At 66.6% G+C, this 53,795-nt stretch carries 58 protein-coding genes (2 of these 58 running past the window's edge); 17 read left to right on the top strand and 41 right to left on the bottom strand.

Annotation, left to right across the window (positions count from 1 at the left end):
• A protein-coding gene (locus ASD05_RS07755; protein ID WP_056589924.1) for a DUF2069 domain-containing protein crosses the window boundary here: on the bottom strand, positions 1–33 show its start. It extends 381 nt beyond the left edge of the window; 33 of the gene's 414 nt are visible here — the first part of the coding sequence; its start codon is at positions 31–33; its stop codon lies beyond the left edge, outside the window.
• A gap of 108 nt (positions 34–141) precedes the next feature.
• Here ASD05_RS07755 and ASD05_RS07760 point away from each other — a divergent pair, with 108 nt between their 5' ends.
• Complete coding sequence (locus ASD05_RS07760) at positions 142–1,353, top strand: YihY family inner membrane protein (protein WP_007835041.1); 1,212 nt, start codon at positions 142–144, stop codon at positions 1,351–1,353.
• Positions 1,354–1,411: 58 nt separating this feature from the next.
• Here the strand turns inward: ASD05_RS07760 and ASD05_RS07765 are convergent, their stop codons facing one another.
• Positions 1,412–1,753 carry an Mpo1-like protein gene (locus ASD05_RS07765; protein ID WP_056590408.1) on the bottom strand — a complete coding sequence of 114 codons (342 nt, stop codon included), beginning with the start codon at positions 1,751–1,753 and terminating at the stop codon, positions 1,412–1,414.
• A 124-nt stretch (positions 1,754–1,877) separates the two neighbouring features.
• On the opposite strand from ASD05_RS07765, the gene ASD05_RS07770 reads away from it, so the two are divergent.
• On the top strand, positions 1,878–2,261 hold the full coding sequence (locus tag ASD05_RS07770; protein ID WP_056589928.1) for a thioredoxin family protein: 384 nt from the start codon (positions 1,878–1,880) through the stop codon (positions 2,259–2,261).
• A gap of 12 nt (positions 2,262–2,273) precedes the next feature.
• The gene (locus ASD05_RS07775) at positions 2,274–2,936 is read left to right on the top strand and encodes an NmrA family NAD(P)-binding protein (protein ID WP_056589932.1); all 663 of its coding nucleotides are present in this window, start codon (positions 2,274–2,276) and stop codon (positions 2,934–2,936) included.
• Between the two features lie 9 nt (positions 2,937–2,945).
• On the opposite strand, the gene ASD05_RS07780 is transcribed toward ASD05_RS07775, so the two are convergent.
• Positions 2,946–3,887: a LysR family transcriptional regulator gene (locus tag ASD05_RS07780; protein WP_056589935.1), complete on the bottom strand. Its 942-nt coding sequence runs from the start codon at positions 3,885–3,887 to the stop codon at positions 2,946–2,948.
• 114 nt (positions 3,888–4,001) lie between these two features.
• On the opposite strand from ASD05_RS07780, the gene ASD05_RS07785 reads away from it, so the two are divergent.
• Positions 4,002–5,429 (top strand): M20 family metallopeptidase, encoded by a 1,428-nt coding sequence (locus ASD05_RS07785; RefSeq protein ID WP_056589939.1) that lies wholly within the window; start codon positions 4,002–4,004, stop codon positions 5,427–5,429.
• Positions 5,430–5,437: 8 nt separating this feature from the next.
• Complete coding sequence (locus tag ASD05_RS07790) at positions 5,438–6,427, top strand: Bug family tripartite tricarboxylate transporter substrate binding protein (protein ID WP_056589942.1); 990 nt, start codon at positions 5,438–5,440, stop codon at positions 6,425–6,427.
• Positions 6,428–6,434: 7 nt separating this feature from the next.
• Here the strand turns inward: ASD05_RS07790 and ASD05_RS07795 are convergent, their stop codons facing one another.
• Positions 6,435–7,241, bottom strand: a complete 807-nt coding sequence (locus ASD05_RS07795) for an alpha/beta fold hydrolase (protein WP_056589944.1) — start codon at positions 7,239–7,241, stop codon at positions 6,435–6,437.
• A 326-nt stretch (positions 7,242–7,567) separates the two neighbouring features.
• Positions 7,568–8,905: an O-acetylhomoserine aminocarboxypropyltransferase gene (locus ASD05_RS07800; RefSeq protein ID WP_056589948.1), complete on the bottom strand. Its 1,338-nt coding sequence runs from the start codon at positions 8,903–8,905 to the stop codon at positions 7,568–7,570.
• 153 nt (positions 8,906–9,058) lie between these two features.
• Between ASD05_RS07800 and ASD05_RS07805 the strand changes: the two genes are divergently transcribed.
• The gene (locus ASD05_RS07805) at positions 9,059–9,514 is read left to right on the top strand and encodes a CBS domain-containing protein (RefSeq protein ID WP_056589951.1); all 456 of its coding nucleotides are present in this window, start codon (positions 9,059–9,061) and stop codon (positions 9,512–9,514) included.
• A 141-nt stretch (positions 9,515–9,655) separates the two neighbouring features.
• On the opposite strand, the gene ASD05_RS07810 is transcribed toward ASD05_RS07805, so the two are convergent.
• Positions 9,656–10,633 carry a Bug family tripartite tricarboxylate transporter substrate binding protein gene (locus tag ASD05_RS07810; protein ID WP_157610022.1) on the bottom strand — a complete coding sequence of 326 codons (978 nt, stop codon included), beginning with the start codon at positions 10,631–10,633 and terminating at the stop codon, positions 9,656–9,658.
• A gap of 8 nt (positions 10,634–10,641) precedes the next feature.
• Positions 10,642–11,733 (bottom strand): adenosine deaminase, encoded by a 1,092-nt coding sequence (add, locus tag ASD05_RS07815; RefSeq protein WP_200955404.1) that lies wholly within the window; start codon positions 11,731–11,733, stop codon positions 10,642–10,644.
• Between the two features lie 86 nt (positions 11,734–11,819).
• On the opposite strand from add, the gene ASD05_RS07820 reads away from it, so the two are divergent.
• A complete protein-coding gene (locus ASD05_RS07820) occupies positions 11,820–12,785 on the top strand; it encodes a LysR family transcriptional regulator (RefSeq protein ID WP_056589960.1) in 966 nt (321 codons plus the stop codon).
• Positions 12,786–12,790: 5 nt separating this feature from the next.
• Here ASD05_RS07820 and ASD05_RS07825 read toward each other — a convergent pair whose 3' ends face one another.
• Complete coding sequence (locus ASD05_RS07825; RefSeq protein WP_056589963.1) at positions 12,791–14,008, bottom strand: polyhydroxyalkanoate depolymerase; 1,218 nt, start codon at positions 14,006–14,008, stop codon at positions 12,791–12,793.
• A gap of 81 nt (positions 14,009–14,089) precedes the next feature.
• Here ASD05_RS07825 and ASD05_RS07830 point away from each other — a divergent pair, with 81 nt between their 5' ends.
• Positions 14,090–14,746 carry a glutathione S-transferase gene (locus ASD05_RS07830; RefSeq protein ID WP_056589967.1) on the top strand — a complete coding sequence of 219 codons (657 nt, stop codon included), beginning with the start codon at positions 14,090–14,092 and terminating at the stop codon, positions 14,744–14,746.
• A gap of 21 nt (positions 14,747–14,767) precedes the next feature.
• Here ASD05_RS07830 and ASD05_RS07835 read toward each other — a convergent pair whose 3' ends face one another.
• Positions 14,768–15,595, bottom strand: coding sequence for a helix-turn-helix domain-containing protein (locus tag ASD05_RS07835; RefSeq protein WP_056589969.1), 828 nt, complete (start codon positions 15,593–15,595; stop codon positions 14,768–14,770).
• Positions 15,596–15,706: 111 nt separating this feature from the next.
• Here ASD05_RS07835 and ASD05_RS07840 point away from each other — a divergent pair, with 111 nt between their 5' ends.
• Both ASD05_RS07840 and ASD05_RS07845 read left to right on the top strand, forming a co-directional pair.
• On the top strand, positions 15,707–16,693 hold the full coding sequence (locus ASD05_RS07840) for a tripartite tricarboxylate transporter substrate binding protein (protein ID WP_056589972.1): 987 nt from the start codon (positions 15,707–15,709) through the stop codon (positions 16,691–16,693).
• 29 nt (positions 16,694–16,722) lie between these two features.
• Positions 16,723–18,042 carry an aromatic ring-hydroxylating dioxygenase subunit alpha gene (locus ASD05_RS07845; protein WP_056589975.1) on the top strand — a complete coding sequence of 440 codons (1,320 nt, stop codon included), beginning with the start codon at positions 16,723–16,725 and terminating at the stop codon, positions 18,040–18,042.
• Here ASD05_RS07845 and ASD05_RS07850 read toward each other — a convergent pair.
• Genes ASD05_RS07850 through ASD05_RS07875 form a run of 6 tightly spaced genes read right to left on the bottom strand, consistent with a single transcriptional unit; the run spans position 18,039 to position 22,198 of the window.
• Positions 18,039–18,386 (bottom strand): DOPA 4,5-dioxygenase family protein, encoded by a 348-nt coding sequence (locus ASD05_RS07850; RefSeq protein ID WP_056589978.1) that lies wholly within the window; start codon positions 18,384–18,386, stop codon positions 18,039–18,041. The two genes, ASD05_RS07845 and ASD05_RS07850, sit on opposite strands and share 4 nt — an antisense overlap.
• Before the next feature lie 7 nt (positions 18,387–18,393).
• Entirely contained in the window at positions 18,394–19,026 is a 633-nt protein-coding gene (locus tag ASD05_RS07855) for a DUF4166 domain-containing protein (protein WP_056589981.1), read from the bottom strand.
• Positions 19,023–20,087: an SRPBCC family protein gene (locus tag ASD05_RS07860; protein WP_056589984.1), complete on the bottom strand. Its 1,065-nt coding sequence runs from the start codon at positions 20,085–20,087 to the stop codon at positions 19,023–19,025. Before ASD05_RS07860 ends, ASD05_RS07855 begins: the two co-directional genes overlap by 4 nt.
• A gap of 42 nt (positions 20,088–20,129) precedes the next feature.
• On the bottom strand, positions 20,130–21,089 hold the full coding sequence (locus ASD05_RS07865; protein ID WP_056589987.1) for an SAM-dependent methyltransferase: 960 nt from the start codon (positions 21,087–21,089) through the stop codon (positions 20,130–20,132).
• A gap of 32 nt (positions 21,090–21,121) precedes the next feature.
• The gene (locus ASD05_RS07870) at positions 21,122–21,544 is read right to left on the bottom strand and encodes a thiol-disulfide oxidoreductase DCC family protein (RefSeq protein ID WP_056589991.1); all 423 of its coding nucleotides are present in this window, start codon (positions 21,542–21,544) and stop codon (positions 21,122–21,124) included.
• A 60-nt stretch (positions 21,545–21,604) separates the two neighbouring features.
• Complete coding sequence (locus ASD05_RS07875) at positions 21,605–22,198, bottom strand: GbsR/MarR family transcriptional regulator (protein ID WP_056589994.1); 594 nt, start codon at positions 22,196–22,198, stop codon at positions 21,605–21,607.
• A 116-nt stretch (positions 22,199–22,314) separates the two neighbouring features.
• On the opposite strand from ASD05_RS07875, the gene ASD05_RS07880 reads away from it, so the two are divergent.
• Positions 22,315–23,409, top strand: coding sequence for a PA0069 family radical SAM protein (locus tag ASD05_RS07880; RefSeq protein WP_056589997.1), 1,095 nt, complete (start codon positions 22,315–22,317; stop codon positions 23,407–23,409).
• Positions 23,410–23,799: 390 nt separating this feature from the next.
• Positions 23,800–24,726 (top strand): LysR family transcriptional regulator, encoded by a 927-nt coding sequence (locus ASD05_RS07885; RefSeq protein ID WP_056590001.1) that lies wholly within the window; start codon positions 23,800–23,802, stop codon positions 24,724–24,726.
• Positions 24,727–24,742: 16 nt separating this feature from the next.
• Here the strand turns inward: ASD05_RS07885 and ASD05_RS30020 are convergent, their stop codons facing one another.
• Positions 24,743–24,904 (bottom strand): hypothetical protein, encoded by a 162-nt coding sequence (locus ASD05_RS30020; protein ID WP_157610024.1) that lies wholly within the window; start codon positions 24,902–24,904, stop codon positions 24,743–24,745.
• 160 nt (positions 24,905–25,064) lie between these two features.
• Between ASD05_RS30020 and ASD05_RS07890 the strand changes: the two genes are divergently transcribed.
• Positions 25,065–25,766: a hypothetical protein gene (locus tag ASD05_RS07890; protein WP_056590004.1), complete on the top strand. Its 702-nt coding sequence runs from the start codon at positions 25,065–25,067 to the stop codon at positions 25,764–25,766.
• 58 nt (positions 25,767–25,824) lie between these two features.
• On the opposite strand, the gene gnd is transcribed toward ASD05_RS07890, so the two are convergent.
• A complete protein-coding gene (gene gnd, locus ASD05_RS07895; protein ID WP_056590007.1) occupies positions 25,825–27,246 on the bottom strand; it encodes a decarboxylating NADP(+)-dependent phosphogluconate dehydrogenase in 1,422 nt (473 codons plus the stop codon).
• 145 nt (positions 27,247–27,391) lie between these two features.
• Here gnd and ASD05_RS07900 point away from each other — a divergent pair, with 145 nt between their 5' ends.
• Complete coding sequence (locus tag ASD05_RS07900; RefSeq protein WP_056590411.1) at positions 27,392–28,363, top strand: helix-turn-helix domain-containing protein; 972 nt, start codon at positions 27,392–27,394, stop codon at positions 28,361–28,363.
• 99 nt (positions 28,364–28,462) lie between these two features.
• Positions 28,463–29,191 carry an alpha/beta fold hydrolase gene (locus ASD05_RS07905; protein WP_056590010.1) on the top strand — a complete coding sequence of 243 codons (729 nt, stop codon included), beginning with the start codon at positions 28,463–28,465 and terminating at the stop codon, positions 29,189–29,191.
• A 4-nt stretch (positions 29,192–29,195) separates the two neighbouring features.
• Here ASD05_RS07905 and ASD05_RS07910 read toward each other — a convergent pair whose 3' ends face one another.
• The 10 genes from ASD05_RS07910 to ASD05_RS07955 are packed head-to-tail and all read right to left on the bottom strand — an operon-like array spanning position 29,196 to position 36,290.
• Positions 29,196–29,807: a 3'-5' exonuclease gene (locus tag ASD05_RS07910; protein WP_056590013.1), complete on the bottom strand. Its 612-nt coding sequence runs from the start codon at positions 29,805–29,807 to the stop codon at positions 29,196–29,198.
• Positions 29,804–30,199 carry a TfoX/Sxy family protein gene (locus ASD05_RS07915; protein WP_056590016.1) on the bottom strand — a complete coding sequence of 132 codons (396 nt, stop codon included), beginning with the start codon at positions 30,197–30,199 and terminating at the stop codon, positions 29,804–29,806. Before ASD05_RS07915 ends, ASD05_RS07910 begins: the two co-directional genes overlap by 4 nt.
• Complete coding sequence (locus ASD05_RS07920) at positions 30,196–30,585, bottom strand: VOC family protein (protein WP_056590019.1); 390 nt, start codon at positions 30,583–30,585, stop codon at positions 30,196–30,198. Before ASD05_RS07920 ends, ASD05_RS07915 begins: the two co-directional genes overlap by 4 nt.
• A gap of 25 nt (positions 30,586–30,610) precedes the next feature.
• Entirely contained in the window at positions 30,611–31,105 is a 495-nt protein-coding gene (locus tag ASD05_RS07925; RefSeq protein WP_235507899.1) for a GNAT family N-acetyltransferase, read from the bottom strand.
• A gap of 43 nt (positions 31,106–31,148) precedes the next feature.
• Positions 31,149–32,027, bottom strand: coding sequence for an S-formylglutathione hydrolase (gene fghA, locus ASD05_RS07930; protein WP_056590026.1), 879 nt, complete (start codon positions 32,025–32,027; stop codon positions 31,149–31,151).
• The gene (locus ASD05_RS07935) at positions 32,024–32,947 is read right to left on the bottom strand and encodes an alpha/beta fold hydrolase (protein WP_056590029.1); all 924 of its coding nucleotides are present in this window, start codon (positions 32,945–32,947) and stop codon (positions 32,024–32,026) included. The genes fghA and ASD05_RS07935 overlap by 4 nt, the downstream gene beginning before the upstream one ends.
• 20 nt (positions 32,948–32,967) lie before the next feature.
• Positions 32,968–34,074, bottom strand: a complete 1,107-nt coding sequence (locus tag ASD05_RS07940; RefSeq protein WP_056590032.1) for an S-(hydroxymethyl)glutathione dehydrogenase/class III alcohol dehydrogenase — start codon at positions 34,072–34,074, stop codon at positions 32,968–32,970.
• Positions 34,075–34,112: 38 nt separating this feature from the next.
• Positions 34,113–34,763, bottom strand: a complete 651-nt coding sequence (locus ASD05_RS07945) for a glutathione S-transferase family protein (RefSeq protein WP_056590035.1) — start codon at positions 34,761–34,763, stop codon at positions 34,113–34,115.
• Positions 34,760–35,602 carry an aromatic ring-hydroxylating oxygenase subunit alpha gene (locus tag ASD05_RS07950; RefSeq protein WP_056590039.1) on the bottom strand — a complete coding sequence of 281 codons (843 nt, stop codon included), beginning with the start codon at positions 35,600–35,602 and terminating at the stop codon, positions 34,760–34,762. The genes ASD05_RS07945 and ASD05_RS07950 overlap by 4 nt, the downstream gene beginning before the upstream one ends.
• 10 nt (positions 35,603–35,612) lie before the next feature.
• Positions 35,613–36,290 (bottom strand): Rieske 2Fe-2S domain-containing protein, encoded by a 678-nt coding sequence (locus ASD05_RS07955; protein ID WP_056590043.1) that lies wholly within the window; start codon positions 36,288–36,290, stop codon positions 35,613–35,615.
• A 196-nt stretch (positions 36,291–36,486) separates the two neighbouring features.
• Here ASD05_RS07955 and ASD05_RS07960 point away from each other — a divergent pair, with 196 nt between their 5' ends.
• Together ASD05_RS07960 and aroQ are read left to right on the top strand one after the other, a co-directional pair.
• Complete coding sequence (locus ASD05_RS07960; RefSeq protein ID WP_056590046.1) at positions 36,487–37,455, top strand: LysR family transcriptional regulator; 969 nt, start codon at positions 36,487–36,489, stop codon at positions 37,453–37,455.
• A 27-nt stretch (positions 37,456–37,482) separates the two neighbouring features.
• A complete protein-coding gene (gene aroQ, locus ASD05_RS07965; RefSeq protein WP_007835124.1) occupies positions 37,483–37,923 on the top strand; it encodes a type II 3-dehydroquinate dehydratase in 441 nt (146 codons plus the stop codon).
• A 73-nt stretch (positions 37,924–37,996) separates the two neighbouring features.
• On the opposite strand, the gene ASD05_RS07970 is transcribed toward aroQ, so the two are convergent.
• The 14 genes from ASD05_RS07970 to garD form a co-directional block, all read right to left on the bottom strand.
• Positions 37,997–39,520 (bottom strand): SpoVR family protein, encoded by a 1,524-nt coding sequence (locus tag ASD05_RS07970; RefSeq protein WP_007835130.1) that lies wholly within the window; start codon positions 39,518–39,520, stop codon positions 37,997–37,999.
• Entirely contained in the window at positions 39,517–40,809 is a 1,293-nt protein-coding gene (locus ASD05_RS07975) for a YeaH/YhbH family protein (RefSeq protein WP_007835132.1), read from the bottom strand. Before ASD05_RS07975 ends, ASD05_RS07970 begins: the two co-directional genes overlap by 4 nt.
• A 48-nt stretch (positions 40,810–40,857) precedes the next feature.
• Positions 40,858–42,780, bottom strand: a complete 1,923-nt coding sequence (locus tag ASD05_RS07980) for a PrkA family serine protein kinase (protein WP_056590049.1) — start codon at positions 42,778–42,780, stop codon at positions 40,858–40,860.
• Positions 42,781–43,695: 915 nt separating this feature from the next.
• Entirely contained in the window at positions 43,696–44,835 is a 1,140-nt protein-coding gene (dnaJ, locus tag ASD05_RS07985) for a molecular chaperone DnaJ (protein ID WP_007835135.1), read from the bottom strand.
• Between the two features lie 108 nt (positions 44,836–44,943).
• Positions 44,944–46,881, bottom strand: coding sequence for a molecular chaperone DnaK (gene dnaK, locus ASD05_RS07990; protein WP_056590052.1), 1,938 nt, complete (start codon positions 46,879–46,881; stop codon positions 44,944–44,946).
• A 121-nt stretch (positions 46,882–47,002) separates the two neighbouring features.
• Positions 47,003–47,578: a nucleotide exchange factor GrpE gene (grpE, locus tag ASD05_RS07995; RefSeq protein WP_082572003.1), complete on the bottom strand. Its 576-nt coding sequence runs from the start codon at positions 47,576–47,578 to the stop codon at positions 47,003–47,005.
• A gap of 225 nt (positions 47,579–47,803) precedes the next feature.
• Positions 47,804–48,154, bottom strand: coding sequence for an FKBP-type peptidyl-prolyl cis-trans isomerase (locus tag ASD05_RS08000; protein WP_056590059.1), 351 nt, complete (start codon positions 48,152–48,154; stop codon positions 47,804–47,806).
• Positions 48,155–48,238: 84 nt separating this feature from the next.
• Positions 48,239–48,661, bottom strand: a complete 423-nt coding sequence (locus ASD05_RS08005) for a winged helix-turn-helix transcriptional regulator (RefSeq protein ID WP_056590415.1) — start codon at positions 48,659–48,661, stop codon at positions 48,239–48,241.
• Between the two features lie 176 nt (positions 48,662–48,837).
• Entirely contained in the window at positions 48,838–49,689 is an 852-nt protein-coding gene (gene asd / locus ASD05_RS08010) for an archaetidylserine decarboxylase (protein ID WP_056590420.1), read from the bottom strand.
• Positions 49,690–49,782: 93 nt separating this feature from the next.
• Positions 49,783–50,778: a Bug family tripartite tricarboxylate transporter substrate binding protein gene (locus ASD05_RS08015; RefSeq protein ID WP_056590062.1), complete on the bottom strand. Its 996-nt coding sequence runs from the start codon at positions 50,776–50,778 to the stop codon at positions 49,783–49,785.
• A gap of 35 nt (positions 50,779–50,813) precedes the next feature.
• Positions 50,814–51,881 carry a lactonase family protein gene (locus tag ASD05_RS08020; protein ID WP_056590065.1) on the bottom strand — a complete coding sequence of 356 codons (1,068 nt, stop codon included), beginning with the start codon at positions 51,879–51,881 and terminating at the stop codon, positions 50,814–50,816.
• 10 nt (positions 51,882–51,891) lie between these two features.
• On the bottom strand, positions 51,892–52,869 hold the full coding sequence (locus ASD05_RS08025) for a tripartite tricarboxylate transporter substrate binding protein (RefSeq protein WP_056590068.1): 978 nt from the start codon (positions 52,867–52,869) through the stop codon (positions 51,892–51,894).
• Between the two features lie 72 nt (positions 52,870–52,941).
• Complete coding sequence (locus tag ASD05_RS08030) at positions 52,942–53,703, bottom strand: SDR family NAD(P)-dependent oxidoreductase (RefSeq protein ID WP_056590071.1); 762 nt, start codon at positions 53,701–53,703, stop codon at positions 52,942–52,944.
• Positions 53,704–53,725: 22 nt separating this feature from the next.
• Positions 53,726–53,795: the 3' end of a galactarate dehydratase gene (gene garD, locus ASD05_RS08035; RefSeq protein ID WP_056590074.1), read on the bottom strand. It continues 1,505 nt past the right edge of the window; only the last 70 of its 1,575 coding nucleotides appear in the window; the start codon falls outside the window, past its right edge; the stop codon is at positions 53,726–53,728.

Below are 53,795 nucleotides of genomic sequence, written 5' to 3' on the forward strand. Positions count from 1 at the left end.
GGAGGAGGGCGGGAGCGGCGAGTTGGTTTGCATGAGCGGAACACCGCGGAACCGGCTTCGCCGGGCCGCCGGTGTTGCCCCCGGCGAGGGGGTGGAGCAGCGACACGAAGTGCGCGGAGACTGGGGGAGAGTTTGGTTCTTATGATAGCCGCCATGAATCGCAGGCAGCTTTGGAGGGATCTTTCGCGCTTTCCGTGGGGCAACACCGCAGCGGTGCTGGGCGAGCGCTTCCGCGAAGACCGGCTCGGCCTCACGGCCAGCAGCCTCACTTTCACCACCACCATCGCGATGGTGCCGTTCTTCACGGTGGCGCTGGCGCTGTTCACCGTGTTCCCGATGTTCGCGAAGATGCAGGGCCGGCTGCAGCGCTGGCTCATCGAGAGCCTGATTCCCGACAACATCGCGCGGCAGGTGCTGGGCTACCTGAACCAGTTCTCGAGCAAGGCCGGCGGCCTGGGCATCGCGGGCCTGGTCGTGCTGCTGATCACCGCCATCGCGCTGATCCTCACGATCGACAAGACGCTCAACAACATCTGGCGCGTACGCTCGCCGCGGCCGTTCGCGCAGCGGGTGCTCATCTACTGGGCGGCCATCACGCTGGGGCCGATCATCCTCGCGGTGAGCCTGTCGACCACCTCGTACGTGGTCTCGGCCACCAGCGGCGTGGTGGGGCGCGGCATGGTCAAGCTGTTCTTCGACACCTTCGAATTCATGCTGCTGGCGGTCGGCATGGCCTCGCTGTACCACTACGTGCCCAACACCAACGTGCGCTGGTCGCATGCATGGGCCGGCGGCATCTTCGTGGCGGCCGCCATCGAGATCGCCAAGCGCGTGCTGGGCTACTACCTGAGCCTCGTGCCCACTTATTCGGTGTTGTACGGGGCCTTCGCCACGGTGCCGATCCTGCTGGTGTGGATCTACGTGGCCTGGGTGATCGTGCTGCTCGGGGCGGTCATCGCGGCCTACCTGCCGAGCCTGCTGACCGGCGTGGCGCGGCGCGGCGGCGCCGCGGGCTGGCCGCTGCAGCTGGCCATGGAAACGCTGCAGCACCTGGCCCGCGCGCAGGCCATGCCGGCCAAGGGCATGGGCGCGAGCGAACTGGTCACGCGCATGCGCGTCGACGCGCTGCAACTCGCGCCGGTGCTCGAAACACTGGTGGCGCTCGACTGGATCGCACCGCTCGCCGAAGAGCCCGCCAACGAAGACCCGCGCTACGTGCTGCTCGCGGACCCCTCGACGCCGGTCGAGCCGCTGCTCAAGGAACTGCTGATGCCGCAGGCCGAGCCGCTCGAAGACCTCTGGCAGAAAGGTCCGCTGCGCTCCCTGAGGCTGGGCGACGTGCTGTTGATCTAGTGGCGTTCCGGATTGATCCGGGAACACCGCGGAACCGGCTTTGCTCCCTTCAAGGGGGTCAGATAATTTTTACCCGGCCCAGCCAGATGTCCCGGTACATCGCCCAGTCGCCCATGAATGAATAGAGCGGCCGCTTGAACGAGGTCGGCTTGTTCTTCTCGAACCCGAAGTGCCCGACCCAGGCGAAGCCGTAGCCCGCCACCAGCCCGGCCAGCAGCCACAGCGGGTTGAGCGTGACCACCAGCGCCACCAGGCACATCAGCGACAAGGTCGAGCCCGCGAAATGCAGCCGCCGGCAGGTGAGGTTGGCGTGCTCGCTCAGGTAGAAGGGATAGAACTCCGCAAAGCTCTTGAATTGGCGCGGATCGACGGCAGATCCGGTGGCAGCCGAGGTGTTCATCATGCGACTCTCCTGTGCCCCCGAACCCCGGCGAGTCCCGTGGATGGAGGGCTTTGTCCATAATAGCCACGGCCTCCCGGCCGTACCACCCCGGCCTTCCGATCACACCACCGACGCATCAGCCTTGAGCGCCCTTCCAAGCAACCCCGAATCCGCCGAGCCGGCCAGCGATGCGCCGTGGGTCGTGTGCCTGTGCGCCGAATGGTGCGGCACCTGCCGCGACTACCGGCCGCTGCTCGAACAGGTGGCGCGCGCGCATCCGCAGTTCCGCTTTGCGTGGGTCGACATCGAGGACCACGCCGACATCGCCGATGCCTTCGACGTCGAGACCTTCCCGACCCTGCTGGTCGCGGGTGCCGACGGCACACGTTTTCTCGGCCCGCTGCTGCCGCATGCCGAGACGCTGTCGCGCATGCTCTCCGCGCTGCAGCCGCCGAAGCCCTCGAGCCTCGACGTCGACCTGCTGCTGGCGGTGCTGAACAAGAAGCCGGCCGTCTTCGCGGTCTGACCGGAGCCTCCCATGAAGATCCTGATTTTTGGCGCCACCGGCATGGTGGGGCAGGGCGTGCTGCGCGAGTGCCTGCTCGCGCCCGATGTCGAGAGCGTCGTCGCCATCGGCCGCAACCCCACGGGGCAGCAGCACGCGAAGCTGCGCGACCTGGTCCACAAGGACATGTACGACTACGCCGCCATCGAGCCGCAGCTTCAGGGCTTCGATGCCTGCTTCTTCTGCCTCGGCGTGTCGTCGGTCGGCATGAAGGAGCCCGAGTACAAGCGCATCACCTACGACCTGACGCTGGCCGCCGCCACCGTGCTCGCGCGGCTCAACCCGGGCATGACATTCACCTACGTGACGGGCGCCGGCACCGACAGCAGCGAGCGCGGCAGCAGCATGTGGGCACGCGTGAAGGGCGCGACCGAGAACGCCCTGCTGCGCCTGCCGTTCAAGGCGGCCTACATGTTTCGCCCCGGCATGATCCAGCCGATGCATGGCGTGCGCTCGAAGACGCCGCTGTACGACGCCGCCATCTTCGTGCTCAAGCCCGTGCTCGGGCTGGCCTATCGCCTGTGGCCGAACCGGGTGACGACCACCGAGAAGGTCGGCCGCGCGATGCTGGCCGTGGCGCGCAATGGCGCACCGAAGGTGCTGCTCGACCCGGCGGACATCAACGCGCTCGGTTGAGCTTTTTCTTCAGGCGGCGGCCCGCGCGCGGCCGAGCTTGCGCCGGCCCGCGCTGGTGATCGCGCCTACCAGGTGCTCGACGAAGTCCTGCGCCAGCGGCGGCAACGTGCGGCCTTCGAGCGCCAGCACCTGCAATTGCCGCTGCTGCAGCGGCGCTTCCGCGAAGGGCCTAGCTACCACGGTGCCCGCGTCGATCAGGTGCATCACCGTGAGATGGCCCGAAAGCATCACGTCGGGCGTGCGCAGCAGTGGCAGCAGCACCGACGAGAAATTGCTCACGAAGATCGCGTGGTACTGCAGCCCCTGCAGGCTGCAGGCCTGGTCGAACAGCTGGCGCGCGGTAACGCCCTTGTCGCCCACGGCCAGCGGGTAGCGCACCGCATCGGCCACCGACACCACGCGCTGCCGCGCCAGCGGATGGTCGGGCCGCAGCACGGCATACACGGGCGCGGTGGCCGAGTGCTCGATCTTCAGGCCCGGCTCCGGCGCCACCACGTACTTGAGCGCGATGTCGGTCTCGCCGCGTGCCAGCAGCGCGCTCACGCCGTCGGGCGAGCCCACGTGCAGTTCGAGCTGGCAGCCCGGGTGCGCGGTTTCGAAGCTGCGCATCACCAGCGGCATGAAGTGTCCCGCGAAGCCTTCCGTGCAGGCCATGCGGATGCGCCGCGCGCCTTGCCCGCCCAGGTCGCGCACCTGTTCGACGACCTGCTCGATGTCGAGCTGCGCATTGCGCAGGTGCGCCGCCAGCCGCTCGCCGGCGGCGGTCAGTGCCATGCCGCGCGCGTGCCGCTCGAACAGCGGCGTGCCCAGGCTGTCTTCGAGCTTGGCGATCTGCCGGCTCACCGCCGACGACGCGACGAACAGTCGCGCCGCGGCCTGGTTGACCGAGCCGCTGCGCGCCACTTCGAGAAAGTGGCGCATCGGAATGCTGAGGAGGGGGAGCGTCGTCATGGCGGCCGGGGGTGTTGCCTTCAAGGCAATGGTAGCTTGCCAAAACGATGCTGGAAGCATCGGCCCGCAGGCCTTGTACTTGCTGCACCCGATGGACAGACAAGGAAACCCTTCATGCAACGCACAGACAGCCTGGCCGCTGCCGCCGCCTACTTCGACGCAGGCAGCTTCTTCGCCGACCTCCAGCGCCGCGTCGCCTTCCGCACCGAAAGCGATACCGGCGCCGCTACGCCCGCCCTGGAGGCCTACCTGCGCGAGGAGCTGGTGCCGCCGCTCGCGGCGCTGGGCTTCGCCTGCGAGGTGATCGCCAATCCGGTACCCGGCGGCGGGCCCTTCCTCATCGCGCGCCGCATCGAGGACCCGGCCCTGCCCACGGTGATGACCTACGGCCACGGCGACGTGGTCAGCGGGCAGGACGCGCACTGGGAAGAAGGCCTGGCGCCATGGGCGCTCACGGTGCGCGGCGAGCGCTGGTACGGCCGCGGCACGGCCGACAACAAGGGCCAGCACAGCATCAACCTCGGCGGCCTTGCAGCTGCGATCGAGGCGCGCGGCGGGCGCCTGGGCTACAACGTGACGTGGCTGGTCGAGATGGGCGAAGAGGCCGCGTCGCCCGGCCTGCATGCGGTGTGTGCGCAGGAGCGCGACAAGCTGCGCGCCGACCTGTTCATCGCCAGCGACGGCCCGCGCGTGAGCGCGCAGCGGCCCACGCTGTTCCTCGGCTCGCGTGGCGCGGTCAACTTCAGCTTGCGGCTGCGCGCCCGGCCTCGCGGCTACCACTCGGGCAACTGGGGCGGCGTGCTGGTCAACCCGGGCACGGTGCTCAGCCACGCCGTGGCCTCGCTGGTGGATGCGCGCGGCCGCATCCTGGTCGAGGCGCTGCGCCCGCCGCCCGTGACGCAGGCGGTGCGCGATGCGCTGGCCAGCATCGCCATCGGCGGCGGCGCGGACGACCCCGAGGTCGACGAGGGGTGGGGCGAGCCCGGCCTGAGCCCGGCCGAGCGGCTGGTGGCCTGGAACACCATCGAGGTGCTGGCACTCGGTGCGGGCTCCGCGACGCGGCCGGTCAACGCCATTCCCTCGGAGGCCGTGGCGCATTGCCAGCTGCGCTTCGTGGTCGGTACGCCGTGGCAGGACCTGCAGCAGATCGTGCGCGCGCATCTCGATGCACACGGCTTCGGCCAGGTCGAAGTGCAGATCACGCTGACCGGTGCGGCCACGCGGCTCGATGTCGAGAACCCGTGGGTGAGTTGGGCGCGCCAGTCCATCGAAAGGAGCAGCGGTCAGCGCCTGGACCTGCTGCCCAACCTCGCGGGCTCGCTGCCCAACGACGTGTTCGCCGACCTGCTGGGGCTGCCCACGCTGTGGGTGCCGCACTCGTACCCGGCCTGCGCGCAGCACGCGCCCAACGAGCACCTGCTCGCGCCGCTGGCGCGCGAGGGCCTGCAGATCATGGCCGGCCTCTACTGGGACCTGGGCGAGCCGGGCCTCGCGCCGTGGGCCACCGGCCGGCTTTCGCAATCCGCTTCCACTCTCTCCTGATACGCACCATGGACATCGCCATCTCCCGTCGCCGCTTCGGCCTGCTGCTTTCCGCCTCCGCCGTCGCGGGCATCCACGCGCCCGCCTTCGCGCAGGGCACCTGGCCCGAACGGCCTATCAGGCTGGTGGTGCCCTTTCCGCCGGGCGGCGGCACCGACCTGGTCGCGCGGGCGATGGGGCAGACGCTGTCGGAACAGCTCGGCCAGCCCATCGTGATCGACAACAAACCCGGCGCTTCCACCATCATCGGCGCCGACGCGGTCGCCAAGGCCGCGCCGGACGGCTACACGCTGCTGCTGTCGGGCTCCACCAGCTTCAGCGTGAACCCGGCCCTGCGCGCCAAGCTGCCCTACGATACGGTGCGCGATCTCGCGCCCATCGCCATCGTGGCGCGCACGCCGCTGGTGCTGGTGGTGGGCAAGGGCCAGCCCTGGCAATCGCTGCCGGAGCTGGTCGCGGCGGCCAAGGCCAAGCCCAGGAGCATTCGCTACGCCACCTTCGGCTCGGGCTCGGGGCCGCATCTGTCGGGCGAACTGTTCGCGCTGGCTGCGGGCATCCAGCTGCAGGACATTCCGTACAAGGGCAGCAGCCAGAGCGCGCTGGCGGTGATCGGTGGCGAGGTCGAGATCGCCATCGACACCGTGGCCGCCGTGGCGCCGCACGTGCGTTCGGGCAAGCTGCGCGCGCTGGGCATCGTGGGCGCGACACGCTCCAGCACGCTGCCCGAGGTGCGTACGCTGGCCGAGCTGGGCCTGCCCGACGCCACCTTCGACGCCTGGTATGGCTTTGCCGCGCCGGCACGCACCCCGGCGCCGGTGATCGACAAGCTCGCCCGCGCCGTCACCGCGGCCATGGGCAACGCGGCGCTGCAGGCGCAGTTGCGCGCGCAGGGCATGGAGCCGGTGGCCATCGGCGCGGCGGCGTTCCGCGCGCAGATGGAGGGCGAGATTTCACGCTACCGCGCGCTGGCGCACCGCGCGGGCATCGCGGCGGAATAGGCCGGCGCTACGACGCCGCGAAGTCGCGCAGCGCGAACAGCACCGCGTCGGGCGCCTCGCTCATCAGCGAGTGGCCGGCGTGCACCGTCACCACCTTGGCGTTGCGGGCCTTGCCGACCAGCGCCTTGGTGGCGCGCGGCGGCGTCATCTGGTCGGCATCGCCGAGCAGGAACAGCACCGGGCACTGCACTTTCTCCATCGCGGCCTCGCCGTTGGCGTAGTCGTTGCAGGCCTTGAAGCCGACGTGGAACACGTTCGCCTCGCGGTTGCTCGCGAGCACGCGCCGCATCAGCGCGCGCGAGCTGCCGTAGAGCCAGGTGCCGGGGCCGAGCGAGGAGGGCGGGGGGGCGAGCAGCGAATGCGAGAAGGTGTTGACCATCGCGATGGCGCGCTGCGGGTCGTTCAGCGCGCCGTCGAGTAGCGCAGGCGACACCGCCATCGGGTAGGCGGTGCCGACCATCGCGAGGTGCGTGATTCGCTCGGGCGCACGCGAAGCCGTTTCGAGCGCGATCAGCGAGCCGAAGCTGTGGCCAACGAGCGCGGCCTTTTGCACGCCGGCCGCGTCGAGCAGGGCAATAACGAACTGCGCAGCGTCCTCGACGCTCGCGGGCGGCGGGCCGTCGCTCTTGCAATGGCCGGGCAGGTCGACCGCGAGCACGTTCCAGCCGTGGTTGGCGAACCAGCGGCTCTGCAGGATCCACACGCTGTGATCGTTGAGTACGCCGTGGATGAAGACGACGGTGGGCTTGGCTGCATCGAAGGGCTTGCCGCCGGTGTAGCAGTAGCTTGTGTGGCTGTTGACGGTGTAGTTCATTTCAGTTTTCCGCCGGGTGTTCGGTTCTGGGAGCGCCTGGGTTCGGGGTGCGTGTACAGGCCACCGGGTACTCCCCTCCGCGAATGTCCCCCGCCCTTCGGGCTCCTCCTTTATTTCGCTGCGGGGAGCACCCGATGCCCTGTGCACGATGGGCGCAGCTCTTGTGCTGGCCGATCAACCGCCGCGTCCATTGATCACGCCGATGGGGTGCCTTGCGCAGCGAAATAAAGGGGGAGGCCGCAGGCCGGAGGACATTCGCGGAGCAAGGTACTCCGTCGGCGTGATCGCCCCCCGAACCGCGCCGAATCGAAACACAGCGTCCCATCTCAAGTCCCCGCCTTTTCCGCAGCTTTAAGTGCACGCTTCAGGTCGTCGATCAGGTCAGCCGGATCTTCGAGCCCGATCGACAGCCGGATCGTCCCCTGCGAGATGCCCGCGCCCGCCAGCGCCTCGTCGGTCATGCGGAAGTGCGTGGTGCTCGCCGGGTGGATCACCAGGCTGCGGCAGTCGCCCACGTTGGCGAGGTGGCTGAACAGCTTCAGCGCCTCGATGAAGGCCTTGCCCTGCGCGCGGCTGCCCTTGATGTCGAAGCTGAACACCGCGCCTGCGCCCTTCGCGCCGTGGCGCAGCAGCTTTTGCGCAAGCGCATGGCTCGGGTGCGATTCGATCAGCGGATGCCCCACACGCGACACGAAAGGATGGCTCGAAAGAAATTCGACCACCTTCTGCGTGTTGTCGATGTGGCGCTCCATGCGCAGCGGCAGCGTCTCGATGCCCTGCAGGATCAGCCACGCCGTGTGCGGGCTCATCGAGGCGCCGAAGTCGCGCAGGCCTTCTCGGCGGGCGCGCAGCAGGAAGGCGCCGACGGTGCTTTCCTCGCTGAACACCATGTTGTGAAAGCCGTCGTAGGCCTGCGTCAGCTCGGCGAATTTGCCCGCGCTGCCATCGGCAGCGCTTCGTGATGCCTTCTCCCAGTCGAAGCTGCCGCCGTCCACCACCACGCCGCCGATGACGGTGCCGTGGCCCGACAGGAACTTGGTGGCCGAGTGGTAGACCAGGTCGGCGCCCCAGTCGAAGGGCTTGATGAGATAGGGCGAGGTGAGCGTGGAGTCGACCAGCAGCGGCACGCCGGCTTCGTGGGCGATGTCGCTCACGGCCGGGATGTCGAGCACGTCCAGGCCCGGGTTGCCCACGGTCTCGCCGAAGAACAGCTTGGTTTCGGGCCGCACCGCGGCGCGCCAGGCGTCGAGGTCGCCGGGCTTCACGAAGGTGGTGGTTATGCCGAAGCGGCGCATCGTGTAGTGCAGCAGGTTCTGCGAGCCGCCGTACAGCGCCGTGCTGGCCACGATGTGCGAGCCGGCGCCCATCAGCGTGGCCACCGACAGGTGCAGCGCCGCCTGCCCGCTGGCGGTGGCGATGGCGCCGATGCCGCCCTCGAGCGCCGACACGCGCTGCTCCAGGACCGCGTTGGTCGGGTTGCTGATGCGCGAGTACACATGGCCCGCGCGCTCCAGGTTGAACAGGGCGGCCGCGTGGTCGCTCGACTCGAAGACGAAGGAGGTGGTCAGGTGGATCGGCACCGCCCGCGCGCCGGTCGTGGGGTCGGGCGCGGCGCCGGCGTGCAGCGCGAGGGTGTCGAAACCGGGGTCGGAATAACCGGGCATGAGGGCCTTTCTGTGGCTGAGCGTTGTCTCCTGGCAATGCCCCGTTACGTCTGCAATTCATGCGTCTGCGACATGGGCGCTCAGGTCGGCGTCGATTGTGGGCTATATTCAAATCGGCACGCCGCCGAGATAGAAGTCCGAGAGGAGCAAACGATGAAAGTCAGCGACATCCTTCGCGTCAAGGGCAATACGCTCTTCACCATCACGCCAGACGACCTGCTGGCAGAAGCCGCCAACACCATGGCGGAAAAGGACATCGGTTCGCTGGTGGTCATGGAGCACGGCGACCTGGTCGGCATGCTCACCTTTCGCGAAGTGATCGTTGCCGTCGTCAACAACGGCGGCCAGATCGGCACCACGCTCGTGCGCAAGGCCATGGACGACGCTCCGGTTACCTGCACCCTGGAAACCGACCTCGACGAAATCCGCCGCATCATGCTGGAGCGCCACGCGCGCTACATGCCCGTGATGGACAAGCGCATGCTGATGGGCGTGATCAGCTTCTACGACGTGGCCAAGGCCGTGGTGGACAGCCAGAACTTCGAGAACAAGATGCTCAAGGCCTACATCCGCGACTGGCCCGCGGAAGACGAGAGCAAGACCGGTTGATTCGGATGTGGTGCCAGGTGCAACGCCCGGTGCCATGCGAGAACACCGAGGAACCGGCTTCGCCGGGCCTCAGGTGTTGCCCCCGGCGGGGGGTAGGCGAAGCGGACACGAAGTGCCGCGCAGCCTGGGGGCGAGCCCTGCCTATTCCTTGATGTTGGCGGTCTGCACGATCTTCTGGTTGCGGGCGTACTCGGCCTGCACGAACTTCTCGAATGACTCGGCCGTGCCGCTGCCCGGCAGCGCGCCTTGCTCCACGAGCTTGCTGCGCACGCCTTCTTCCTGCAGCACCGCGTTGAGCTCGCGGTTGATCTGCGCGACCACCGCAGGCGGTGTCTTCGCGGGCGCGAAGATGCCGGTCCAGCTCACCATGTCGAAGCCCTTGAGGCCGGGCATCTCGTCGAAGGTGGGCACGTTGGGCAGCGCGGCCAGCCGCTTGCTGCCGGTGATGCCGAGCGCCTTCAGGCGCTTGCCGTTCACGTGCGGGATGGCGCTGGTGCTGACCAGCATCGCCAGGTCGACCTGGTCGCCGATCACGTCGGTGGCGATCTGCGCGCCGCCGCGGTAGGGCACGTGCGTGACGAAGATGCCGCTGCGTTCCTTCAGCAGCTCCATGGCGAGCTGCAGCACGGTGCCCACGCCCGAGGTCGCGTAGTTGTACTTGCCGGGCTTGGCCTTCGCGAGCTTCACGAAGTCGGAGAAAGTCTGGGCCTCCAGGCCGGGCCGCGCCACCAGCACCATCGGCGCGGTGTTGAGCAGGCCGATCGGCGCCAGGTCTTTCAGCGGATCGAAGCGGAAGGCCGAGGGGTTCACCAGCTTGCCGATGGCGATGGCGCTGTCGGGGCCCGCCACCAGCGTGTAGCCGTCGGGCGCCGCGTTCACGGCCTTGGCCACGCCGATGGCGCCACCCGCGCCGGCCACGTTCTCGACCACCACGGACTGCTTGAGCCGCTCGCCGAGGCGCTGGGCCACGAGGCGCGCGTTCACGTCCACGCTGCCGCCGGCCGTGAAGGGCACGATCAGCGTGATGGGCTTGGCCGAAGGCCACGCCTGCGCGAGGGCCACGGTGGGCAGGGCGGCGCAGAGCGCGACGGCGAGAAGCAGGCGGCGGGGCGTATTCATGGCGTGGGTCATCCGTGGGTGGAGGGAGCGGGTTCTGCGTCGAGGCGGGCGCGCAGCGAATCGAATTCATCGCTCCACTGCGTGCGCCATGCGCGGCGCTGCGTGTCGTCGATCCACGCGCCGTCGAGGCCGTTGTGCATGAAGCCGCGCAGGTCGTCCAGGCCGAAGCCGAAGTCGCGCACCATCATCAGCCAGGCTTGCGTGGGCGTGACCTTGTGCAGCGTCGGGTCGTCGGTGTTGGGGTGGATGCGCAGGCCCAGGCCGGGCATGCGGCGGATCGGATGGTCCAGCGCCCAGCGCTCGAGCGCCAGCGTGCGCAGGTAGTACGAGTTGGTGGGCACCACGGTGAAGATCACCCCGCGCTCGGCGCACCGGCGCGCGTAGTCGGGCTGGTCGACCACCGTGTAGCCGTGGTCGATGCGGTCGACCTGCAGCACGTCGAGCGCGGTGCGCACGTTGGTCCAGGGCATGCCGAACTCGCCCGCGTGCGCGGTGGTCTTGAGGCCTGCCTTCTTCGCATTGGCATAGGCCTGCGTGAAGAGCTCCGGCGGGCGGTCGACCTCGCGGTAGTCGATGCCGATGCCGATCACCTCCTCACAGCGGTGCGCCTTGACCCATTCGACCATCTCCACGGCGGCCTCGGGGCTGGCTTCGCGGTCGATGGCTGCGATGAGGCGGCCGACGATGCCGAACTCCTGCTGCGCATCGTGGATGGCGCGCACGATGGCGCCTTGTGCGAGCGAATAGGCAATGCCCGAGGCGTGCACCGTGCCGGTCGGGTTCCAGAAGAACTCGGCGTAGCGCACGTTGTGGGCGGCCGCGTCCTGCAGGTATTCGAGCGTGAGCTGGTAGAGGTCGCCGGCGCTGCGCACCAGCTGGGCGTCGAGCGCGCGCAGCACGCGCAGCACGCCGACCGGTTTTTCGCCGCGCGTGTAGAAGCCCTCGATCTCGTCGGCCGCCAGCGGCGAGCCCGCGCGCTGGTTGAGCTGCTTGAATGTTTCGTGGCGCACCGTGCCGAACAGGTGGCAATGCAGCTCGGCCTTGGGGATGGTGCGGAGCATCGATTCCAGCGTGAGCGGGGCAGGGGTGGGACTGGTCATGCGGGCCAGTCTAGTAACGGCAGCCTCATAAGGAAAATTTTGAATTTCTATAATTTGATTCGCTGAATCAATAACCGGAAGTGTCCATGGCCACCTTGCCCCTGCGTGCGCTCACGCTGCGCCAGCTGCAGTTCTTCTCGGTGCTGGTGGAAGAAGGCCAGTTCGGCCGCGCGGCCCGCAGGCTGGCCATCACGCAGCCGGCCTTGAGCAATGCCATCAAGCAGATGGAAAAGCTGCTCGGCGCCGAACTGCTGACGCGTTCCACCCACCGGCTCGAACTCACGCCCGTGGGCGCCGAAGTGCTGGCGCGCACCGACTTTCTCGTCAACACCTTCGAGGTGGCGCTGCGCGACATCGAGAGCACGGTGCAGCGCGGCCGCGCCTTCGTGCGCATCGGCGTGATTCCCTCGGCCAGCGCGCGCGTGGCGGCGGCGGCCAGCGAATTCCTCAAGAGTGGCGGCGAGCGCGAGGTGGAACTGGCCTGGCGCGACGCGCCCTCGAACACGCTGCTGGCCGAACTGCGCAGCGGCCAGATCGACATGGCGGTGGCCGCGATCACCGAGCCGCCGGGCGGCTTGACCTGCATCGACCTGTTCCGCGACCCGCTGGTGCTGGTGATGCGGCGCGACCACGCACTGGCCGCGGCCGGCGGCGCGAACTGGGAGGCCATCGGCAGCGAGCGGCTGGTGCTGTTCGAAAGCGGCAGCATGCCAGCGCTGGGCAACCCGGCGCGCGCGCAGTTCGCGCAGGGTGCGGAGCCGTATCGGGTGAGCTATTCCGAGACGCTCTATGCGCTGGTGCGCAGCGGACAGGCGCTGGGGCTGATGCCGCGCCTGTACACCTCGTCGCTGCGCGACCCCGAACTGGCCGTGGTGCCGCTGCTGAAGCCGCGCATCGAGCGCCGCGTGGTGCTGGCCTACCTGCCAGGGCCGATGCGCAACGTGGTGGCGCAGGAACTCATTGCCTTCCTGCGCGAGCGCCTGCCGCAGGCCGGCGAAGCGACGGTGCGGCGCGTGAGCGGCAAGGGCACGCGGGCGCGGCGTCAACCGTAGTCAATTCAGCCCAGCTCGGCCGCGGCGTGGATCGTCTCGCGCACGCGCGGGTAGATCTGCGCGTTCCACTTGCTGCCGCTGAACACGCCGTAGTGCCCGACGCCGGCCTGCAGGTGGTGCGCCTTGAGGTAGGGCCGTATGCCCGTGCACAGGTCTTGCGCCGCCACCGTCTGGCCCACGGCGCAGATGTCGTCGCGCTCGCCTTCCACCGTGAGCAGCGCGGTGCGGCGGATGGCCGCCGGGTTCACGGTGCGCTCGCCCACGGTGAGCTTGCCCAGCGGCAGGTCGTAGGTCTGGAACACGCGCTCCACCGTCTCCAGGTAGAACTCGGCGGGCAGGTCGTTCACCGCCAGGTACTCGTCGTAGAAGGTGCCGATGGTGCGGGCCTTCTCGACGTCGCCCTCGACCAGGTGGCTGTACATGTCCTGGAACTGCTTCTTGTGCCGCTCGGGGTTCATGCTCATGAAGGCCGAGAGCTGCAGGAAGCCCGGGTACACGCGCCGCATCATGCCGGCGTGCGGCCACGGCACGTGGCTGATGAGGTTGCGCCTGAACCAGTCGATGGGCCGGTCGGTGGCGAGCTTGTTCACGGCGGTCGGGTTGATGCGGCAATCGACCGGGCCGGCCATCAGCGTCAGGCTGCGCGGCGTGGCGGGGTTGTCGTCCTCGGCCATCAGCGCGGTGGCGGCCAGCGCGGCCACGCAGGGCTGGCATACCGCCACCATGTGCACGCCCGGGCCCACGGCCTCCAGGAAGCCGATGAGCTGCAGCGTGTAGTCGTCCAGCCCGAAGCCGCCATGCCACAGCGGCACGTCGCGCGCGTTGTGCCAGTCGGTCAGGTACACGTCGTGGTCGCGCAGCAGGGTGCGCACGGTTTCGCGCAGCAGCGTGGCGAAATGGCCCGACAGTGGTGCGGCCAGCAGCACGGGCGGATGCACCGCATCGGTGTTCTTGCGGAAGTGCAGCAGGGTGCCGAAGGGCGAGACGAGGGTTTTCTCCTCGTGCACGGCCACCTCGGCGCCATCGGAAACCACGCTGTGGATGCCGTAGTCGGGCCGCGTGTGGGTCAGCCGCATGCGCGAGAACACCTCGAATTGGGCCGCCATGCGCCGCAATATGGTGCGTTCGGTGCCTTCCTTCCAAAGGGCCTGGCCCAGGTACTGCGCCGCGAGCCGCGCCGGAGAGAGCAGGTCGGCTTGGTTCTGGTAGGCCCGGTACAGCATGGGTCTCGGGCAGGCAAGTTGCGGGCCAGCCGCATGGCATGGCGCTTGCACGCAACTGCGCACAGCCCAAGGAGCTAGACGATGGCCAAACCCGTTCTCACCATCAGCAGCAAGAACTACGGCGCGTGGGCGCTGCGCGGCTGGCTGATGTGCAGGCTGGCCGGGCTGGACTTCAGCGAGAAGGTCATTCCGCCCGACGACCCGGCCATGAAGGCCGAGATGCTGCTGCTGTCTTCGTCGATGCTGGTGCCCTCGCTGCAGCACGGCGGCGTGAAGGTGTGGGACACGCTGGCCATCGGCGAGTACCTCAACGAGATCAAGCCCAAGGCCGGCCTGCTGCCCGACGACATCGCCGCCCGTGCCCACTGCCGCGCCATCTGCGGCGAGATGCATTCGGGCTTTTCATCGATGCGCGGCGCGCTGCCGATGAACATCAAGGCCCATTTCAAGAACTTCAAGGTGTGGTCGCGCGCGCAGGCCGACATCGACCGCATCGTCGCCATCTGGCGCGAATGCTTCAAGGCCTACGGCGGCCCTTTTCTGTTCGGCAAGCAGCCGGGCGTGGCCGATGCGATGTACGCGCCGGTGGTCACGCGTTTCCTGAGCTACGACGTGGCGCTGGACAGCGTGTGCGCGACCTACTGCAAGCGGGTGATGGAACTGCCGGCCATGAAGGAATGGGTGGCTGCGGCGAAGCAGGAGCCCGACGAGATCGACGAGCTGGATGCGGAGTTCTGAACTCCGTCCCCGCCTCGCACTTCATTCATTGGCGGGCGGCGGCGCGAAGCCGGCCTGCGCCAGCTTGCGCTCGATGTTCTGCGCGGCCTGCTGCATGTCGGCAAGGTGGGCGGACACGATCTCGCGCTCGCTCTTCACCGCCGGCAGCCAGGCGCAGCTGAGGCAGCCCACCACCTGGTCTTCATGCCGCAGCGGCACCGACACCGCGCCGAAGCGGTCGGGCGAATCCAGACTGGTCGAGGTGGGATCGCGCGCCACGTAGCCCAGGTCGCGCGCGTGCGCCACCATGCGGCGGACGTTCTCGGGTCGCCGCGCGCCGCGGTCGAAGTCGTTCGGCGAGCGCGCCAGCGCGGCGAGGATCTCGCGCCGCTCTTCCTCGGGGCAGAACGACAGGTAGCAGCGGCCCAGAGACGACAGCAGCATCGGCGGCCGGAAGCCCAGCGCGCGGTAGTTGACCGCCAGCCCGTTGCGCGGGCGGTCGGTGTCGAGGATGAGCATGGCCGTACCGTCGCGCACGCCCAGGTCGATGGGCCAGGGCACCAGCCGCTGCAGCGTGGCGCGCGCGGGCGCCGCCAGTGCCGACAGCCGCGTGCGCCATGCCGCCGTGGGCCCCGATTGGCCGGTGGCCGACGCGGGCACATAGCGCTTGTCGTGCTCGCTGCGCTCGACCCAGCCCGCCTGCTGCAGCGTCTTGAGGATGCGCAGCAGCGTGGCCTTCGACAGGCCGGTCTGCCGGTGCAGCTCCTGCAGCGTCACGGCCGATGAGCGCTGGATGGCCAGCATCACGTCGAGCCCGCGGCGCAGCGCATCGATCGACTTCACGCTCTGCGTGCCCATGGTGTCCGACATGCGGGCCTCCAGAAAAAGTTTCACTGGGTGAAACTATATCTTCTGGCCGCGCGGCCTCGTTCCTACAGTGCGTTCGACCCCAACGTCGTCCCACCGAGAAGGAAAAAGAGCATGTTGTTTCATACCCGGAACGCGGCCCGTGCCGCTGCTGCAGCCGTGCTTTCGCTATGCGCCGCCACGGCGGCCATGGCGCAGGCCTGGCCCACGAAGCCCATCACCATCGTCGTGGCCTACCCGGCGGGCGGTGACACCGACGCCATCGCGCGGACCTATGCCGAGAAGCTGTCGCAGCGCGTCGGCCAGCCGGTGCTTGTCGACAACCGGCCCGGCGCGAGCGGCATGATCGGCAACGTGTGGGTCGCCAAGGCGCAGGCCGACGGCTACACGCTGCTGTTCACGCCCAGCACCTTTCCGATCGCGCAGCATGTGCTGAAGACCGGTCCCGGCGTGGCGCATGACGTGGTGAAGGACTTCACGCCCATCGTGAAGACAGGCAACATCCCGTTGCTGCTGGTCACCGCGCCTGCGACCGGCATCCAGAGCGTGGCGCAGCTCGTGGCCGGCGCGAAGGCCGGCAAGACCTTCACCTACGGCACGCCGGGCGCGGGCTCGCCGATGCACATCGCGGGCGAGCTGCTCAACAGGGATGCTGGCATCTCGGCCACGCACGCGCCGTATCGCGGCGTGGCGCCGGTGGTGAACGACACGCTGGGCGGCCACGTCAGCGTGGGCTGGATCACGCCCGGCGCGGTGGCGGGCCACATCGCCGCCGGCAAGCTGCTTCCGCTCGCCGTCGCGGAGCGCCAGCGCACGAAGCTGATGCCCGACGTACCCACCTTCATCGAGTTGGGTTTCAAGGACGTCGACGTGAGCGCGTGGATGGGCCTGCTCGGCCCGAAGGCGATGCCGGCCGACGTGGTGCAGGCGCTCAACAAACACTTCAACGAGATCCTGAAGATGCCCGACGTGCAGGCAAGGATGGCCGCACTCGGCATCGAGCCGGTGGGCGGTGCGCCGGCCGTGCTGGCGAAGCAGATTGCGGACGACGACCAGCGCTTCGGCAAGCTGGTGCGTGAGTTCGGCATCCGCGCCGATTGAAGACAGGCGACAAGCAAGGAGACCAAGCTATGTTGAGCGAAGAGAAGAACCGCCTGCTGACCGAAGTAGGCCCCGGCAAGCCGATGGGCGACTACCTGCGCCGCTACTGGCATCCGATTGCAGGTGCGAGCGAGTTCGACGGCAAGGCCGTGAAGCCGCTGCGAATCCTCGGCGAAGACCTCGTGCTCTACAAGGACCTGAGCGGCAACTACGGCCTGGTCGGCCGCCGCTGCCCGCACCGCAATGCCGACATGTCCTACGGCTACGTCGAGCAATGCGGCCTGCGCTGCAGTTACCACGGCTGGCAGTACGACCAGGGCGGCCAGTGCATTCACCAGCCCTTCGAGGAAACGCTGGACCCCGGCGCGCGCATGCGCAGGAACACGAAGATCAAGGCCTACCCGGTGCAGGAGAAGGCCGGCCTGCTGTGGGCCTACATGGGCCCGCAGCCCGCGCCGCTGCTGCCCGACTGGGAGCTGTTCAACTACAAGAACGGCTTCGCGCAGGCGGTGTTCGCGGAGATTCCGTGCAACTGGTTCCAGTGCCAGGAAAACTCCATCGACCCGGTGCACTTCGAGTGGACCCACAACAACTGGACCACGCGCCTGCAGGGCGAGGAAGGGCCGTACGTGCCCACGCACCTGAAGCTGGCCTTCGAGGAGTTCGAGCACGGCTTCGTCTACAAGCGCCTGCGCGGCGGCGAGCGCGAAGACAACGTGATGTGGACCACCGGCCGCGTCACGCTGTGGCCCAACGGCTTCTTCCTGGGCCATCACTTCGAGTGGCGTGTGCCCATCGACGACCACCATACGCTCAGCGTGCTGTGGGTGCTGAGCCGCGTGCCGACCGAGCAGGAGCCCTATGTGCAGGAGCGCATTCCCTCGTGGTACGGGCCCATCAAGGACCCGGCCACCGGCCGCTGGATCACCAGCCACGTCGCCAACCAGGACTTCGTGGTGTGGGTGGGGCAGGGCACCGTCACCGACCGTACGCGCGAGAAGCTGGGGCAGAGCGACAAGGGCATCGTGATGATGCGCCGCCGCTTCTTCGAGGAGATCGAGGCGATGCAGGCCGATCCGGCGCACGAGCCCAAGGGGCTGATCCGTGATCCGGAGAAGAACAGCGATGTGTTCCTGCCCTCTGCCTGCCGCGACGAGATGCTGGGCGGCCTGCCGCGTGCCGAACTGGCCGCGCATCCGCTGCTGGGGCCATATCTGAAGGACTTCTTCGGGCAGGCTGGCCAGCCCGACGACGTGCGCACGGCCTACGAACAGGCCATCGGCCAGAAGGTGGAGGGCGCCACCTTCTTCAAGGTGCACGGCGCCGGCGCTGAAGAAGAAAAGGTCTAGTGGCGGAACATCCGCAGGTCGAGCGCGCTTTCTTCGCCGAGCCACATGGCGTGCGTCGTGTGGTCGGCAAGGTCGTCGCCCGTCACGCCATGGATGAACACGTCGAGCCCGTCGCGGTTGGCTTCGAGCCAGCCGATGACCTGGTCGAACTCGGCGGCGTCGAAGGCGATCTGGCAGCTCCAGTGCGGATGCGGCCCCACCAGCCGCTCGTGCACGCGGCCGACCACCACCATCAGCTCGCGGCCCGCGCGCTCGCAGAGGGCGCGCGCCTGCGCGAGCGTGTCGGGGCCGAAATAGACGTGGGCGTGGTACTGGGCGTAGAGGTTTTCTGGACGGCGCGGCATGGTGCGCTCATTGTGATCCCGTTCGCGGCCCGAGGTGAAAGCGCCCGCTGTAGCGGAACACGTCGCCGAACCAGCGGTGGCGCAGCAGCATCTTCATGGTGAAGCGGTCGGCATCGGCCGGGTCGGGCCGTTCTTCGACGTAGGCGGTGCCGAGAAAGAGGCCGAGCGGCAGCGGGATGCGCAGCCCCGCGATGCGCCAGACATAGCCCATGTCGCGGAACACCACCGCGCCTTCTTCCGCGCTCACAGCGAGGCGCATGCCGATGCCGAAGCGCACGTACTCGATCACCTCGCTGCCTTGAGCCGCGTCGTGCTCCATGTGCGAGCGGAAGTGGAAGGGCGGCCTGCCGGGGAAGTGGAAGACGCGGTCCCAGTAGAGCGTGGCTTTCTCGGGGCTGCAGCGGTAGTGCACTTCGATCGGCACGTCCTTGCCCTGGTGCGGCACCAGCGCGCCGAACAGCCGGCCGAAGGGTATCAGCAGCGCGGCCCAGGGCGCATGCCAGACCTCGTCCATGGTGCCGCGCACGCAGACGTGGTCGTTGGAGAAGGGCCGCATCGTGTAGTGGCGGCGGATGACGTCGCCGAGCCGGTTCCACGCGGGGCCCAGCGCCTGCTGGAAGACGGGCTGCACCGTCGTCATCCGGCGGTGGCCGCCGTTGCCGTGGCCTCGCTGCGCGCCTTGTAGAAGCGCAGGATGTTCTCCGAGGCGTCGTCCAGCAGCAGGTGCATGACACGGTCGGCATACCAGTTGAAGCTGGTGCTCAGCCGCCACGACACCGCCACGCGCAGCTCGGTGCCACCGTCGCGCGGTGTCAGCGTGTAGGTGGCGTCGCGCAGGTCGAAGTACTGGCCGCCGATCATCACGTGGTCGTCGAGCGCGCCGGCCGGGAAGGAATCGGGCGAGAAGCGGAAGCGCCACTTCAACAGGCGGTTGGGCTCCCACTCGGTGATGACCTCTTCGAAGTGCACGTTCTTCTGCCACTGCACCTGGCGCACGCGGCCCTCGGGCGTGTCGACCGTCACGCCCGACACCGGCATCGGCACGCCGATGCGGTAGGCCCATGCGTCGCCGACCTCGGCGGGGTGGATGTCGCTCGCGGCATTGAGCTCGTGCCACACCCGCTCGGCCGGCGCCGCGATGAAGAGCGCGCGCGAGGTGTTCGAGAAGCGGTCGGGGTTGGGCAGCTGGGGCTCGATGGCGCCGAGCACCAGCGGCAGCATCGCGAAGCTGTAGATGGCCTGCTTGGGCCAGTTGGTGACGCGGCACACGATGCCCATCGCGAGCCCGCCCACGCTGCCCATGGTGGCGAACAGCGGCACGATGACGATGGCGCAGATCAGGCCTTCGATGAACACCAGCAGCGTTCCGCCGACGAAGAGCGAGGTCGCCACCCACGGCGCCCAGATGTAGTACCACCAGTTGCGACGCTCGATGCGCTCGGCCATGTAGACCGTGACCGCGCCGCACACCGCGGGCACGAAGTAGACGAAGGAAGCCAGCATGGCCGAGTAGGGCTTGCCGGGGGCGCTGCTGAAAATGAGGCGCAGCACGAGCGCGACCGCGGCGCCGATGGCCACCGGCCAGAACCAGCCGAAGGGCATGCCGCGAACGGGCTTGGGCTGTGCTTCTTCGCTCATCGCGGGCTGCGGTTCGACGGGGGCCAGCCCGGCGAACCTGCTTTCTTCGGGATCGTTTTGCATGAAAAGCCTCTTCTCCTCTGTCTGTTTGTATTCGTGTTGCGCTCAGTCGGCGCGGCGCCTGGCGGTGACCATGCAGTAGTCGAAGTCGCGCCAGAACATGCCCAGCGCGAGCGCGCAGTAACTGGCCACGATGTGCTTGCGCCGCCATGGGCTGAGCCTGCCGCGCGCCTTCCAGAGTTCGGCCAGCGTGAAGCGGGTGGCCAGCACCGGGATGTGCAGCGCGCTGGGCGCGACGCGCCAGCGCAGCGACTTCACTTCCACGTCGTCGAAGCCGTGCTCATGCAGTGCAGCGATGAAGTCTTCGCGCACGGCCAGCGTGGGCACGGCCCAGCTGTCGGCCCACAGGCGGTGCAGCCAGCCCGCGAGGCGGCCGGGGCTGCGGCGAAGCAGGAAACCGTCGACGACCGCGAGGCGCGCGCCGGGCTTCAGCAGCCGCGCGGCTTCGCGGACGAAGTCGGCCTTGCCGGTGCCGCCGGCATAGCAGGCGCTCTCGATGGCCCACGCGCCATCGGCTTGTGCGGCGGGCAGGCCGGTGCGGGTGTAGTCGGCTTCGAGATGCGCCATGCGGTCCGCCACGCCCGCAGCGGCGTCGAGCTTCGCGGCGATGCGGTTCTGCACGGCAACGTTGGTCACGGTGATGGCATACAGCGAAGGGTTGTCGCCGACCAGTGTTCGCGCGGTGGCGCCGGCGCCACAGCCCATGTCGATCACGCAGCGGCGTTGCGCTGTGCTGCCGGGCCGTGCCTGGCCGAGCTGCAGCGCGCGGCCGACCACGCGGTTCATTTCCACCAGCATGCCTTCGCGCCGCAGCGGGTTCAGGCCCGCGCGCCAGAAGCCGAAGTGCATGTTGTAGCTGGGGCTCCACGCGCTGTAGTCGACTGCGACTTCGGTGAAGTAGTCCTGTGTGTCCTCGGCCGTGATGGGCGCGCTAGCGTGGCTCGCCGGTATACGCAGGGTCGTGTCGTGGGGCGTGCGGAGGTCGGGCCGGAAAACAGTGGACATGGCGATTCCCTCAGATGGTTGTTGGTTGGTTCTCAGAGGCGGCAGTTGCCGTCGTCGCAGGAGGGCGCGACGCGCCCCGCCAGCCTTGCGGCCAGCCAGCGCGGAATGCGGTAGCGGTTGCGCGCCAGCAGCGCGTAGGCGCGGTCGGCCAGCGGTGCGACCAGAGGCAGGTCGAGCAGGAAGCTGCCGCTGGACAGGCCGACCGCCGTGCGGCAGATGCGGATCGCCGGCACGCCGACGAAGACCCGGCCTTCGGCGTCCGATACGTGGATGGACGCCATCAGCGCATTGCGCGGGGCCGGACCGCTGCTGAACGCCGCTGGCGAGCAGTCGACCAGTTGCAGCCGGGCTGCCGCGTCGCGCGCCTTGAGGCTGCCCATTTCGGCCGAGCAGATCGCGCAGCTGGCGTCGAAGTAGATCGTGAGCGGGTAGGCGGGAAGGGCGGGGCGGCTCATGGTGTTCTTGGTTATCGATATTTCTGTCAAAACAGAAATTAATGGGCAAAAAAAGAGACCTCAGATCATCGGCAGGCTGGCATGGTGCGCGTCGAGGTCATCGCCCTTGCCGCCCTTGCCGGGCGATGCCGATTCGCCGCGAACGAACTTCTGCACGCTGGCGCCCAGCGTCATCACCTTGTCGAGCGTGCCGGGCGACAGCCGCAGCATTTCGTCGGCCCAGGTGGCGAGCTTGTCCATGAGTTCCATGGTGGAGCGGATGCGGTCCTGCGCATCGGCGGGCTCCTTCTGGAAGTCGGGGCTGGAAACCAGCTCGCGCAGTACGCGCACGGTCGGGTCGAACTCGCGTTCCTTGCGCTCGCGCACGACGGTGCGGAACAGCTCCCACACGTCGACGCTGGTCTCGAAATAGTCGCGGCGGTCGCCCAGCGTGTGGGTCACGCGCACGAGGTTCCAGGCCTGCAGTTCCTTGAGGCTGTTGCTGATGTTGGAGCGGGCCACGCCGAGCGTTTCGCTCAGTTCCTCCGCGTTCATCGGCTTGCCGTGCGCGAAGAGCAGCGCGTGGATCTGCGAGACGGTGCGATTGACGCCCCACATCGAGCCCATTTCACCCCAGTGCAGCACGAACTTGCGTTGAATGTCGGTGAGTTCCATGGCGTCGAGTTTAGGATTTACGAAATTTCTGTCAATAGAGAAATAGAAAAATCGGCGACGAATGTGAATCGGTGAAATACTGTATGAATACACAGTATTTAAGCCAAGGAGCTGTCATGCCAACTGCACGGATTCCCATTCACGCCATCAAGGGCCGCGGTGCGGTCACGCAACTCGCGCATCGTTTTTCGAAGGACGAGCGCAACGCCTTCGACGACGGCTGGGGCACGCTCGAAGAAAGCGTGGCCGAGGCCGACGAGCTGCAGCCCATCGCCACCGAGATCCGCTTCGAGGACGTGAAGTCGGTGCTCAACGAGAACGACTCGCCCGACGTCCCCTTCGACCGCTCGATCAATCCCTACCGCGGCTGCGAGCATGGCTGCATTTATTGCTTTGCCCGGCCCACGCACAGCTACCTGAATCTCTCTCCGGGCCTCGACTTCGAGACCAAGCTCATCGCCAAGCGCAACATCGTCGAGGTGCTGCGCGCCGAACTTGGGCGCAGGAGCTATCGACCCAGCCACGTCGCCATCGGAACCGCCACCGACTGCTACCAGCCCATCGAGCGCGAACTGCGGCTCACGCGCTCGATCATCGAACTGCTGAAGGAAACGCGGCACCCGTTCGCGCTGGTCACCAAGTCGAGCGCCATCGAGCGCGACCTTGACCTGATCGCGCCCATGGCGGCCGACCGCCTTGCGGCCGTGTACGTCACCGTGACCACACTCGACGGCGAACTCGCCCGAAAACTGGAGCCGCGCGCCGCAGCGCCGCATCGGCGGCTGCGAACCATCCGTACGCTGGCCGCGGCCGGCGTGCCGGTGGGCGTGAGCGTGGCGCCGCAGATCCCCTTCGTGACCGAGGACATGGAACTGGTGCTCGAGGCCGCGTGGGAGGCCGGCGCGCGCAGCGCCTTCTACACGGTGGTGCGGCTGCCCTGGGAGGTGGCGCCGCTCTTCAAGGAATGGCTTGCGCTGCACTATCCGCAGCGCGCCGATCGCATCATGGCGCGCATCCACGAGATGCGCGGCGGCAAGGACTACGACGCCGACTTCGCCACGCGCATGAAAGGCTCGGGCCTGTGGGCCGACCTGATCCACCAGCGTTTCGAGAAGGCCGCGAAACGCCTTGGCTTCAACCGCGAGCGCATTCCGCTGGACATCACCGCGTTCCGGCCGCCGGGCGCGGTGGGGCAGGGCAGCCTGTTCTAGGTGCGCGGGCTGGAGGCCCGGTGGGCAAGGTGGATCACGGCCCCGCCCTGCCGGGCCATTTGTCCCGCAAAGATTTATATATGAATCGGCAAAAGGCCAATTGCGGAAAAAACGTCTTGGCGGAGATAGTGGATTAGATCAACTATCCGCTATTTCCCTATAAATGGCGGCCGCGCGGAATAGCTCGCGGCGACGGCCTATTTGAAGTTTATTTTGCGGAGGCACCCGTCGATGATAATTGGTCAGTTGCTGCTCAGTTTCTTGTAATTGTATCCGCGCCTGATAGATTTTGATCGATTGCAAAGCAGTGATTGATCGATAGCAAAAACGGAATTGATAAATCGAAGCGCGCAAGCAAATTTGAAATCACCTATTGACAGAAAGAATCTCGTGCTCGACCTGAATGAAGTCGCAATGTTCGTCCAAGTCGCGCGCTTCGGCAGTTTTGCCGAGGCGGCGCGGCAGCTGCGCATGCCCTCGGCAACGGTGAGCCGCCGCATCCAGCAGCTCGAGGCGCGCCTGGGCACCCGGCTGATGCAGCGCTCGACCCGCAAACTGACGCTGACCAGCGCGGGAGAAACCTTTCGCGAACGATGCGGCCCCGCGGTCGAGGAGCTGATCGAAGCGGGGCAATCGCACGTCTGCGGCAACCAGGAGCCGTGCGGCCCGGTACGGGTGGCTGCATCGGCCAGCTTCTTCGAATACTTCGAGATGGAATGGGTGACGGCGTTTCTCGATGCACATCCTTTGGTCCAACTCGACTTCGTTCTCAGCGATGTCCCGGCGGATCTCATTGCCGATCGCATCGACGTGGCGTTTCGCATTGGCCCACTGGCGGACTCGAGCTACGTTTCCCGAAGGATTTTCGCGAGCGACGCTGGCCTCCTGGCCAGCCCTGCCTACCTGGCGGCGCACGGTGTACCCGGCACTCTGCAAGAGCTGAGCGAGCACGAATGCCTGACGCAGCCACCGGAAACCGGCAGCCACGCCATCTGGCGCATGCAGGGGCCTGACGGTACAGAGGAAGAGGTGCGAGTGAGAGGGCGCTTCACCAGCAATGTGCAGGTGGCGCTGCGCAGGGCCGCCTGCGCCGGGCTCGGCATCGTCGCGTTGCCGGCGGTCCTGACGGCATCGGAAGTGGCCACGGGCCAGCTGGTGCCCGTGCTGCCGCAGTACATGCGAGCGGGCCGCGGCATGAGCGTGGTGTATCCCAGCCGCCAGCAGCGTCCCCTGGCAGTTTCGGCATTCGTCGACATGGCGGTGGAAAAACTCTGCCTGCAGGAATGGCTGCCGCTGGCCAGCGCGGAGCCGGCGTGAGCGAGGGCGGGTGGCCTCAATTGACGCGACCCATATTGGGGAATTGAGCTTTTTCTTGGTGCATGACATGCAATGTGTCATGCCCATTGCCCAAAACTGAGTGGCTGAACCCCACTTGTGGTGCTAGCAACGAGTCATAAAGTAGTAAAAAATTGTCGCATGCGCTGATTTGTTTCATGCGGAATGTCCTTGCGGACGGCTTCGAATGGGACGCCTCTTTCAGCACAGGCCAATTCATCCATTTTCATCGTTTTCAAGATGGGTCGAACTTTATTTAGCAAGGGAGATAGTGGATGCAAATTGATCGAATTGGCACGAAGTGCGGGTGGTGAACTGACATGAGCGCTGCAAGCAGGACATGCCCATCGCTGAGGCTCGGCGTCTACAAGCTGCCGCTTGCCGAAGTCGTCGTGATCCAGACGATCGTGCGGCTGTATGCGAGCGACGCCGCGTTCCCGTGGCAGCTGGTCAATGCGCCGCCGTACGACGCGCTGCTGGTCGATGGTGCCGCCGTGGAAGAGGGTTGCCCGCAGGTGGCCGGCATGGCCGCTGCCGTGCTCAGGCTCACGCGCATGCATTCGGGCGGAAAGCCGGACACGCTGGAGCGGCCGATACGTGCCGACAGGCTGCAGCAATGGCTCAAGAGCACCGAGCACGCGCTGCGCGAGGCGACGCCCGCGCGGTTGACGCTGGACGACGCAGCCGCCCTGGAGATCGAAGTTTCCGATTCGGTCCGCTTCATGCTTCGCCGCTGGCCGCCAGCCCTGCTGTTGCGCAACGACCTCGACAACATCCGCATGGCGAGCCTGCTGGCACGGCGTGCATTGAATGCGGGCGAACTGGCCGGCATCAGCCAGCTTCCGTTCTCCCAGTGCGTTTTATTCCTGCATTCGCTGCAAGCAGCCGGCGTGCTTGAACTGCATGTGGGGCCGGCGGTGCCTTCCTACGCGCCGCGCAGCGACGGGGCAGTGCGACGCGACTTCGGGATAGGTCTCATGAACGGCATCCGCCGCCGGCTGGGCCTGCGAACCTCATGCTGAAGGAAGGATGAGGGAACTTCTGAGGGAGGTCCGGTCCTGCCGCGCCACGAGAGCCAACTCACCCGATGACTTCAGGCCAGTCCGTATGGAAGAACTGTCCTTCGGGCTTGTCGGTGCGCTCATACGTGTGCGCGCCGAAGAAGTCGCGCTGCGCCTGCAGCAGGTTCGCCGGCAGGCGCTCCGTGCGGTAGCTGTCGTAGTAGGCCAGCGAGGCGCTGAACGCAGGCACCGGAATGCCGTTGCTCACCGCCAGCGCCACCACCTCGCGCCAGTTCTGCTGCGTGCGGTTCAGCAGGTCCTTGAAGAACGGATCGAGCATCAGGTTGCCCAGCGCCGGGTCGGTGCGGAAGGCGTCGGTGATGCGGTTGAGGAAGCGCGCGCGGATGATGCAGCCGCCGCGCCAGATGGAGGCGATGCCGCCGAGGTCGAGCTTCCATTGCTTCTTGTCGCCCATCGTCTTGATGAGGTCGAAGCCCTGCGTGTAGCTGATCACCTTGGACGCATACAGCGCGTCGTGCACCTTGGCCACCAGCGCCTTCTTCTCGAGCGAGAGTTCGATCTTCGGGCCCTGCAGCAGCTTGCTCGCCGCCACGCGCGCCTTCTTCTGCGACGACAGCACGCGCGCCTCGACCGCGGCGTTGATGGTGCTGATGACCACTGCGTTCTCGGCCGCGTTGATCAGCGTCCACTGGCCCGTGCCCTTCTGGCCCGCCTTGTCGAGGATGAGGTCGACGATGGGCTTGCCCGTTTCCGGGTCCTTCTGTTCGAGCGCCTTGGCGGTGATCTGGATCAGATAGCTCTGCAGCTCGCCGTTGTTCCATTCGTTGAAGATCGCTGCCATCTCGTCCGTGCTGAAACCGGCCGCCTTGAACAGGTTGTAGGCCTCGCAGATCAGCTGCATGTCGCCGTACTCGATGCCGTTGTGCACCATCTTCACGTAGTGGCCGGCACCGCCGGGGCCGATGTGGATCACGCAGGGCTCGCCGTCCACCTTGGCCGCGATGCTCTCGAAGATAGGCTTCATCACCTCCCAGGTGGAAAGCGGACCGCCCGGCATGATCGACGGGCCCTTGCGCGCGCCTTCCTCGCCGCCCGACACGCCCGCGCCGATGAAACGCAGGCCCTTGGCTGCAAGGTAGGCGTCGCGGCGCTCGGTGTCGGTGTAGAGGCTGTTGCCGCCGTCGATGACGATGTCGTCCTTGTCGAGCAGTGGAATGAGCTGTTCGATCACCTGGTCGACCGGCGCGCCGGCTTTCACCATGATCTGGATCTTGCGGGGCCTGGCCAGGCTCTGCACGAACTCCTCGAGCGTCTTCGCGCCGACCAGCTTCTTGCCGGGGTTGGCCGCGATGAAGGCTTCGGTGGTCGCCTCGGTGCGGTTGTACACGCTGACCTGGAAGCCGCGGCTTTCCACGTTCAGCACAAGGTTCTGGCCCATCACGGCCAGGCCGATCAATCCGAAATCGCTTTTGTTGCTCATGGCCCGTTCTTTCATGTGCGTGCGCCGGAATGCCAGCGCACCGGTTTGGTTTGCGGCACATTTTGCCGGTGTCAGGCCCGGGACAGGGCCGCGGGCGGTTTATTCCCGCTTGGCAAGCGGGCATGGCTTGGGTATGTTGGCGCGCATGAACGACGCTGCCATCCACCGCTGGTCCACCGACGCCGTGCCGCCCGCGCAGCGGCTGGACTACTGGGTGGGTGCGGTCTGCGAGGGCTTCCTGGAGATGGACGTGACCAGCCCGGTGGCGGGCAGCTTCGGCGCCACGCTGGAATCGGCGCCGCTGGGCCCCATCGTCGTCAACCAGGTGCGCGGCAGCGCGCAGGACGTCTACCGCACGCGCCGCGCCATTGCCCACAGCCGCAACAACTACTTCTACCTGCTGTGCAAGACTGACTCGGCCTGGGTGGCCGTGCAGGACGACCGCTCGGCGCGGCTGCTGCCGGGCGACGCGGTGCTGGTCGATTCGCGCCGGCTCTACGAATTCCACCTGCTGCAGTCGGCGGACACCATCTCGCTCGAACTGCCGACCGCCTGGGTCGATGCGTGGATTCCCGACGCGGGCGACCAGGTGGCGCGGCGCATCGACGGGCATTCGAGCTGGGGCGGCGTGCTGTGCGGCTTCGTGCGGCAGCTCTCGCCGGAGCTGGCGGCCAGGCCGCCGATGCCCGCCGAACTGCTGAGCGACCAGCTCGGCGGCCTGCTGGCGCTGGCCACCGGCAGCGGCTTCGCGGATGCACCCGACAAGGGCAGGGCGGCACTGCGCCGCCGCGTGCTCGACGCCACGCGGGAGAGGCATGCGGAGCCGGGCCTGACGGCCGCGAGCGTGGCGCGCGGGCTGGGCATTTCGGAGCGCAGCCTGCATCGCTGCCTGGCTGGCGGCGGTGAAAGTGTCGCTGAGAGCTCCACCACCTTCGCTGTTGCGTTGGCCGGTTTCCGCATGGCGGCGGCGCGCCGCATGCTCGCTGATGCACGTTTCGACCGGCTGGGCATCGCCCAAATCGGGTATCGCGTGGGCCTGGCCGATGCTTCACACTTTGTTCGCCAATGCCGCGCGCACCTGGGCTCCACACCCGGCGAACTGCGGCGCCGGCGCTGAACTGGCGCGAACCGGCCATCCGCGTGGCAGGCATCGGCCATTCGCGGCATCGCCCTGTTCCTAAAGTTCCTCTCCATCGCAACAACGAAAGAGACACCCATGTCCGACACCTACGTTCTGGTCCACGGCGCGTGGCATACCGGCGCCGAGATCGAAGCCGTGGCCGACGGTCTGCGCGCAGCCGGCCACACCGCGTACTGCCCCACGCTCGCGGGCAACAACCCCGGCGACGACCGCGCCAGCACCACGCTGGAGGACGCGATCGCCTCGGCCGTGCGCTACATCGAGGAGAAGAACCTCACCGAGGTCCGCCTCGCGGGCCACAGCTACGGCGGCATGGTGATCTCGGGCGTGGCGGACCGCATCGCGCCGCGCCTGAAGCGGCTGGTGTACATCAACGCCTTCGTGCCGCTCGATGGCGAGTCGCTCAACGACATGGTGCCGCCGCCCTACGTTGCGATGTTCGACGCCGTGGCGGCCGCCAACGCCAACGCGGTGACCCTGCCTTTCGAGATCTGGCGCGAAGCCTTCATCAACGACGCCGACCTGGCGACCGCGCAGGCGGCCTACGAAAAGCTCAACCCGCATCCGTACCACACCTTCACCGACAAGATCAGGCTGCGGCAGCCGCTGGCCGCGCTGGCGCTGGGCAAGTCGTACGTCAACTGCCAGCAGGACACCGCGATGCCGCACGGCATGCCGTGGCATCCGCGCCTGTCGGAGCGGCTGGGCCTGTTCCGCCTGGTGGAGTGCCCCGGCAGCCACGAGATGTTCTTCTCGAACCCAGGGCGGCTTGCTCAGGCAATCCTGGAGGCGGGGCGGGACTGATCGTTCAGTTGCCGCCGAAGAGCGCGTCGTACACGCGGATGGATGCGTAGGCGTCGTTGGCCGCGTAGCGGATCTGCGCCTCGGTGAGCTGCCGGTTGGCCCAGTTCGACGTGGTCGCCTTGCGCGACTTGATGAAGCGGCGGTTGAACACCAGCGCCACGGCCGCCTTCACGCCGACCGACTTGCGGTAGCCGCGGTGGCGGAATTCGGTGTCGATGTCGAACACCGCCTTCGGCTCGATGCCGAGCCGCAGGCGGATCAGCGTGAGATCGCCCGAGAGGCCGAAGCCGACCTTGCGCAGCTCGGCCGAGGCGATCAGCGTGGCCACCACCGGGTTGCACTCGGTGCGGTGCAGCTGGAACAGCCACGCCGTGTCGCGCGTCGAGAACTGCACCACGTGCGGGCCGCCCGACACCTCGTTCTTCGCGAAGGTGGGCTTCGATTCGGTGTCGAAGCCGGCGATGCCGGCTGCCAGCAGCGTGGCGGCCGCGCGCTCGGCCTCCTGCAGCGTGGTGACGACGACGATGTCCTTGGGACCGAGGCCTTCGAAGGGTTCGAGCAGCGCGATCTGTTCGCGTTCGGGAAGAGGCGGGAGCGTCGGGTTGTGGGCGCTCACCGGGAGGCTGCCTTGCTTGTCTTTTTCTTCACTGCGGCTTTCCTGGCGGGTGTTTTCTTAGGCTTCGGCGGCTGGCCCGAGCGCAGCGCCGCCTCGTAGGCGCGGCGGCCCCAGAGTGCGGCTTCGTGCCGGTCCTCGAACAGGTCCGCCGGGGCTTGCCGGTACGACATCGGCATCGACTGGCCCTGGCGCACGTAGGTGAACGGCGGCAGGTCGAGCGCGTCGAAGTACGGCGCGCTCTCGGCATCCGACTTGAGGTAGAGCGTGTCGTTGGCCACGAGGGCGATCATGCGGTCCTCGTGCCACACGCCATGGCCGCCGAACATGCGGCGCGTGCGGATGCGGCCCAGGCGCTCGAAGGTTTCGTGCAGGCTATCGACGAAATCGCTCATGCCGTGATCTCGATGCGGTTGCCGTCCGGGTCCAGCACCACGCTTTCGTAGTAGCCGTCGCCGGTGCGGCGCGGGCCGTCGAGCAGCGGATGGCCGTCGGTCTTCAGGCGTTGCGTGAGTTCGTCGACTGCCGCGTCGGAGCCCACGCTGATCGCGAGGTGCGTCCAGCCCATGCGCTGTGCCCCGGCCTCCGCCGTCACGGGAGAGAGCGTGCTCGTCGTCATGGCCTCGATGCGTGCGCCGTCGCCAAGGCTCAGGAAGCACGAGGCAAAGCCCTTGGCCGGGTTGACGTAGCCCGCGCCGGCGGTGGCGCCGAAATAGTCGACATAGAAGCGCTTGCAGCGCTCGAGATCGGTGGTCCAGAGTGCGATGTGGTCGATGCGCATGGAGCGGGGAAAAATTGGAATGGATTCAGCCGATGCGCCATGGCGGGCGCGAGGGCGACCAATGGTAGGCGATGCGTTCGCGGCCGCTCGCCGGATGGCGGTCGACCGCGCCGCGCTGGAGGCCATAACGCTCGTAGAAGCGCTGCGCCGGCGTGTTGGTGGCGGCCACGTGCAGCCACCAGCCGGTCGGAAAGCGAACGCAGGCCTCGTCGAGCAAGGCCTTGCCCAAGCCCTGGTTGCGCAGGTGGGGCTCGACGAAGAGTTGCGCCACGTACTCGCTGCGCTCCAGCAGCACCATGAACGCCAGCACCTGCCCGTCGCGCTCCGCCAGCACCACGTCGGCGGGCGACCCGAATTCGGTCTGCACGCGGCGCAGCCAGTGGGCGATCGGTTCGATATGGGGGAGGCCCCGGTTGGCCGCGATCCACGCGCGGCGCCAGATGCCGGCCAGCACCATGTTCTCTTCGGCGGTGCCTTCGCGCGACCGCAGATGGAAGGCGGGAATTTGGGCGGCGGACATGTGTTTCATGATACGGCGCGAGGCCGCCGCGGTCGATGAGGCTTTACGCGCGCAGCGTTTGCGCGTGGTGCGCGATGTGGTCGGCCATGAAGCTCTGGATGAAGTAGTAGCCGTGGTCGTAGCCCGCGTGGCGGCGCAGCGTGAGCGGCTGGCCGGCTGCGAAGCAGGCGGCCTCGAACGCCTCGGGGTGCAACTGCTCGGCGAGGAACTTGTCGGCCAGGCCCTGGTCGACGAGGATGCCTTGCGGGTAGGGCGGCGCGACCTGCGATTTCATGAGCGCGCTGGCGTCGTGTGCGAGCCACTGGGCGCGGTCGGCGCCGGGGCGGCCCAGGTAGCCGCCGAACGCCTTCTCGCCCCATGGGCACTGCGTGGGTGCGCAGATCGGCGCAAAGGCCGAGAGCGACTTGAAGCGCCCCGGATGCCGCAGCGCCAGCGTGAGTGCACCGTGGCCGCCCATCGAGTGGCCGGAGATGCCGATGCGCTCGCCGTCGATGGCGAAGTGCCGGGCCACCAGCGGCAGCAGCTCGTGCACGATCCAGCTTTCCATGCGCCAGTGCGTGGCCCAGGGTTCGCGCGTGGCGTCGAGGTAGAAGCCGGCGCCGATGCCGAAGTCCCAGTCGTCCTTCGCGCCGGGCACGCACTCGGCGGCGGGGCCGCGCGGGCTGGTGTCGGGCGCGATCAGCGCGATGCCCAGGCTCGCGGCCATGCGCTGTGCGCCGGCCTTCACCGCGAAGGTTTCTTCGTTGCAGGTCAGGCCCGCGAGGTAGAGCAGGGCGGGCACGCGCTCGTGTGCGACCTGCGGCGGCAGGTACACCGAGAAGCGCATCGGCAGGCCGATTTCATGCGAGCGGTGCTCGTGGAAGCTTTGCACGCCGCCGAAGGCATGGTGTTCGGAAAGGGTCTTGGGGCTGTTGTCGGTCATTGCGGGTTCTGGCTGCGCAGGGCGGGCACGAGTTCGAGCACGGCATCGGCAAAGACGCGCGGCGCTTCCTGCGGCATGTTGTGGCCCACGCCGGGCACAAGGCGGTGCGAACGCGGCCCGCTGAAGCGGTGCGCGTGCGCCGATGCGTCGGCGGGCGGGCGCACGCCGTCGTCGAGGCCGTCGAAGGTGATGGCGGGCACTGTGACCGTGGGCTGCGCCGACAGGCGGCGTTCGATGCACGCATAGGCCGGGTCGCCCGGCACGAGGCCGAAGCGATGGCGGTACGACTGGATCACCACGTCCACGAAATCGGGATGGTCGAAGGCGGCGGCGCTGCGCTCGAAGGTGGCGTCGTCGAATTTCCACGTGGGCGACCACAGCTTCCACAGCAGCTTCGTGAGCGCCTTGCGGTCTTTCCCGAGGCCGGCGCGGCCGCGCTCGCTGTGGAAGTAGTACTGGTACCAGAGGCTGTGCTCGTTGGCCGGCGTGTCCGGCTCCATCGCCTTGGCGATGTCCTGGATGTTGTAGCTGTTGAAGGACACCAGCCCCGCGACGCGTTCGGGCCACAGCGCCGCGACCACGCAGGCAGCGCGGCCGCCCCAGTCGTAGCCGGCCAGCACCGCGCGCTCGATCTTCAGCGCATCGAGCAGCGCGAGCAGGTCGGCGCCCAGCGCGGCCTGCTCGCCCGAGCGCGGCGTGGCCTCGCTCAGGAAGCGCGTGGCGCCGTAGCCGCGCAGGTACGGCACGATCGCGCGGCAGCCCTGGTCGGCCAGCATCGGCGCGACTTCGGCATACGTGTGGATGTCGTACGGAAAGCCGTGCATCAGCAGCACCGGCGGGCCATCGGCGGGGCCGGTTTCGAAGTACGCGACTTCGAGCACACCGGCCTCGATCTTGCGCAAGGGCTCCATGCGGGTCATGGCCGGTGCCTCCAGCGGTCTTAGTAAAGGACGACGCCGCGGATGGACTCGCCGCGCTTCATCAGATCGAAGCCCTTGTTGATGTCTTCCAGCGGCATGGTGTGCGTGATGAGGCTGTCGATGTCGATCTTGCCTTCCATGTACCAGTCGACGATCTTCGGCACGTCGGTGCGTCCGCGCGCACCGCCGAAGGCCGAGCCTTCCCACTTGCGGCCGGTGACCAGCTGGAACGGACGGGTGCTGATCTCCGCACCCGCCTCGGCCACGCCGATGATGATGCTGCGGCCCCAGCCCTTGTGCGTGCACTCGAGCGCCTGGCGCATCACCTTGGTGTTGCCGATGCACTCGAAGCTGTAGTCGGCGCCGCCGTCGGTCAGCTGCACGATGGCGTCGACGACGTTCTCGGTGTCCTTCGGGTTGATGAAGTGCGTCATGCCGAACTTGCGCGCCATGGCCTCACGCTCGGGGTTCAGATCGACGCCGATGATCTTGTCGGCGCCCACCATCTTCGCGCCCTGGATCACGTTCAGCCCGATGCCGCCGAGGCCGAACACCACCACGTTGGCGCCGGCTTCCACCTTGGCCGTGAAGATCACCGCGCCGATGCCGGTGGTGACACCGCAGCCGATGTAGCAGACCTTGTCGAAGGGCGCATCCTCGCGGATCTTGGCCAGCGAGATCTCGGGCGCGACCGTGTAGTTGCTGAAGGTCGAGGTGCCCATATAGTGGAAGATGGGTTTGCCGTCGAGGCTGAAGCGCGAGGTGGCATCGGGCATCAGGCCCTTGCCCTGCGTGCCGCGGATCAGCTGGCACAGGTTGGTCTTGCGGCTCAGGCAGAACTTGCACTGGCGGCATTCGGGCGTGTAGAGCGGGATGACGTGGTCACCCTTCTTGAGCGTGGTGACGCCGGGGCCCACGTCGACCACGATGCCCGCGCCTTCATGGCCGAGGATGGCCGGGAAGATGCCTTCGGGGTCGGCGCCCGAGAGGGTGTAGTAGTCGGTGTGGCAGATGCCGGTGGCCTTGATCTCGACGAGCACCTCGCCGAACTTCGGGCCTTCGAGGTCCACGGTTTCGATGGTGAGTGGGGCTCCGGATTTCCAGGCGACGGCGGCTTTGGTTTTCATGGTGTTCGGTCTTCAGAAGCGGGGATGGATGAGGATTCTCAGGCAGGGCCAGCAGGGAAGATACCCGACATGCCGATGAACCCGGGCAGGTGGCGGAAATCCCAGACCCAGTTTCGCAGCGCGGGAAACTCGTCGAGCGAAATGCCGCCCTCGCCGGCGAGCGCGACATACGGGAAGCAGGCAAGGTCGGCAACGGTCGGATCGGGTGCCGAGGCCAGCCAGTGCAGCCCGGTGCTCGCCTGTTCGGCGAGATGGTCGTCGAGCATGCGGAACACTGCGCGCGCGCCGCTGCGGCAGGCCTCGATGTCGAGGTGGTGATAGCCGAGCGCATCGTGCAGCCGCGCGGCCGATGCCGTGCGCGTGATCTCGTCGGCGGTGGCGAGCCACATCGCGATCTGGCCGCGCAGCTTCGCGTCGCAGGGATACCACCGGCCTTGCGTGTCGTAGAAGCTTGCGAGGTACACAAGGATGGCTTGCGCATCGCGCAGCAGGAAGCCGTCGTCGTCGAGCACCGGGAGCTGGCCGAGCGGGTTGACGTTTGCAATGAACGCGGCGGACTTGTGTTCGCGTCCCGGAAAGAAATCGACCGGCACCGTGTCGTACGCGATGCCCAGCCAAGCCAGCATCTGCCGCACCTTGAAGCAGTTGCCCGACAGCGGGTAGTCGTAGAGCTTGATCGTCGTCGTCATGCCGCTGCCCTCACGCCGAAGCGCATGCCGCGCTCGCGCAACCAGCGCCGGTAGGTGACGGAGGAGGTGTCGCCGCGCGTCGGTGTCTCGGCGCGGCCTTCGAGCGGCATACGCTTGAAGGCATGGTTCTCGAGGATCGGCTTGTCCTGGCCGAAGATGGTGTGCTGGAAGGCGATGAGCTCGGCATTGGTGGAGTCTTCGTCGTAGCAGGCGAGGACGGTGTGGGCGATCACGTGTTCGTCGTCGATGGGCTGCAGGAAGAGGCCGATGGCATCGAGTTCGCCCGCGCGAAAACTCGACTTGTAGAGCATAGCCGAGAAGGGCTGCATCACGCGGTACTTGTAGAACACCTCGCTGCCCGCATCGTGCGCGGCCGAGGCGCGTGGCTGCCAGAAGCGGCAGTCGGTGGCCCAGATCTCGCCGGTGCCGGGATCGACCTGCACCTCGTATTGCGCCACCTCGGTGTGCGGCACCTTGCCGAGGTAGTCGGCGTGCACGAAGGGAAAGTGCGCCATGTCGAGAAAGTTCTCGATCACGCGCAGGCCCGACACCGCCACGCCGATGCCGCCGCAGTCGACGATGCGGCGGCCGGGCTCGGCGTATTCCGGAAACTCGAAGAGGGGACGCGCGGGGCGGCCGCTCGGGCAGACCCAGAGATAGCCGTAGCGCGACTGCACGGCGAGCGCATGGTCGCCGAGGTGGCATCGAGGCGTGCCATCGGTATCGGTGCGGAGTTGCACGGTTTCGCCCAGCAGGCGTGTCGTCCGGGGCATGGGTGCGGCGGGCCCGACGACCAGCCAGTCGTCGAGCATGTTGGGATCGTCTGTGACGAAGGGCATGGTGGTTCCTTCAGCCTTGTGGTTGTGCTTCGATGTCGGAGCGCAGCTTCCGCGCGGCTGCGTGCAGCGTCTTCATCGCGCTGGAGCCGGGGGCGGCCTCCGTCCACAGGTGGACGAAGGTGAGCCGGGGCTGCGCTTCGAGCAGCAGCGCGACGGTCTTCACCTCGTTGAGCGTGCCCTGCCAGGCACCCGACCCAGCGTCGATGGCGAAGCCCTGCCGTGCGAGGGCTTCGCGCACGGCCTGCGCGCCGGCGCAGACGGTCAGCGTGCGGCAAAAGTGCCAGCCGGCCGGTACGGCGCCGGCCAGCGACGGCGGCGCAGCCGAGATGTCTTGCGCAAGGTTGACCCACAGCATGCCCGCGGCATCCACCGCGGCAAACACCTTGGCGCAGACGTTGCGCGGCGCCTGCATGGCCGGGTGGGCCGGAATGTGAGTGCACTGCCCGCTGCCCGCGGCGTACTGCCAGCCGTGGTAGGCGCAGGAGAGGCGGTTTTCGATCACCTGGCCGAGCGTGAGGCGCACGCTGCGGTGCGGGCACCGGTTTTCCCACGCCTGGGCGGCGCCGTCGGCCGAGCGCCAGAGCGCGAGTTCCTGGCCTTCCGCGAAGCCGGCGACGATGTTGGCGCCGGCGCGCACGCCGGCGGAGGGTGCCACTGGATGCCAGGTGCAAGCGTGTGGATTCGTCATGTTGCCCCGGTTGAAAGCAGGGTACGTCGGGTAGCGCTGTGCATCGGGGTTTTCTCCAGTCGTGGGAGCTCGGGGCTCGGTGGGGATGGCATAGCATTCGGTGTGCCGCCAGCAAGCACCGAACCTACCGTTTCTGTTCCCTTGATGAAAGCCAAATGCCGAGACGCTACTTTTCATTCCTGAAACGCTGGCCCGCATGAGCCGCATCGATCTCGCGCTGATCGAAGCCTTCGTGCTCGTCGTGCAGAGCGGCAGCCTGACGAAGGCCGAGAGCCTGTCGGGCGTGTCCAAGGCCACGCTGAGCCGCCAGCTCACGCGGCTGGAGGAACTGCTGGGTGCGCAACTGCTGATGCGCAGTTCGCGCAGCGTCGCTCCGACCGAGGCGGGGCGCGCGTTCTTCGCGCGCTGCGAAGGCCTGCTCGACGAGGTGACGGGCCGGCTGGAAACGGCGTGCACCGAAATCCAGGAGATCACGGCCGGCGTCTCGGGCAGCCTGTCGCTGCTGTCCGATACCCAGTTCAGCACCTCCTTCGTCTGCCATGTGGTGAAGCTGTTCCTCGAATCGCACCCCAACGTGCGCTGCCACCTCGACGTGGCGAGCCGCCTGAACGCGCCGCAGATCGGCGAGGTGGACTGCTATGTCTGCTCGGAGCCGCCCGATGTGCCGAACCTCGTTGCCAAGCTGCTTGGGCGGCTGAATTATGGCCTCTATGCGAGCCCGCAGTACCTGGAGTGGCAGGGCATGCCGCAAGCGCCCGACGAGCTGCTGCGCCATCGGTCGATCGTGATGAAGGAGGGCTCGGGGCCGTCGCAGGTGCTGGTGTCGGGCGCGTCGGGCAGCTATGCGTTTCGCCCGGAGCCGGCTTTCGAGACCAACGACCACTGGGTGATGAAGACCTTCTGCATCGACGGCTTCGGCATCGCACTGCTGCCGGTCTTTTTCGCCCGGCCCGAAGTGGCGCAGGGCGTGCTGGTGCCCGTGCTGCCGCAATGGCAGCCGGAGCCGCGGCGCATCTACTGCGCCTTCCAGCGGCAGCGCTACATGGGACAGAAGCTGCGGGCGTTCGTCGATCTCATGGCGCGCTGCGTGGTCGATATCGATTCGTACAACTACTACGTCGGCTCGTCCGCAGCCAGGCCGCCCCGGGTGGTCGCGAGACCATAATGGAGGTCGCCTGACGCCTCATCCATCATGAAGAAAATACTCGTCCTCAACGGCCCCAATCTCAACCTGCTCGGCACTCGCGAGCCCGAACAGTACGGACGCGACACGCTGGCCGATGTCGAGCGCCTGTGCAAGGACACGGGCGCGAAGCTCGGCGTCGAGATCGAATGCCGCCAGTCGAACCACGAAGGCGTGCTGGTCGACTGGATCCAGGAAGCCGGCCGTGAAGTTGCTGCCGGCAACATGCTCGGCGTGGTGATGAACCCCGGTGCCTACACGCACACCTCGATCGCGCTGCACGATGCGATCAAGGGCGCGAGCGTGCCGCTGATCGAACTGCACATCTCGAACGTGCATGCGCGCGAGGAGTTTCGGCACAAGTCGTACATCTCGCCTGCGGCGCGCGGGATCATCGTGGGGCTGGGCGTGAAGGGCTACACGCTTGCCATCGCGGCCTTGGTTCCCTGAGGGGAGTTTTCGCGGAACACCGCGGAACCGGCTTTGCCGGGCCGCTGGTGTTGCCCCCTGCAAGGGGGTTGGCTCAATACTGCTGCTTGGGCGCCGCGGCCTTCCAGCTGCGGCTGATGCGCCCGGCGCTGTCGATGCTTTCCAGGTGCACGTCGAAACCCCAGAGCCGCGCGACGTGCTTCAGCACTTCTTCCGCCCCGTCGTGCAGAGGCAGGTTGTTGCGCTGCGTGTGGCGCAGCGTCAGCGAGCGGTCGCCGCGCGTGGCCACGCTCCACACCTGGATGTCGGGCTCGCGGCTGCTGATGTCGTACTGGCGTGAGAGAGATTCGCGCAATGCGTGGTAGCCGCTGTCGTCGTGGATGGCGGACACCTCGAGCTCGGCCTCGCTCTGGTAGTCGCGGATCGAGAACAGGCGGAAGTCGCGCATCGTCTTCGGGCTCAGGAACTGGCCGATGAAGCTCTCGTCCTTGAAGTTGCGCATCGCGTAGTCGAGCGTCTTGACCCAGTCGGTGCCTGCGAAGTCGGGGAACCAGCGGCGGTCTTCCTCGGTCGGCTTCTCGCACACGCGACGCAGGTCGGTCATCATCGCGAAGCCGAGGGCATAGGGGTTGATGCCGCTGTAGGCGCGGTGGCCCACCGGCGGCTGGAAGATCACGCCCGTGTGCGAGCTGAGCCACTCCATCATGAAGCCGTCCGCCAGCTGGCCGCGGTCGTACATGGTGTTGAGCAGCGTGTAGTGCCAGAAGGTGGCCCAGCCTTCGTTCATGACCTGCGTCTGGCGCTGCGGATAGAAGTACTGTGCGATCTTGCGCACGATGCGCACCACCTCGCGCTGCCAGGGTTCGAGCAGGGCGGCGTTCTTCTCGATGAAGTAGAGCAGGTTCTCCTGCGGCTCCGACGGAAAGCGCCGCGCTGCATCGGACTCGGCCGCTTGCTCGGCCCGCCGGGGCAGCGTGCGCCAGAGGTCGTTCACCTGCTGCTGCATGTGGCGTTCGCGGTCGGCGCGCTGAATGCTTTCCTGCGCCAGCGAACGCTTCTGTGGACGGCGATAGCGGTCGACGCCGTAGTTCATCAGCGCATGGCAGGAGTCGAGCAGTTCTTCCACCGCATCGAGGCCGTGGCGCTCCTCGCACTCGGCGATGTAGTGCCGCGCATATACCAGGTAATCGATGATGGACGAGGCGTCGGTCCACATCCGGAACAGGTAGTTGCCCTTGAAGAAACTGTTGTGGCCGTAGGCCGCGTGCGCGATCACCAGGGCCTGCATGGCCATGGTGTTCTCTTCCATCAGGTAGGCGATGCACGGATCGGAGTTGATGACGATCTCGTAGGCCAACCCCATGTGGCCGCGCTTGTAGTTCTTCTCGGTCGAGATGAACTGCTTTCCGTACGACCAGTGGCGGTAGATCATGGGCATGCCCACGCTGGCGTAGGCGTCCATCATCTGCTCGGCGGTGATGACTTCGAGCTGGTTCGGGTACACGTCGAGGCCGTAGCCCTTGGCGGTAAGGGCGATCTCGGTGTGGTAGGTCTCGATGAGTTCGAAGGTCCAGTCGGAAGGGCTGGGCAGGCGGTCTAGCGCTCGTTCGGTGATCATGATGCCACCCCTTCCTTCTTGAACAGGTCGCGGAATACCGGGTAGATGTCTTGCGCGTCCGACACCTTGCGCATCGCAAAGTTGGGCTCGACACCTTCGAGCTGCTGATATTCCTGCCACAGGTTCTGCTCGGTCTCGGCCACCTGCACGTAGGCGTAGTAGCGCACCACGGGCAGGATGTCGTTGACCAGCAGTTCGCGGCAGCGGCCGCTGTCCTGGTGCCAGTTGTCGCCGTCGCTGGCCTGCGCGCCGTACACGTTCCACTCGCCGCTCGGATAGCGTGCCTTGATGATCTCGTCCATCAGCACCAGCGCGCTCGACACCACGGTGCCGCCGGTTTCCGTGGCGTGGAAGAACTCTTCTTCCGTCACCTCTTGCGCCTGCGTGTGATGGCGCAGGAACACGAGGTCGATGGTCTCGTAGTGCCGCGTGAGGAACATGTAGAGCAGCATGAAGAAGCGCTTGGCCATGTCCTTGCGCGCCTCGTCCATCGAGCCCGACACGTCCATCAGGCAGAACATCACGGCCTTGGCGCTGGGCACGGGCGTCTTCACGCGGTTGCGGTAGCGCAGGTCGATGGGGTCGATGTAGGGCACGTGCCGCATGGTGCGGCGCAGCTCGGCTATCTGCTCTTCGGTCTCGCGTATTTCCTTCTGGATGAGCGCCTGGTCGGCCTGCGGGTGCTGCTTCAGGTGTTCGAGATGCGCTTCGAGGCGCTTGAGCTCCTTGCGAGGCTCGCCGCCCAGCGCGATGCGGCGGGCGAGCGCGCCGCGCATCGAGCGCACCACGTGCAGGTTGTTGGGCGAGCCGTCGCTCGTGAAACCGGCGCGGTGGCTCTTCCACTCGGGCACGTCGGCGATCTGCGTGCGGATGAGGTGCGGCAGCGCGAGGTCGTCGAAGAACACGCGCATGAACTCCTCGCGCGTCAGGCGGAAGACGAAGTCGTCCTCGCCTTCGCCGCTGTCGCCGGCCTCGCCGCTGCCGGAGCCGCTGCTGCTCCCTCCTTCGGGGCGCTTGATGCGGTCGCCCTTCAGGTACTCCTGGTTGCCCGGATGCACGTATTCGCGGTCGCCGCCGCGCGCGTGCCCGAACACCGGTTCGGACACATCGTGGCGCGGCAGGGTCACATCTTCGCCTTGCTCCAGTTCGCGGATGTTGCGGCCGCTGACGGCGCGCCTCACCGCTTCCTGGATCTGCCCCTTGTAGCGCCGGAGGAAGCGCTCGCGGTTGCCAATGGACTTGTTCTTGCCCGATAGCCGGCGGTCGATGATCTGCTGCAGGATGGCCACGATGGTTTCAGAGCTCCTTGCAAAAAGAGGACGAACGAAGGGTCGTCGTTATGAACTCTTGCGCACTCGCAGGTACCACTCGCAGAGCAGGCGAACCTGCTTGGCCGTGTAGCCCTTCTCGACCATGCGGGTCACGAAGTCTTCGTGCTTCTTCTGCTCATCGGCGCTGCTCTTGGTGTTGAAGCTGATCACCGGCAGAAGCTCTTCGGTGTTGGAGAACATCTTCTTCTCGATCACCGAACGCAGTTTTTCGTAGCTGGTCCACGCCGGGTTGCGCCCCGCGTTGCCAGCCCGCGCGCGCAGCACGAAGTTGACGATCTCGTTGCGGAAGTCCTTCGGGTTGCCGATGCCCGCCGGCCGCTCGATCTTCTCGAGTTCGGCATTGAGCGATGCGCGGTCGAAGACTTCGCCGGTGTCCACGTCGCGGAACTCCTGGTCCTGGATCCAGTAGTCGGCGTAGGTCACGTAGCGGTCGAAGATGTTCTGTCCATACTCGCTGTAGCTCTCGAGGTAGGCAGTCTGGATCTCCTTGCCGATGAACTCGGCATAGCGCGGCGCCAGCAGTTCCTTGATGTAGCTGATGTACTTCTGCTCGACTTCCGGCGCGAACTGCTCGCGCTCGATCTGCTGTTCGAGCACGTACATCAGGTGCACCGGGTTCGCGGCCACTTCGGAGCTGTCGAAGTTGAAGACCTTCGAGATGATCTTGAAAGCGAAGCGCGTGGAGACGCCGCTCATGCCTTCGTCGACGCCCGCGTAGTCGCGGTACTCCTGGATCGACTTGGCCTTGGGGTCGGTGTCCTTGAGGTTCTCGCCGTCGTACACCTGCATCTTGCTGAAGGTGCTGGAGTTCTCGGGCTCCTTCAGGCGCGTGAGCACCGAGAGCTGGGCCATCATGCGCAGCGTTCCGGGGGCGCAGGGCGCCTGGGCCAGCGACGAGTTGCGCACCAGCTTCTCGTAGATCTTGATTTCTTCCGAGGCGCGCAGGCAGTACGGCACCTTGACGATGTAGATGCGATCGAGGAAAGCCTCGTTGTTCTTGTTGTTGCGGAAGGCTTTCCACTCGCTCTCGTTGCTGTGCGCAAGCACGATGCCGTCGAACGGGATGGCGCCGAAGCCTTCCGTGCCCTTGAAGTTGCTTTCCTGCGTGGCGGTCAGCAGCGGGTGGAGCACCTTGATGGGTGCCTTGAACATTTCCACGAACTCCAGCAGGCCCTGGTTCGCGAGGCACAGGCCGCCGGAGTAGGCATACGCGTCCGGATCGTCCTGGGCATAGGTCTCGAGCTTGCGGATGTCGACCTTGCCGACCAGCGAGGAGATGTCCTGGTTGTTCTCGTCGCCGGGCTCGGTCTTGGCGACGGCGATCTGCCGCAGCACGGACGGGAAGCGCTTGACGACCTTGAACTGGCGGATGTCGCCACCGTACTCCTCGAGCCGCTTGACGGCCCAGGGCGAGAGAATTCGGTTCAGGTAACGGCGGGGAATGCCGTATTCCTTTTCAAGGATCTCGCCGTCCTCGATCGAGTCGAAGAGGCCGAGCGGGGATTCGTTGACCGGCGAACCCTGAATCGCGTAGAAGGGCACGTGCTCCATGAGCTGCTTCAGGCGCTCGGCGATCGAGCTCTTGCCGCCACCGACCGGACCCAGCAGGTAAAGGATTTGCTTCTTTTCTTCCAGCCCCTGGGCGGCGTGGCGGAAATAGGACACCACTTGTTCTATGGCGTCTTCCATGCCATAGAACTCCTTGAACGCCGGATAGATCTTGATGACCTTGTTCGCGAAGATGCGCGAAAGGCGGGGGTCGTTGCGCGTGTCGACCAGCTCGGGATCGCCGATGGCCTTGAGCATGCGCTCCGACGCGGTGGCATAGGCCGTGGGATCGCGCTTGCAGATGTCCAGGTAGTCCTGCAGCGAGATGACTTCCTCGCGGGTGCGCTCGTAGCGGGCGGCAAAGTTGCTGATCACATCCATGGTCACGCCTCCATCAAGTCTGTGGGCTTTTGGCCCGATGGCTTGCAGCAAAGGCCTTGTGCAACACTTAAAGGTTGCCTGCCCATGGCTGCATGCCGCGGAAAACTCCCTTACTACAATCTGCTAACAATCAGCATAAAGCAAAGATTGAACCTGGCAAATCATTTGTAAATTCAGAACCACACCGGCAAGTAAAGTTCCACAAAAAACAAGGAACTACTTTTCGGATTTCAGTTAAATTCAAAGGCTCGCGTTCCTAATTCTCTCCGGGTGAAAACACCTATGCCGGATGGCCATCGTCCGTTTTTGCCTTTTCTCCGGGAAAAAATCGCCTATTGAGCTTCGAGGCTCAAAAAAACAGGCGCTCCTGTTGCAATAACGCGCGATCTGCCGTTTGGTTTATTGCTCAGCCAAAAAAAATATAAAAGCAAACCCTGGGCCACTTTGGGATAGGCGGCTTGCGTGAACTGACGTCGGTGCCGGGCTTGGGGAGGAGTCGGCATGTTCCTCGGAGGTGTGTTGCGCACCGTTCCTGTGCTCGCCGTCGGCTTCAGGGGCCTGTGTGCACCAGTTCGAAGACCCCGGTGTGAAGAATGGTCAGGAAGTGACCGGTGCTGGCGATGAAGCCATTGCCGAATGAAGTCCCCGGTGCTACATGGCAGACGAAAAAAGCGGGTCGAGGCGCCGCACTGCAGTGCGACGGATGCGGGATCCTGGCCCTTCAGCAGGGCCTGCACATCTTCGGTGCTCAAGAGGGCGGCTGCCCCTCCCGGGCTTTGTCGACGATGCGGTACTCGCCGCTCAACCGAGCGGGTCCGGTCGATTCACCGGCCTATGAGATGAGACTGGCCATGCCGGCCAGTCCGCAGCACAACACAAGGCTCCTGTGGGGGAAGCCTGGTGTGTGCCGTGCGATCAACTGAAGAATTCCTTCGCCTTGTCGAACCAGCCCTTGTCGGTCGGGCTGTGCTTGTCGCCGCCCTTCCTGAGCGACTCGTCGAGCTCTTTCAGCACCTTGCGTTGGTGCTCGGTGAGCTTCACGGGCGTTTCGACGCGCACGTGGCAGTACAGGTCGCCGGGGTAGCTCGAGTTCACGCCCTTGATGCCCTTGCCACGCAGGCGGAACTGCTTGCCGCTTTGCGTGCCTTCGGGAATGTCGATGGCCGCCGCGCCCTTGAGCGTGGGCACGTTGATCTCGCCGCCAAGCGCTGCCGTGGTCATGCTCACAGGCACGACGCAGTGGAGGTTGTCGCCGTCGCGCTCGAAGATCTCGTGCTTCTTGAGCCGGATCTCGATGTACAGGTCGCCCGGCGGGCCGCCGTTGACACCGGGCTCGCCGCTGCCGGTCACGCGCATGCGCTGGCCATCGTCGATGCCTGCGCGGATCTTCACTTCGAGCGTCTTGTTGCGCTTGATCTTGCCCTGGCCGTGGCACACGGTGCAGGGCTCGGGAATGATCTTGCCGCTGCCGTGGCAGGTGGGGCAGGTCTGCTGCACGCTGAAGAAGCCCTGGCGCATCTGCACCGCGCCCGCGCCGTGGCAGGTGGTGCAGGTGATGGGTTTGGTGCCGGGCTTCGCGCCCGAGCCGTGGCAGGTGTCGCACTCGTCCCAGGTCGGGATGCGGATCTCGGTGGTCTTGCCTTCGGCAGCCTCCTCGAGCGTGATCTCCATCGCGTAGCTCAGGTCGCTGCCGCGGAACACCTGGCGCCCGCTGCTGGTGCGGCCGCGGCCGCCGCCACCGAACACGTCGCCGAAGATGTCGCCGAAAGCTTCCGCGAAACCGCCGAAGCCCTCTGCGCCCGGGCCGCCGCGCATGTTGGGGTCGACGCCGGCATGGCCGTACTGGTCGTAGGCCGCGCGCTTCTGTCCGTCGGACAGCATTTCGTAGGCTTCCTTCACCTCCTTGAACTTGGCCTCGGCCTCCTTCGAAGTGTCGCCGTGGTTGCGGTCGGGGTGGTGCTTCATCGCGAGCTTGCGATAAGCCTTCTTGATTTCATCCTCGCTCGCGTTCTTGGGGACGCCGAGGGTTTCGTAGTAGTCGCGTTTGGTGGCCATGGCAGGTCGATCAGCGGATCAGGGGAGCAGCGGGAACTCGGGTAGCTTGAAGCGAGAAAGGCTGGAGCACCCTTTCAGGTGTTCCAGCCTCGGTCAATGGACTGAAGATCAGCCCTTCTTGACTTCCTTCACTTCGGCGTCGACCACGTTGTCGTCGGCCTGCGCGTGCGCAGCAGCTTCCGCGCCAGCCGGGCCCGATGCGCCCGAGGCACCTGCGGCCGCCTGCGATTCGGCATACATCTTCTCGCCGAGCTTCTGGCTCGCGGTCATCAGCGTGTTGGTCTTTTCCTCGATCGCCGACTTGTCTTCACCCTTGAGGGCTTCTTCCAGATCCTTGATCGCGGCTTCGATCGCTTCCTTCTCGGCAGCTTCGAGGCTCGCACCATGTTCGCCCAGCGACTTCTTCACGCTGTGCACCATGGCCTCGCCCTGGTTGCGCGCCTGCACGATTTCGAGCTTCTTCTTGTCGTCTTCGGCGTTGAGCTCGGCGTCCTTCACCATCTTCTGGATCTCGTCCTCGCTCAGGCCCGAGTTCGCCTTGATGGTGATCTTGTTTTCCTTGCCGGTGCCCTTGTCCTTCGCGCCGACGTGCAGGATGCCGTTGGCGTCGATGTCGAAGCTCACCTCGATCTGGGGCGTGCCGCGCGATGCCGGCGGAATGCCTTCGAGGTTGAACTCGCCCAGTGCCTTGTTGCCCGCTGCGATGTCGCGCTCGCCCTGGAACACCTTGATCGTCACGGCCGGCTGGTTGTCTTCGGCCGTCGAGAAGGTCTGCGCGAACTTCGTCGGGATCGTGGTGTTCTTCGTGATCATCTTGGTCATCACGCCGCCCATGGTCTCGATGCCGAGCGACAGCGGGGTCACGTCGAGCAGCAGCACGTCCTTGCGATCGCCCGAGAGCACTTGCCCTTGAATGGCGGCGCCGACGGCCACGGCTTCGTCGGGGTTCACGTCCTTGCGCGGTTCCTTGCCGAAGAAGGCCTTCACCTTTTCCTGCACCTTGGGCATGCGGGTCATGCCGCCGACCAGGATCACGTCGTTGATGTCGCTCACGCTGATGCCGGCGTCCTTGATGGCCAGGCGGCAGGGCGCGATGGTGCGCTCGACCAGCTCGTCGACCAGGCTTTCCAGCTTGGCGCGGGTGAGCTTGATGTTCAGGTGCTTCGGACCCGAGGCATCGGCCGTGATGTAGGGCAGGTTGATGTCGGTCTGCGCGCTGTTCGACAGCTCGATCTTGGCCTTTTCGGCGGCTTCCTTCAGGCGCTGCAGGGCCAGCACGTCCTTGCTCAGGTCGACGCCTTGCTCTTTCTTGAACTCGGCAATGATGTAGTCGATGATGCGCTGGTCGAAGTCTTCGCCGCCTAGGAAGGTGTCGCCGTTGGTCGACAGCACTTCGAACTGCTTCTCGCCATCGACATCGGCGATCTCGATGATCGACACGTCGAAGGTACCGCCACCCAGGTCATACACGGCGATCTTGCGGTCGGCCTTGTCCTGCTTGTCGAGGCCGAAGGCCAGGGCAGCAGCGGTGGGTTCGTTGATGATGCGCTTCACGTCGAGGCCCGCGATGCGGCCGGCGTCTTTCGTGGCTTGGCGCTGGGCATCGTTGAAGTAGGCCGGCACCGTGATCACGGCTTCGGTCACGGTTTCGCCGAGGTAGTCTTCGGCCGTCTTCTTCATCTTGCGCAGGATGTCGGCGCTGACTTGCTGCGGGGCGATCTTCTTGCCGCGCACTTCCACCCATGCGTCGCCGTTGTCGGCCTTGGCGATGGTGTAGGGCATCAGGTCGATGTCCTTCTGGACTTCCTTTTCCTCGAACTTGCGGCCGATCAGGCGCTTGATCGCGTACAGCGTGTTCTTGGGGTTGGTGACTGCCTGGCGCTTGGCCGAGGCACCGACCAGCACTTCACCGTCTTCCTGATAAGCGACGATCGACGGCGTGGTGCGCGCACCTTCCGAGTTCTCGATCACACGCGTGGTGTTGCCTTCCATGATCGACACGCACGAGTTGGTGGTGCCGAGGTCGATGCCGATGATCTTTGCCATGCTCTTTACTCCTGAAAGCCTGAAAAATATGTTGTTATGAACTTGTGGATAACCCGTCGCGATTCAAGGTATGAAGCGGGGATTTCCTGTGGGAATCTTGTGTGCCGATGACCGCTGGCGGTTACTTCGGCGCGCTGACCGTGACCAGCGCCGGGCGCAGCACCCGGTCGTTGATGGTGTAGCCCTTCTGGAGCACGGTCACCACGGTGTTGGGTTCCTGCTCGGGAGCGGGCACTACCGAGATGGCCTGGTGCTGGTGCGGATCGAACTTGGTGCCGGGCGCAGGGGCCACTTCGATCACCTTGTTGCGTTCGAGCGCGCTCTTGAGCTGGCGCAGCGTGGCTTCGGCGCCTTCGCGGATCTGCTCGGGCGTGGCGTCCTTGATGGCCAGGCCGGCTTCGAGGCTGTCGGTCACCGGCAGCAGGCTCTCGGCAAAGGCCTCGACGGCGAACTTGCGGGCCTTGGTGATCTCGTCGTCGGCGCGGCGGCGGGCGTTCTGCACGTCGGCCTGCGCGCGCAGGTACTGGTCGGCCAGTTCGGCATTCTTGGTCTGCAGGGCAGCGAGCTCGCCTTGTGCCACGGCCAGGGCGTCGAGCGCCTCGGCTTCATTGGCGGCCTGCGCTGCCTCCAGTTCTTCGGGGCTTGGCTCGCCTTGCAGCATTTGGGAATTCTGTGCGGATTGTTGCGGGTCAGACATTTTTCAAAGAACCGGCGTGCGCCGGAAAACAAACGATAGCCAGCCACATGGGGCTGCTCTAAAGCTTTTCAAGCGTAAAAATGCGGCCAAAAGGGCCGTAATACAGGTCGCGAAGTGGTTTTCGCGAGGGACACCGAGGAACCGGCTTCGCCGGGCCTCAGGTGTCGCCCCCGGTAGGGGGTTGGCGCAGCGGACACGAAGTGCCGCGCAGCCTGGGGGCGAGCCTCAATGCGCGTCGAGCAGCTCGACGTCGAACTTCAGGGTGGCGTTCGGGGGGATCACGCCGCCGGCGCCGCGGGCACCGTAGCCCAGCGATGCGGGAATGATCAGCGTGCGCTTGCCGCCGATCTTCATGCCGGCGACGCCTTCGTCCCAGCCCTTGATGACCTGGCCGGCGCCCAGCGAGAACGCGAAGGGGTCGTTGCGGTCGCGGCTGGAGTCGAACTTGGCGCCTTGCGTGCCGTCGTTGTAGAGCCAGCCGGTGTAGTGCACATGCACATGCTGGCCGGCCTTGGCTTCGGCGCCGGTGCCGACTTCGGTGTCTTCGTATTGCAGGCCGGAGGGGGTGGTGGGCATGGGAAACGCTCCTTGCGTCGATGTGAGATCAATGGATCGAAGGCGCGGAGTTTACCGAGGCCGGGCAGGGCGGCCTGTCGTCCTTCAGGTCTGGCTGGTGTCGTCGGAGGGCGGCGCGGGTGTGGGAGCAGGGGCTGCCACAGGGGCGGGAGCGGGTGCGGCCGCTGGCGAAACTGCGGCGGCGGCTGGTGCCGGGGCTGCTGCCTTCTTGAGCTGCCCCAGTTGCCACTTGCCTGCAAAGGCCTGCAGGTCGGACAGTCGCTTGAGCAGGTCTTGCCCGCTCAGCGTGAGGCTGTAGCCGTCGCTGCCGTGGCCGACGATGCCGGCCTCGCGCAGTTCCTTGATGCGGGTGTTGAGCGTGTTGGGAGTGATGCCGCCCACGCTGTCCTGCAGCAGCCGGAAAGTCTGCGCGTGGCCATCGCGCAGGGCCCAGAGCACGCGCAGTGCATAACGGGCTTCGAGCAGGGCGAGCAGCTGGCTGACGGCTGCGTTTTCCTTGGTACTCATCGACATCATCTCCTCGAAGCTGGGCGGGCCGTCGACCTTGGGGCAGGGCGATGCTTCGCGTTCTTGTGGTGGGTTACGGACCGTCTCGTTGGCCGGCGACTATAGCGCAAATGATGAGGATGCTACTAGTTTTATAGCTGCCAGGGCTTGCTGCATGCGGGTTGTGAGACAAAGCCTCACAAACTGGCGTAGTTGGCCATGGCTTCGCCCAGCCGGATCGCGCGGCCTGGCGACCATGCCGGGTTGAAGGCCAGCGCAGGCGCCGGGAAGAGCATGACGACCGTCGAGCCGAGCAAGAAACGGCCCATCTCGTCGCCCTTGCGGATGTCGATCTGCCGGTCGTTGTAGCTCCACTCGCGCAGTTCGCCCACGCGCGGCGGATTGACCACGCCGTGCCACACCGTGGCCATGCTGCCGACGATGGTGGCACCCACCAGCACCAGCACGAAAGGCCCGCGCGCCGATTCGAAGACGCACACCACGCGCTCGTTGCGTGCGAACAGGCCGGGCACGCCGCGCGCCGTGGTCGGGTTCACCGAGAACAGGTCGCCCGGCACATGGATCATGCGCACCAGCCGCCCGTCGCAGGGCATATGGATGCGGTGGTAGTCCTTCGGGCTCAGGTAGAGCGTCGCGAAGCTGCCGTGCGCGAACTTCGCGGCCAGCGCGGCATCGCCGCCGACCAGCGCGGTGGTCGTGTAGTCGTGGCCCTTGGCCTGGAAGATCTGGTCGCCGCGGATCGCGCCGAACTGGCTGATCGCGCCGTCCACGGGGCAGACCAGGTCTGCCTGTGCGAGCGGCCGCACGCCGGGCTTGAGCGCGCGCGTGAAGAACTGGTTGAAGCTCTTGTAGTGGTGGATGTCCGACTCGAGCGCCTCGCCCATGTCCACGTCGTACTTGGCCACGAAGCGCCGGATGATCCACGTCGTGACGGCGCCCCGTTCCTTGCCCGCGACCCAGCCGGCGAAATTGGTCAGGGCCTGCTTGGGGAACAGGTATTGGGGCAGTACAGCGGAGCGGTCGGACACGTGGGAGAAGCCTGGAATGCGGAATCGGAAGGGCATTCTATAAAGCGCTTCTCCCCTGGAGCGTAGGAAGCTTCCCTTGGTTCGGGCCCGCCGTCAGTCAGCCTTGATCCCCGCGGCCTTGATCACCTGCGCCCACTTCTCCACCTCGGCCTTCTGGAACGCCGCGATCTGCGCGGTGCTCAGGTCGGCCGGCTCCATGCCGAAGCCCTTGAGCTTGTCCTGCATCTCGGGCGCGGCGAGGATCTTGCGGATCTCGGTGTGCAGCCGGTCGACCACCGGTGCCGGCGTGCCCGCGGGCACGAAGATCGCCTGCCACGAAACGACCTCGAAGTCCTGCAGGCCGGGCACGCCCGACTCGGCCACCGTCGGCACGTCCGGCATCGAGGCCAGCCGCTTCGACGAGGTGACCGCAATCGCGCGCAGCTTGCCGCTCTGGATGTGCGGGCCGGCCACCACCGTGGTGTCGAACATCATGTCGACCTGTCCGCCGATCACGTCCTGGATCGCCGGGCCGCTGCCCTTGTACGGAATGTGCGTGAACTTCACGCCCGACTTGAAGGCCATCAGCTCCAGCGCCAGGTGCTGCGAGGTGCCCGTGCCGGCCGAGGCCGACGAGAGCCCGCCGGCCTTGGCCTTGCTGGCTGCGATCACGTCCTTCAGCGTCTTGTAAGGGCTCGCCTGGTTCACCACCAGCACCACCGGGTTGGTGCCGATCAGCGTCACCGGCGCGAACGACTTCTGCGGGTCGTAGCCCAGCTTCGGATACAGGCTCACGTTGATCGCGTGCGAGCTGATCGTGCCGCCGACCATCGTGAAGCCGTCGGGCGCGGCGCGCGAACCGACCTCGGAGCCCACGCTGCCGCCGGCGCCGCCCTTGTTGTCGATGATCACGCTCGTGCCCAGCACGGGCCCGAGCTTCTGCCCGATCAGGCGGGCCAGCACGTCGGTGGTGCCGCCGGCGGGAAAGGGCACGAGGTAGGTGATGGCCTTGCCCGTCGGCCAGTTGCCGCCGCCCTGCGCGAAGGCGGCCGGAAGGCCGGCGGCGAGCGAAGAGGCGAGGGCGGTGCGAATGAGTGTGCGGCGTTGCATGCAGGTGTCTCCTTGTGATGGGTGGTGCGGGGCCGTCAGGGCATGTCGACGATCTCGATCCAGTTCGGGTTCTTGCCGACGTCCAGGTGCTGGGGCTTGCCCAGCGCGCCGGTGGCGGCGTCGATGGCGTAGAGCGAGATGCCGTGCGATTCCTGTCCGGCGGCGATGAGATAGCGCCCGCTGGAGTCGATGGCGAAGCCGCGCGGCACTTTCTCGGTCGGCGTCTGGCCCAGCGGCTGCAGTTGTCCGGTTGCCGCATCGACCTTGAATGCGGAGAGCGTGCTCGAGGTGCGCTCCGACGCGTACAGGTAGCGCCCGTCGGGCGTCAGGTGCAGGTCGGCGGCCCAGGGCTTGCCCGTGAAGCCGGCGGGCAGCGTGGTCGTGCTCTGTTCGAGCTTGAGCGTGCCGCGCGCCGCGTCCCATGCGAACACGTGCAGGGCAGCGTCGAGTTCGTCCAGCAGGTAGACGTGGCGCTGCGCCTTGTCCCAGATGAAGTGGCGCGGGCCCGATTTCGCGGATGTGGTCGTCAGCGGCGGATCGTTGGGCGACAGCAGGCCCTTCTCGGCGTCGAAGCGCCAGCTCGACACGTTGTCGCCGCCCAGGCTGGTGGCCAGCACGAAGCGGTTGCTGGCGTCCGCGTGGATCGCGTGCGCGTTGGGCCCGGTCTGGATCAATTGATGGACGGGGCCCGCGGCGCCGTCCTTGCCGATGGAGTTGACCGTGATCTTGCCGCCCTGGTAGGAGGCCGCGAAGAGCCACTTGCCGCTCGCGTCCAGGTCGATGTTGGCCATGCTGTCGGCCAGCGGAGCCTCGCCGAGCTTCTGCAGCTTGCCGGTGGCGCCGTCGATCGACAGCGAGGCCACGCGAAACGGCTGTGAGCGCAGCGCGGCATACAGCACGCGCTTGTCCTGGCTCACCACCATCGGCATCACCGTGCCGCCGACGTTCAGCGTCTGCACCGGCTTGAGCGCGCCCTGGGCGCGGTCGAGCTCGAGCACCGAGATTTCCTGGCTGTCCGCGTTGGACACGTAGACCCAGGTGGCGGCCGAGGCGGGGCCGATGGCGGCCAGCCACAGCAGCGATGCGATGGTTTTCTTTTTCATGGTTCGCGGTTCAGGGTTTGATGTTCAGTTTGGTGATGAGCTGCTTGAAGTACACGTTGTCCTTGGCCAGCGTCTCCTTGAACACGGCGCCGTCGGTGTAGACGTAGCCCAGGTTCTGCTTGTCCATCACCTCGTGCATCAGCGGCTCGGCGGCGGTCTTCGCCGTCATCTCGCGCAGCTTCGCCATCACTTCGGGCGGTGTGTTCTTCGGTGCGCCGAGGCCGCGCCAGGTGCCGATCGACAGGTCGATGCCGCGCTCCTTGGCGGTGGGTACCTTCTCGAAGCCCTTCACGCGCTTGTCGGCCATCACCATCAGCACCTTGAGCTTGCCGCCCTGGACGTGCGTGGTGACTTCCGCCGGGCTCACCGCCACGGCCTCGATGTGTCCGCCGAGCAGCGCCAGCACCGCCGGCGCCGCGCCCTGGAACGGGATGTGGCCGAACTTCGCGCCGGTCTTGTCTTCGAGCGCCGCGGCGGCAAGGTGCCAGATCGAGCCGTTGCCCGAGTTGCCCACGCGCACGCTCTCGGGCGACTTCTTCGCGGCCGCCAGGAACTCTTCGATGGTGTTCCACGGCGCGTCGGCCTTCACGGTGATCGCCGCCGGATCGGCGTTGAGCTGTGCGATCGGCTGGAAGTCGTCGTAGTTGAACTTGGCAAGGCCCAGGTGCGGCAGCGTCAGCAGCTCGACCGTGAGCACCGCGAGCTTGTAGCCGTCGGGCTTGGCGTTGATCACCTCCGTCCAGCCGATGGCGCCGCCCGCGCCGGGGCGGTTGACGATCACGATGCTCTGCGAGATGTGCTTGCGGCTCGCCTCGGAAAAAGCGCGTGCCAGGCCATCGGTGCCGCCGCCGGGCTGGTAGGGCACCAGCAGCTCGATCGGACGAGCCGGAAAATCGGCCTGCGCCGCGGCCGGCGCGGCGAGCCCGAGCGAGAGCGCGGCCGTGGCCGAGAGGGCGGCGATGCCGCGGACAAGCTGGATTCTTTTCATGGTGTCGTCGTCTCCGTTGTTGATCTGATCCCGGGCCTCGCGGAAGGCCTCCTCGTGTTCTTCGTGCGTGCCTCAGGGCATGTACTGGCCGCCGTTCACCTCGATCACCTGCCCCGTGACGTAGCCGGAGAGCTGCTCCGACGCCAGGTACAGGAAGGCGCCGACGCATTCCTCGGGCACGCCGATGCGGCCCATCGGAATGCTGGCGCGGAAGTTCTCCAGCATCGCGGGCGTCGAGAAGCGGTCCTGGAACGGGGTCTGGATCACACCGGGCGCCACCGCGTTCACGCGGATGCGGTCGCCCACCAGCTCCTTCGCGAGCCCGTGCGTCGCCGTGCTCACGAAGCCCTTCGAGCCCGCGTACAAATAGGCGGCCGGCCCGCCGCCGGTGCGTGCCGCGACCGAGGTCACGTTGATGATGTTGCCGCCGCCCTGCGCGCGCATCAGCGGCACCACCTCGCGGCAGTAGGCGAGCACCGAGCGCGCGTTGATGTGCATCACCTCGTCGAACAGCGCGTCGTCGAACTCGGCGATCGGCACGCGCTTGACCAGGCTGCCGGCGTTGTTGACGAGCACGTCGATGCGTCCCAGCTGCGCCGCGGCCTGCTTCACGCATTCGCGGATCGCGGCCGTGTCGCGCACGTCGGCCTTCAGCGCGAATGCGGTGCCGCCGGCCGCGCGGATGGTGTCGACCACCCCGTTCGCCGCATCGGCCGAGCTGTTGTAGTGCACCGCCACGCGCATGCCGCGCGCCGCAAAGGCGACGGCCACCGCGGCGCCGATGCCGGTGCTGGCGCCGGTGACCAGCGCTGTCTTGTCCTTGAGGTCTTCCATGTCTTTGCTCCGTACGAAGGGATCAGGTCACGGGTGCCGGGTTGAACAGCACCAGCGCGTTGTGCAGCTTCCAGTGCTCGGCCCAGGTTTTC

Origin of the sequence: Variovorax sp. Root434, assembly GCF_001426595.1 — a bacterium.
Taxonomy (GTDB): domain Bacteria; phylum Pseudomonadota; class Gammaproteobacteria; order Burkholderiales; family Burkholderiaceae_C; genus Variovorax.

What these genes read in the sequence shown, in the direction of transcription:
- ASD05_RS07760 (WP_007835041.1), top strand. Translation starts at nt 142, where the DNA reads ATGATAGCCGCCATGAATCGCAGGCAGCTTTGGAGGGATCTTTCGCGC.
- ASD05_RS07765 (WP_056590408.1), bottom strand. Translation starts at nt 1,753, where the DNA reads ATGAACACCTCGGCTGCCACCGGATCTGCCGTCGATCCGCGCCAATTC.
- ASD05_RS07775 (WP_056589932.1), top strand. Translation starts at nt 2,274, where the DNA reads ATGAAGATCCTGATTTTTGGCGCCACCGGCATGGTGGGGCAGGGCGTG.
- ASD05_RS07780 (WP_056589935.1), bottom strand. Translation starts at nt 3,887, where the DNA reads ATGACGACGCTCCCCCTCCTCAGCATTCCGATGCGCCACTTTCTCGAA.
- ASD05_RS07785 (WP_056589939.1), top strand. Translation starts at nt 4,002, where the DNA reads ATGCAACGCACAGACAGCCTGGCCGCTGCCGCCGCCTACTTCGACGCA.
- ASD05_RS07790 (WP_056589942.1), top strand. Translation starts at nt 5,438, where the DNA reads ATGGACATCGCCATCTCCCGTCGCCGCTTCGGCCTGCTGCTTTCCGCC.
- ASD05_RS07795 (WP_056589944.1), bottom strand. Translation starts at nt 7,241, where the DNA reads ATGAACTACACCGTCAACAGCCACACAAGCTACTGCTACACCGGCGGC.
- ASD05_RS07800 (WP_056589948.1), bottom strand. Translation starts at nt 8,905, where the DNA reads ATGCCCGGTTATTCCGACCCCGGTTTCGACACCCTCGCGCTGCACGCC.
- ASD05_RS07805 (WP_056589951.1), top strand. Translation starts at nt 9,059, where the DNA reads ATGAAAGTCAGCGACATCCTTCGCGTCAAGGGCAATACGCTCTTCACC.
- ASD05_RS07810 (WP_157610022.1), bottom strand. Translation starts at nt 10,633, where the DNA reads ATGAATACGCCCCGCCGCCTGCTTCTCGCCGTCGCGCTCTGCGCCGCC.
- add (WP_200955404.1), bottom strand. Translation starts at nt 11,733, where the DNA reads ATGACCAGTCCCACCCCTGCCCCGCTCACGCTGGAATCGATGCTCCGC.
- ASD05_RS07820 (WP_056589960.1), top strand. Translation starts at nt 11,820, where the DNA reads ATGGCCACCTTGCCCCTGCGTGCGCTCACGCTGCGCCAGCTGCAGTTC.
- ASD05_RS07825 (WP_056589963.1), bottom strand. Translation starts at nt 14,008, where the DNA reads ATGCTGTACCGGGCCTACCAGAACCAAGCCGACCTGCTCTCTCCGGCG.
- ASD05_RS07830 (WP_056589967.1), top strand. Translation starts at nt 14,090, where the DNA reads ATGGCCAAACCCGTTCTCACCATCAGCAGCAAGAACTACGGCGCGTGG.
- ASD05_RS07835 (WP_056589969.1), bottom strand. Translation starts at nt 15,595, where the DNA reads ATGTCGGACACCATGGGCACGCAGAGCGTGAAGTCGATCGATGCGCTG.
- ASD05_RS07840 (WP_056589972.1), top strand. Translation starts at nt 15,707, where the DNA reads ATGTTGTTTCATACCCGGAACGCGGCCCGTGCCGCTGCTGCAGCCGTG.
- ASD05_RS07845 (WP_056589975.1), top strand. Translation starts at nt 16,723, where the DNA reads ATGTTGAGCGAAGAGAAGAACCGCCTGCTGACCGAAGTAGGCCCCGGC.
- ASD05_RS07850 (WP_056589978.1), bottom strand. Translation starts at nt 18,386, where the DNA reads ATGCCGCGCCGTCCAGAAAACCTCTACGCCCAGTACCACGCCCACGTC.
- ASD05_RS07855 (WP_056589981.1), bottom strand. Translation starts at nt 19,026, where the DNA reads ATGACGACGGTGCAGCCCGTCTTCCAGCAGGCGCTGGGCCCCGCGTGG.
- ASD05_RS07860 (WP_056589984.1), bottom strand. Translation starts at nt 20,087, where the DNA reads ATGCAAAACGATCCCGAAGAAAGCAGGTTCGCCGGGCTGGCCCCCGTC.
- ASD05_RS07865 (WP_056589987.1), bottom strand. Translation starts at nt 21,089, where the DNA reads ATGTCCACTGTTTTCCGGCCCGACCTCCGCACGCCCCACGACACGACC.
- ASD05_RS07870 (WP_056589991.1), bottom strand. Translation starts at nt 21,544, where the DNA reads ATGAGCCGCCCCGCCCTTCCCGCCTACCCGCTCACGATCTACTTCGAC.
- ASD05_RS07875 (WP_056589994.1), bottom strand. Translation starts at nt 22,198, where the DNA reads ATGGAACTCACCGACATTCAACGCAAGTTCGTGCTGCACTGGGGTGAA.
- ASD05_RS07880 (WP_056589997.1), top strand. Translation starts at nt 22,315, where the DNA reads ATGCCAACTGCACGGATTCCCATTCACGCCATCAAGGGCCGCGGTGCG.
- ASD05_RS30020 (WP_157610024.1), bottom strand. Translation starts at nt 24,904, where the DNA reads ATGAAACAAATCAGCGCATGCGACAATTTTTTACTACTTTATGACTCG.
- ASD05_RS07890 (WP_056590004.1), top strand. Translation starts at nt 25,065, where the DNA reads ATGAGCGCTGCAAGCAGGACATGCCCATCGCTGAGGCTCGGCGTCTAC.
- gnd (WP_056590007.1), bottom strand. Translation starts at nt 27,246, where the DNA reads ATGAGCAACAAAAGCGATTTCGGATTGATCGGCCTGGCCGTGATGGGC.
- ASD05_RS07900 (WP_056590411.1), top strand. Translation starts at nt 27,392, where the DNA reads ATGAACGACGCTGCCATCCACCGCTGGTCCACCGACGCCGTGCCGCCC.
- ASD05_RS07905 (WP_056590010.1), top strand. Translation starts at nt 28,463, where the DNA reads ATGTCCGACACCTACGTTCTGGTCCACGGCGCGTGGCATACCGGCGCC.
- ASD05_RS07915 (WP_056590016.1), bottom strand. Translation starts at nt 30,199, where the DNA reads ATGAGCGATTTCGTCGATAGCCTGCACGAAACCTTCGAGCGCCTGGGC.
- ASD05_RS07920 (WP_056590019.1), bottom strand. Translation starts at nt 30,585, where the DNA reads ATGCGCATCGACCACATCGCACTCTGGACCACCGATCTCGAGCGCTGC.
- ASD05_RS07925 (WP_235507899.1), bottom strand. Translation starts at nt 31,105, where the DNA reads ATGTCCGCCGCCCAAATTCCCGCCTTCCATCTGCGGTCGCGCGAAGGC.
- fghA (WP_056590026.1), bottom strand. Translation starts at nt 32,027, where the DNA reads ATGACCGACAACAGCCCCAAGACCCTTTCCGAACACCATGCCTTCGGC.
- ASD05_RS07935 (WP_056590029.1), bottom strand. Translation starts at nt 32,947, where the DNA reads ATGACCCGCATGGAGCCCTTGCGCAAGATCGAGGCCGGTGTGCTCGAA.
- ASD05_RS07940 (WP_056590032.1), bottom strand. Translation starts at nt 34,074, where the DNA reads ATGAAAACCAAAGCCGCCGTCGCCTGGAAATCCGGAGCCCCACTCACC.
- ASD05_RS07945 (WP_056590035.1), bottom strand. Translation starts at nt 34,763, where the DNA reads ATGACGACGACGATCAAGCTCTACGACTACCCGCTGTCGGGCAACTGC.
- ASD05_RS07950 (WP_056590039.1), bottom strand. Translation starts at nt 35,602, where the DNA reads ATGCCCTTCGTCACAGACGATCCCAACATGCTCGACGACTGGCTGGTC.
- ASD05_RS07955 (WP_056590043.1), bottom strand. Translation starts at nt 36,290, where the DNA reads ATGACGAATCCACACGCTTGCACCTGGCATCCAGTGGCACCCTCCGCC.
- ASD05_RS07960 (WP_056590046.1), top strand. Translation starts at nt 36,487, where the DNA reads ATGAGCCGCATCGATCTCGCGCTGATCGAAGCCTTCGTGCTCGTCGTG.
- aroQ (WP_007835124.1), top strand. Translation starts at nt 37,483, where the DNA reads ATGAAGAAAATACTCGTCCTCAACGGCCCCAATCTCAACCTGCTCGGC.
- ASD05_RS07970 (WP_007835130.1), bottom strand. Translation starts at nt 39,520, where the DNA reads ATGATCACCGAACGAGCGCTAGACCGCCTGCCCAGCCCTTCCGACTGG.
- ASD05_RS07980 (WP_056590049.1), bottom strand. Translation starts at nt 42,780, where the DNA reads ATGGATGTGATCAGCAACTTTGCCGCCCGCTACGAGCGCACCCGCGAG.
- dnaJ (WP_007835135.1), bottom strand. Translation starts at nt 44,835, where the DNA reads ATGGCCACCAAACGCGACTACTACGAAACCCTCGGCGTCCCCAAGAAC.
- dnaK (WP_056590052.1), bottom strand. Translation starts at nt 46,881, where the DNA reads ATGGCAAAGATCATCGGCATCGACCTCGGCACCACCAACTCGTGCGTG.
- grpE (WP_082572003.1), bottom strand. Translation starts at nt 47,578, where the DNA reads ATGTCTGACCCGCAACAATCCGCACAGAATTCCCAAATGCTGCAAGGC.
- ASD05_RS08000 (WP_056590059.1), bottom strand. Translation starts at nt 48,154, where the DNA reads ATGCCCACCACCCCCTCCGGCCTGCAATACGAAGACACCGAAGTCGGC.
- ASD05_RS08005 (WP_056590415.1), bottom strand. Translation starts at nt 48,661, where the DNA reads ATGAGTACCAAGGAAAACGCAGCCGTCAGCCAGCTGCTCGCCCTGCTC.
- ASD05_RS08015 (WP_056590062.1), bottom strand. Translation starts at nt 50,778, where the DNA reads ATGCAACGCCGCACACTCATTCGCACCGCCCTCGCCTCTTCGCTCGCC.
- ASD05_RS08020 (WP_056590065.1), bottom strand. Translation starts at nt 51,881, where the DNA reads ATGAAAAAGAAAACCATCGCATCGCTGCTGTGGCTGGCCGCCATCGGC.
- ASD05_RS08025 (WP_056590068.1), bottom strand. Translation starts at nt 52,869, where the DNA reads ATGAAAAGAATCCAGCTTGTCCGCGGCATCGCCGCCCTCTCGGCCACG.
- ASD05_RS08030 (WP_056590071.1), bottom strand. Translation starts at nt 53,703, where the DNA reads ATGGAAGACCTCAAGGACAAGACAGCGCTGGTCACCGGCGCCAGCACC.